Genomic DNA, 55,411 nt, shown 5'->3' on the forward strand with positions numbered 1-55,411 from the left:
GCGTTTTTGACAGATTGGCCGCGGAGGAAAGGCAACACATCGACAACGTCACGCACTGGTCCCACCAGGTCAGCGGGAAGCAGCCAGAACAATCACGGATCAGCTGGCAGCTCTCCGACGTTTTCGACGATGAGGGAGCGGGAACCATCGCACCTGAACTTCTGAACGGCTATCGGGCGTTCTCGATGGCGGTGCGCAACGAAGAGCGCGCCTTTGTCTTCTGGACCTACATGGCCGCGCGCGCACCGACAAACGAGTTGCGGGAGGCAGCGGAGACGATGGCGAGGGAGGAACTGGGGCACGTCGCCACCTTGCGCCGGGAGCGAAGGCTGGCGTTTCACAAGCAGCGGACCACATCCGGAAGGACGGATTTCGCATGGGCCGAGATGGAGCTTCGGCTTTCCGAACAGCTTGAAATCGCGGCTGCCCGCGGAACTGACACCGAGGGGGCACGGCTGCGGGAGCTTGCGCGGCAAGCGCGGCTGCGCGCGGATAGCCTGGCGAGATCGCCGCTTGGTCATTCGCCGCTGCTGCAAAGCACGCCAAACGGAAGCTCGCTAGGGATGGCGGCACTTTGCGAGCTGCTCCTGGACTGCTATCTCGACTTCGGAGAGCGGCTTCCGACTGAATTGGAGCGCAATCGCGCTCAGAAGTTCGCCGCTGCTACGGTTCACTGCCTGACCGCGATCCGCTGACGGGACGCAATTGCCAGACCGCGCTAACGCTTGGCGTCGGCGCGGCCTTGGCAGGCTTGGACAGTTCGCACACCTCTACCGTACGACGAGCACCGGAATCTTGGAGAGGTGGACAACTTCCGCGGTTTGGCTTCCGAGCAAGAGCCTGCTCACACCACGTCGTCCGTGAGACGCCATGACGATGAGGTTGCAGCCACGATCTTGTGCCGTTTTGACGATCGCTTCCGCAGGCGATGCATGCCACGCCAGCGCTACCTCGACGGTCACGCCCATCTTTGCGGCCGCTTCTTTTGCCAAATTCAAGGCAGCATCGGCATGATGCTGCTGAGCATCAGTCCATGACCCGACCGTGGCGGGGCTGTTCGGTGGGTAGGGCTCTGCCACCGTTATCACTGTCGCTTTGCTGCCAAGGCTCTTCGCTAACGTCAGGCCGTGGTCGACACCCTTTTGCGCAAGTTCTGAACCATCCGTGGTTATGAGAATATTCGTGTACAAGACTGCCTCCATTACTCTGGTTTCGTGGCTATCGTGCCCACTGCACTGTGTACCCCAAAAGGGAAAAACAGATTGATCTGTGTCAATCGTCTTGCGGAAGCCTAGCCCGTTACCCCCTGGGGGAAAGACGGTTCGTGTGGCGCGAACTGCCATCCGCGAATTCCCCCTCCGAGGCGCCGAACCTCCCACAAACATCGAACTTCAACCGTCGTCGGTGATTACCCATCCCGAGGTCGCGCCACTTCCAGGGTTTTCTTGCCTAATTTGCGCAATCGCAAATTCCCTCGACGGCAATGGCGGTAGTGAGAGGCAACTGCTGACGCAGCCATAGATCGCTAGAAAGGCATATTATGAAATTCCTCCTCCACCTCACCACTGCCGTTTCGCTCCTCGCATTCGCCGGCGGCGCCAATGCTGCGGAACACGTGGTCCAAATGCTCAACAAGGGCGAAAAGGGCGTAATGGTCTTTCAGCCGAACTTCGTCCAGGCAGCGCCTGGCGACACTGTCAAGTTCGTGCCCACCGACAAGTCTCACAACGCCGAGTCCATCAAGGGCATGATCCCCGAAGGCGCCGCCGATTTCAAAGGCAAGATGAACGAGGAGATCACGGTGACCCTCGACAAGGAAGGCGTCTACGGGGTGAAGTGCACTCCCCACTACGGCATGGGCATGGTCGCCCTCGTAGTTGTCGGCCAGCCAATCAACGCCGACGCTGCCAAGGCGGTTAAGCAGACCGGGAAGGCCAAGGCAGCGTTTGCCGAACTCTTCGGCCAATCGGTAGCCGCCAAGTAGTTCACGCTCTCCTCCTGGCCTCAATTGCCCTCGCTGAGGCCGACCGGGCGGACATTCTTGGCCGCCCGGCTCTTTTTTGAAAGTCGCAAGAATGGGAATTCCAAGACTACGGTCCTACAAAGGGCCCGCGCTCCTGTCGTATGGGTTCAGGCCGTTCTTCCTTCTCGGGTCGGTCTATGCAGGGATCTCGATCCTGTTCTGGCTCCCGCTTTACGCTGGCCACCTCGAGACCTACAGCCTTCTGGCGCCACTGGACTGGCATGTGCATGAGATGCTGTTCGGCTATCTGGCGGCGATCATCACTGGCTTCTTGCTCACTGCCATCCCGAACTGGACGGGCCGCCTGCCCGTTCAGGGATTTCCCCTCTTGGGTCTCGTGGCGATCTGGATCGCAGGCCGCTTCGCGGTGTTTTTCTCGTCTGTCATCGGCTGGCAAGCGTCGGCGACGGTGGACGCGGCGTTCCTTGGCGCCGTCGCTCTGGCGGCCACCATTGAAATCGTTGCGGGCCGAAACTGGCGCAATCTGAAAGTGCTGCTGCCGCTGGCTATGCTTCTGGCAGCAAACGTGTGTTTCCACCTTGAAGCTCATTTTCTCGGCCTTTCCGACACGAGCCGACGGCTTGGCATGAGCGCCGCGGTGCTGCTCGTCATGGTCATCGGCGGACGAATCGTACCGAGCTTTACGCGCAACTGGCTTGTCCGGCAGAATCCGGGACGCCTTCCAGTACCCTTCAATCGCTTCGACGTGGTCTCTCTTGCAGTCGGCACGCTTGCGCTCGCCTCATGGTGCTTCGCTCCAATCAGCGTCGGCACGGCAGTTGCACTTGGGATTGCGGCCGCCTTGCAGTCGGTGCGCCTGGCCCGATGGGCCGGCGACCGGACCATCAAGGATCCACTCGTCCTGGTCCTCCACCTCGCCTATGGGTTCATTCCGGTGGGTTTCGCCCTCCTGGCGGCTTCCATCGTGCTTCCCGAGAGCCTGCCTGTCGCAGCGGGCATGCATGCGCTTGGCGGCGGAGCCATCGGCGCCATGACGCTTTCCGTCATGGTACGCGCCACGCTGGGTCACACCGGGCGGCCGCTGAAGGCCGGACACGGAGCAGCTTTCCTGTTTGCGGCCATCATCGCGGCTGCAGGTTTGCGGATTGCAGCCGTCTTTCTCCCGGAACTCCATCTGATCGAGATCGCAGGAGCGGCATGGTCAGTGGCGTTCCTGGGATTTGCCGCACTCTTCGGGAAGGCTTTGTTACAACCCAAACTGACGTAACAGGTACAGAGGTCCGCCACAGCAGCGTGACGCGGGTGATGCCAGGCAGCTATCACGGACAACGCGTCTTGCTGCCACAGCGATGTGCTTGGCAGCGGTCGGCGCTCCCTTCTTGCCTCCACTGCGCGTTTTTGCGCTGGAGCGAAGAGCCATGCAGGCCCCCGATTGAACCAAACGCCGCAATTCATGTTTGACACCTGCATCAGTTGGCCTCGTCATCCGTCAACGCGGATGAGTTGCGGCTCTCATCTTCAACGTCGAGGGGAAACACAATGGAGGACCACTTCAAAGGGGGCAGACCGTTGTCGATGAACCATCCCTCGCGCGCCGGATCACTTGTTCGGCATGGGAAGTCAGGAGCCTAACATTTCGCGCCCTAGCCTCCGGATCTGCTCCAGGAAAGCGGCAATGGTCATGAAAGCAGGCCGTTCCCGAACCAGCCGGAAGCCCAGATTGTCGGGCGGCAAGCCAACAGCACACCCACCGCTTTTTCCATCTCGGATGAAGTTGGACATGTATGTCCGGTGGAACCCCTCGACGACGTGAACGCCGCAATTCTCGACTGACGTTTCGGTGGCCTTGCCGTCTGCGGCCATGGTGACGCGTGCATAACATGTCGATGTCCATTCCCAGACGTTGCCCGCGATGTCCGCCACGCCCCTGGAGTTCATGCCAAAAGAACCGCGGCTTCTCGGCGCTGGATCTGCTTTCCGCGCCAGGTCCACCTCTCGCTGGTAGCTCGACAGCCAAGCGCGGGCGGGATTCTGCGGGTCTTCTTCCAACGGTTCCATGTCGCCCCGGAACCGTTCGCTGGCGGCATGCGCCCATTCCTCGTCGGTTGGCAGCCGCCATGTCTCTCCAGTCGCCTCGGAATACCAGCGAGCGTATGCCTCGGCGTCGAGGTAGCTCACGCCAGTTACCGGAACGCTGCCGCTTCCTTCCGCATCCGCCGTCTTGCAGGCTCCGGAGCTGACACAGCGCGCGTACTCGTCCAGGCTCACCTGGTACTTCATGATCTCAAGAGGCTGACTGATGGCGACCTGCCTTCGCGGCGCTTGAACAGGGCGCTCATTCATCAGAAATTCGCCAGGCTCTGCGTGCGAGAACGAGCCAGGTGCGGCCGCAACGATTATTGCTGCGGGGGCTCGGATTTGCCTATGTTCCGAAGGCTCAGCCCAATTCAGCAGGGCAACGGCTCCGACCGTCACGACGGCAGCAGCGCCGCCGACTAATCTTAGCGTATTGACTGGCATGGTGGTGGCCTTCAACGAAACGCGACCCGCCGGGGGCCGACGGGTCGCGCTCGCTTCCATTGTTCAGGTCCTGCTGTCAGTTCATCGGGATCGGTCTGGGCGCGTCGACCTGTTTCATCAGGTCGTCGTTCCACTCGCCTTCGACAGTGAAGTGAGCAGTCGCCCCCAGTTCAACGGCTTCGATGAGATTGTGGTTCACGTAGGCGTAGACGCCGGGCTGAAGGAAAGTATACAGCGCTGCGCCTGCGGATCCGCCGCGGATGAACCAGGTCTCAAGGTCCTTTGCCGGAGGGTTGGCGAACTTGCCTTCTTCCCAGACATAGTCCCCATGCCCGCCGATCAAGTGCGGCCGGGTATCGCGATTGGCCTGCGAGTGGACGATCATGACGGTTTCGCCGACCTTCGCCGTCATGGCGTTCTTTCCCGTGAGGGATCCGACCTTGCCGTTGAAGACCACATGGGTCGGGATCAGGCCGCGCATGACCTTGAGCGTGTCGTCGTAGCTTTCGCCGAGGGATTCATACTTCTTGTATTTGCCGTTCTCGTCCCGCGGAATGTAGAACTCGTTCTCTCCGACGTAGTAGATCTTGTCGTAGCGAACGGGCTCGCCCTTTTCGTTCTTCAGTCCTTCACGCGGCAGGACCATCACGGTCCCGCTCATGCCCGAAACCACGTGCCACGGGATCATGCCTTCCGGCGCGCAGTGGTAGACGAACGTCCCTGTGCGCGTGGCCTTGAACCGCAGCGTTACCTGCTCGCCGGGATTGACGTGCGTAAGCGCCCCGCCGCCAAGCGCGCCCGTGGCGGCATGGAAGTCGATGTTGTGGGGCATTTCGTTCGTCTCCGGATTGACCAGAGTAAGTTCCACGTAGTCGCCCTCGTGAACGACCATCATGGGGCCGGGGATCGAGCCGTTGAACGTCATGCCCCGGAGTGTGGTGCCCTCGTCATCGATCACGATCGGCTTTTCTTCGATCTTCATCGTGAACTCGACGACCTTTGGGCCGCCCTTGGCCACCTGGTCGTGTTCATGGACGAAGGGCGGCGCAACGAGCGATACCTTCTGGCGAGGAAGGGCCGCGATATCAGCGGTCTGTGCCTGGGTCGGGAAGGCAGGTATCGCGGCCGCCGCGGCAGCCGCTACGACTGCTCCGATGAGGGCTTCGCGTCGCGTGAACATCTCAATCTCCTTGTGAATGTCGTTTCGACAAGGAGAACGATATGACTGGTCCCGGTCCTGCTCTTTGTTCTGGAGCAATCATCGCCGCCGCAACCATAGGGTGCGACAATTTCGACCGAAATCACGTAACGCCAGGGGCTGGTCGTCACTTCGCGAAGCTATGCGAAGCCGGGTGATAGCTCGTCATCAGGCGTTCAAGGTCATCGATCGCCGTGGATTGCGGCAGCTGTTTTCCCTCCAGCTCGGGCGGCACCTTCCAGCCCGGGTCGACGCCTTCCATGTTCGGAAGCTCGTGAGCGATGCCTTTGTGGCAGTCGATGCAGGTCGCCTTGGCCGATAGGAGATAACGGGTGTGGATTTCGGCCGCGCGTGTGGTTTGTTTGGACAGGTCCATTGCCACGGAAGAATGGCAGTTGCGGCATTCAAGACTGTCGTTGGCCTTCAGCCGCGCCCACTCATGCTGGGCGAGCTCGAGACGCATGTCCAGGAACTTGCGCCTGGTGTCGATGGTCCCGAATATCTTGCCCCAGACTTCCTTGGAGGCCTGCATCTTGCGTGCGATCTTGTCAGTCCATTTGTGAGGCACATGGCAGTCCGGACACGAGGCGCGCACGCCGGATCGGTTGGAGAAGTGCACCGTCCGCGTCAGCTCTTCGTACACGTTGTTCTTCATCTCGTGGCACGACGTGCAGAACTGCTCTGTGTTGGTCACCTCAAGCGCCGTATTGAAGGCGCCCCAAAAAATGACGCCGCCAACGAAGCCCCCGAGGGTCAGGAAGCCCAGGCCGAGCGTTGCCGCCGGAGTGGTGAGGATGCCCCACGCCCAAAGAACGAGTTTCTTGATCGATTGCATCGTTCACTCGCTCCCGGCGGGTTCGACGCCCATCTCGCTCATGTCCTTGAACAGGTTTTCCACCAGTGGCTTCACGTCCGCCTGCGGCACGTGGCACGCCGTGCAGAAATACCGCCGCGGCGACACGTCGGCGATCATCTGGCCTTCGCGCGTCAGGTAGTGGGTGACGCTGATCATAGGCGCGCCCGACCCTTGGGTGAACTCGCGCTTGTGGCACGACAGGCAGCGGTTGGTGTTGACCGAGAGCTGATAGCCTTCGATCGAATGCGGGATGACCGGAGGTTGGTCAGGATAGGCTCGCATCTTGCGGACGTCGTCAACGACCCACTTGGGCAGGGGGTCGGCGGGCAGTGACTCCATTGGCGGAGTCGCTCCCGTCAGTTCCGAGGCCATCTGGGCGATCGCCGCAGTCCCTGTGAGGAGAACGACGGCAGCGAGCGCCACCGCCAGCTTGTGCCGCTTGATCAAGCGGCCGATACGATCTTGACCGCGCATTTCTTGAAATCCGTCTGTTTGGAGATGGGATCGGTAGCGTCGAGCGTAACCTTGTTGATCAACTGGCTAGCGTCGAACCATGGCACGAAGATCACTCCGCTTGGCATGCGGTTGCGGCCTCGCGTTTCCAGCCGCGACCGGATTTCGCCCCGGCGCGAGATGATGCGGATTTCGGCGCCATGGTTGAGACCGCGTTTTCGCGCATCGTCGGCGTTCATGAAACACCGCGCCCCGGGGAACGCCTTGTAGAGCTCTGGCACGCGCATGGTCATCGAGCCCGAATGCCAGTGCTCAAGCACGCGGCCAGTCACCAGCCACAGGTCGAATTCGTCGTCGGGCGATTCCGCCGGCGGCTCGTAAGGCACGGCCAGGATGACCGCCTTGCCGTCCGGACGGCCGTAGAACCGCACCCCCTCGCCCGGCTTGACATAAGGGTCATAACCCTCGCGGTACCGCCACCTCGTTTCCTTGCCGTCCACCACGGGCCAACGCAGGCCTCGCTCTTCGTGGTAGCGATCGTAGGGCGCCAGATCATGGCCGTGGCCCCTGCCGAAAGCAGCGTACTCCTCAAACAGGCCCTTCTGCAGATAAAAGCCAAAGTCCTTGGACTCGACGTTTTCGTATTCAGGGTTGATTTCCGCTACCGGGAACTTGTCCACATTGCCGTTGCGGAAGAGAACGTCGAACAGCGTCTTGCCACGGTATTCGGGGTTCGCATCGAGGATCTCCGCGGGCCAGACCTCGTCCGTGGTGAAACGCTTCGAGAACTCCACCAACTGCCAGAGGTCGGACCGTGCGTCCCCTTTCGCCTGCACCAATTGGTGCCACACATGGGTTCGGCGCTCGGCATTGCCGTAAGCGCCTTCCTTCTCCACCCACATGGCAGCCGGCAGGATCAGGTCCGCGCTCAAGGCGGTTACGGTCGGGTAGACATCCGACACGACGATGAAGTTGTCGGGATTGCGGTAGCCGGGATAGGTCTCCTGGCTGTTGTTCGGCCCGGCCTGGACGTTGTTGTTGACCTGCACCCAGTAGAAATTGAGCTTGCCGTCCTTGAGCATCCGGTCCTGCTCGACGGCGTGGTATCCGGGTTTGTCGGGCAGCAGACCGTGCGGCAGCTTCCATATTTCCTCGGCATGCGCCCGATGCTCGGGATTGGTAACCACCATGTCAGCGGGCAGGCGATGTGCGAAGGTCCCGACCTCGCGGGCGGTTCCGCACGCCGACGGCTGGCCGGTCAGCGAAAACGGGCTGTTGCCCGGCTCCGAGATTTTGCCCGTCAACAGGTGGATGTTGTAGACCATCTGGTTGGCCCACACGCCGCGGACGTGCTGATTGAATCCCATCGTCCAGAGCGACATGACCTTGCGGGCCGGGTCGGCATAGAGCTCGGCAAGCTCCTCCAGGAACTCGCGTTCGACCCCGGTAAGCTCGACAGTCTTTTCCAGCGTGTACTCCGCCACGAAGACTTTGAACTCGTCGAAGCCGATGGGCTCCATCTTGCCCGCGTCGGCCGCTCCCTTTGCCGCGACCTCCAGCGGGTGCTCGGGCCTGAGTCCGTACCCAATGTCGGTGGTGCCCTTCATGAAAGTCGTATGGTCGCGTACGAACGCCTCGTTGACGCGGCCCGTCGTGATGATGTGGTTTGCGATGTAGTTGAGGATCGCCAGGTCGGTCCCCGGCTTGAAGATCACCGGGATGTCGGCCAGATCCATGCTGCGGTGGGTGAACGTCGACAGGACCGCGACCTTCACATGCGGATGCCCAAGCCTGCGGTCCGCAAGGCGCGTCCACAGGATCGGATGCATCTCCGCCATGTTCGAACCCCACAGAACGAAAGCGTCGGCGGCCTCGAAGTCATCGTAGCAGCCCATCGGCTCGTCCATGCCGAATGTCCGCATAAACCCGTAGGCAGCGGACGCCATGCAATGCCGCGCATTGGGGTCGAGGTTGTTGGAGCGGAACCCTGCCCGCATCAGCTTGGTCGCTGCGTATCCTTCGAAAATCGTCCACTGGCCGGAGCCGAACATGCCGACGGCGGTCGGTCCCTTCTCCTTCAGCACCTGCTTGCACTTCTCGGCCATCACGTCGAAGGCTTCGTCCCAGGAGACTGGCTCGAATTCCCCCTCCTTGTCGAAGACCCCGTTCCGCTTGCGAAGCAGCGGCGTGGTCAACCTGTCGGCGCCGTACATGATCTTGGAAAGGAAGTACCCTTTCACGCAGTTCAGGCCACGGTTGACCTCCGCCTGCATGTCGCCATGCGTGGCAACGACCTGGCCTTCCTTGACCCCGACCATGACCCCGCACCCGGTGCCGCAGAAACGGCATGGCGCTTTCGACCATTTGATCTCGAGGGCACTCACCCCACCGGGGACCGGCTGCGCGGCAGCCGGCAAGGAGATTCCGGCTGCGGCAGCCGCGATGCCAGCCGCATGGGCCTTCAGAACCTCGCGCCGTGTCAGTTCGGTCGTCATTGTCCCGGGACCTCCGCTTCTTCAATGTGTTCAAAAACCATGTTCGCCGCGACCACCCCGTCAAGCAACGCCATCCGTGTCAGGCAGTCGCCCATTGCTCCGGTACTGTCACCTTCAATCACGACGACAATCTTGCCTTGGTGCCTGGCCCTGACCTCGACCCCTTCCATTGCCGCAAGCAGGACAGCAACGCTGTCCGCCTTTTGGGGCAGCGCGGAGATCACAGCGCTTGAGATATGGCGAGTGCGGACGCTGTCAGGCATGTTCTACTTCCTTGCGGCGTTCCGCGACCGTGATCGCGCCCGCGGGGCAGACGCTGATGCAGCGCCCACAGCCGCTGCAGGCAGCTTCATCCAGCTCAGGCAGGAACGGGCCCCCCACGCGGGGACGGAACCGGATGGCTTCTTCCGGGCACGCGTCCCGGCACGACTGGCACGCAATGCCATTTTGGGCGAAACACGACGGGCCGATTGAGACGGCAGAAAGAAGTCGGCGCGGAACGTCGCCGACGAACACAGGTTCGGGACAGGCGGCGGCACACTTGCCGCAGAAGGTGCATTCGCCGCCGGCGAAATCCAGAAACGGCAAGCCGTCCTTGAGCGACACGATCACCGCAGGACAGGCCTCGACGCAGGCGTTGCACCCCGTGCACGAATGAAGGTCCACCGCCCCCGGCGGACGTGCCAGAAGTTCAGGCGGCAATGACGTGCGTGCGGTAAGGAACGAACGTCTGGTTATCTCGGCGGTGCCCATGTCCGCGCCTCAGCCGCCATGCGGCCCGGGTGGGCCAAAGATGATCTGAAACATCCAGACAAGAAATCCGTAGCCGCCAACCACTCCGACGGCCACAACGGGCCAGATTCCAAAGGCCAGAACAAGAAAGGCGAAAAGCTCATTGCGTCGCTTGCGCCGCATGTCGGGCACCAACGCTTCATCGGGTGTGTCTTGAGCCATGAAACCTCTCCCTAGATGTCGAGCGTGTCCGACATCCTTGGTACCTCTGCGACAAGCTATTTAGATCGTCTTTATGTCTAGAACGTAACTGCCAATCACGGCTGCATGCTCCCACACGGGTCTTTTCTTTTCATCGCCCCAGACTAGCCAAAAAAGTGGCATTCGCAACGAATCCATCTCAACTATTCCGGAGGTAGCAGAGACAGCGTATTATACCCAGGATCTTGACGATTTGATCGAGGCAGACGTTCGAATGGGACGTTCGCGGCAACCGATGCCGAACTGATCACGGCCAAGGCCCCAAGAGTTCCACTGCAACTTGACGAGGCAGCGTCTAGCGATCCGGTGGGCATCGGCGGACGAGCAATGGCTGATGGAACGCTGCGATAAATAGCAGAAACGCAACGAGCCAAAGCCCGCCTGACGACGCCAACCACACCGAAGCGATACCGGGGAGAAGTTCACCCCCAACGCGAACGACCGCCGCGCACGTCATTGCGGTGTAGGCTGCCGTGGCGCGAATTGACCGGGCAAAAGCGAGTCCGCTGTGCTTCCGGATCATGCTCCCCATGATTGCCAGCGACATCGTTCCGAACGCCCCTACGGTCCAGGCATGCACCGCGGCCGCTGTGCTGGCATACAACGGCGCCAATATGTGGAGGGCCAGCAGGGCGAAACCCAGTCCGATCCAACAGTATCCCACATGGAGCGCCGCGACCGCTGCGGGCAGACGAACCCGCCAGCCTCGCCATTGCGTCGCCCGCGCCAGCTGGAGCGAGGCACATGCCGCGCAGGCGACGGCGGTGACTTGTCCGTTGGGCATTGCGATCCAGAAAGTGAGCGCCAACGCTGCAACCACCGCCGATGCCTTCTCTACAACTGCCACCGGAGCGGAGACTGGCTGAGCACCGGAATTGCAGAGATACGCGGCCGTCAAGGCAGGGATGACCCGACCGCCCACGACCATCAGCAGGCCCGTCATCGTTGCGAGCGACAGACGCAGCGTGAGCTCAATTTGATATGATGCCGCGGTCATGGTTGCGCTTGCAGAGAAACCGAATAGCAGCAGGACTATCTTGTAGTTCCGACGGTCCCTCGAGGCGATAACACTCCCCGCCGTCGTCAGGGTGAGCGCGAACAGGAAAACCGCAGCGATAGCTGGCCCGCTGCCGTGCGGCCCAAGGACGTACGATCCGCGCGCGGCGATCCACAGGGCGAGAAGGAATTTCGACACCGCGTTCCGCGGCCCTGCCCGCCCGGTCCAACGCGGAAGGGCCGTCAAGAGGAAGCCCGCGAGCATGGCGGGAAACGTGCCGTACAGCAGAACTTGGCGATGCCAGTCGCCGGCCGACAGGCCCGCAAGCCACGGCTGTGCCCATGACAACGCCGGGGTCCAAATCGCGGCTCCGACAAGCGCATCCAGCGAAGCGACGGCGAAAAACGGGCGGAACGGCTCCTTGCCGTATGACGGCCGCGTCAACCGGGCAGCGGCTCGGCTGCCCGCTTGCCGATCTCAATGAGCCAATAGGGCGGCCCCGCCTGCAGACAGACCCAGCTATGCTCTTTGTCGAAAAATGCGTCAAATTGACGGGATAGCTTGCCTGGATCGAAGTCACAAACGACCACACACGCCTCGCCAGGATTGAGACCGTCGAAGATCGACAACACTGCCGCCCGCTTCTTTGCAGCTGGCAGATTGCTGACGTCGAAAGTTGAGTTCATCGCCACACTCCATTTGTGGCAGCGACTTCAGCAAGATTCGACATGCGCTTCCTTGCGCAGCGACAAAGAAGTTGGCCCCGGTTTCCCGTATGTGGCGAAGACCTGACATGCAGCCAGTTGCCGCATGTCCAGTCTTCTGACGGACAATACGAGGCGAGACGATGCAAACTTCACTGGGGGATTTTCGGAGCCGAACGACGGAGCGGCGCTGCAACAGGTTCCGTTTCCTGGTGGCGCGTTGGTGGTTGCGAGAGGTGTGGCATTGGACCAGATAGGCGCGCCTTGCCTGCCGCACAGCGGACGGCGGGGATCATGAGTCTTTGTTCCAGCACAACGAAAGGACGTTCGCGACACGCTAGGAACGGCAATTCGAGTTGCCATGGTGACCCAAGGAGGAGAAGGCTTCCATGACTGTTCCCATTGTTAAGGCGTATGCAATCTGGAGTTCGGCCGTTGAGCGCTACCAGGATTGGCGGGAGCGTCGAAGGACTTTCCGCGAAGTGGAAGGTCTAGATCAACGCGAGCGCAGCAGATTGCTTCTCGAGGTCGGCATGACAACCACAGATTTCGCAACCGCAATGCGGTTTGCCTTCGCGTCAAGCATCCTGCTGCCGGAGGCGTTCAGGTCAGTGGGTGTGGATTACGACAAGTTCGAGGCCCGCCATCCGGAATGGAACCAGGACATGCGCCGGACGTGCATGCTCTGCCCGGAGCGGCGGCGCTGCAATGACCGACTGAAGGACTCGTCGTTCGCGGCGACCTATGCGGAGTTTTGTCCCAATAGCCGCAGTCTGGAAGAACTGGTCTCGGTCCACTAGGCAGTGGAGCGGTGCGGGGCCATTGCGCGCCCGCACCGCAATCCGTCAGTCGTCGCCGCAGCAGCACCCGCAGCCCGACTGAGCGCGTCGTCCGATTTGGACGCGCCAGGTTTCTGGGCCCTGCTCCAGATATTCCCAATCGAAAAGTCCGGGATATCTCACCTCCAGCTGATAGTGCAGCGGACGCGGGTCATGATCGTTCATGAGCACGAAAGAGCCGCCTTCGGCCAAGGATTCGATCTGTCCAAAAATCCGGGGATGCCGCTCGGGACGGGGGATGGCCCGAACGTCGATGACGGGGATGGAATCGTTGTCTGCAACTGCCATGTAGCTTTGTCCTGCGGCCTCCAACTAAACCCATGCCGAGAGGGGCCAGCTCCATTCTCGACAGGCGGGGGCAACCTAATGCGGCATGCGCGGCCGCAGATTGTGCAAGCGCAAACAACCGGAAGAAACAGCAGTCCAGGCGACGCTTGTTGCGTTGGAACAACGATGGCAGGACAACGAGGCGGGTAAGACAATCGGCGAAAACATAGGTGCCCGATGTCCCAGTCTATCCTGCAAAAGTACGGCGACGCTCGCCTCCCCCGCTACACCAGCTATCCGACCGCGCCCCGCTTCTCGCCAATGATCGGCGTTGACTCCTATGGCGACTGGCTCGAGCAACTGCCCGGCAAGGATCCCGTCTCGCTCTATCTGCACATCCCGTTCTGCCGATCGATGTGCTGGTATTGCGGCTGTCACACGACAATCACCCGGCAGGACCGCCCGATCCTCGACTACCTCGCCGTGCTGCGTGACGAGATCCGGATGGTTGCCGAACGCATCCAGCACCGCCTCCCGGTTGGCGAGGTACATTTCGGCGGTGGCACGCCAACCATCATCTCGCCCGCGGAATTCCTCGAACTCGTCGGGCTCTTGAGGAAGCGCTACGCCTTCTCCGATACGACCGGGATCGCTGTCGAAATCGACCCGCGTCGGCTGACGCCTGAAATGGCGCAGACGCTGGGGCAAGCAGGCGTCACCCGCGCCAGCCTCGGCGTGCAAAGCTTCGATCCGGTGGTGCAGAAGGCAATCAACCGAATCCAGAGTCGGAAGGAAACGGCGGAATCCACTGACAATCTCCGCCGCGCGGGAGTGGGCGGCATCAATTTCGACCTGATCTACGGGCTTCCGCATCAAACGGTGCAGTCCTGCATCGATACGGCCAATGCAGCCATTGAAATGCTGCCGGACCGCTTCGCCGTTTTCGGCTATGCGCATATCCCCTCCTTCAAGAAGCATCAGCGCATGATCGACGAAAATGCCCTGCCCGACGGGGCCGCGCGCAACGAACAGGCGGAGGCGATTGCCGCGACGCTGGTCGCCGCCGGCTATCGCCAAATCGGCCTCGACCATTTCGCCCTGCCCGGAGACGATCTGGTGCAGGCGCAGGAGTCAGGTCATCTGAGACGCAATTTCCAGGGCTACACCACGGACAATTGCGAGACGCTCATCGGCTTCGGCGCTTCTGCCATCGGCCGCATGAAGCACGGCTATGTTCAGAACGAGGTGGCGCCAGGACTGTATGCCCAGCGGATTGCCGACGGGGAGTTGGCTACGGCCAAGGGCTATCGGCTGACCCACGAGGACAAGGTGAGAGCCGAGATCATAGAGCGGTTGATGTGCGACTTCGAGGTCGACATTGCGGCGGTCGGCCAAACCCACGATTTCGATACGTCAGCGCTGCTTGCCGGCAACGAAAGGCTGGCGGATCTGGCTGGCGATGAGGTGGTCCACCATACGGGCAGCATGATCCGCGTCAGTCAGGAACATCGTTTTGTCATCCGTGCAGTCGCCGCGGCCTTCGACGCATATATCGACCAGTCGACGCGCACGCACAGCAAGGCGGCATAGGGCGAGCGTTCTGCCGCTGCTGAACTGTCTCTGAAAGGTCGCATTCCTTCGCGCCACCCTCTGTCCTGCAGCACAGAGGGGGCGCTAAGGAGCGGGGCGCTTATTGTTCCGAATCCATCGAAACACCCCCACGCAAAAAGGCCCGGCTCTGGCGCGCCGGGCCTTTCGCCATCGCGGCCTTGTCCCCCTAGCCTGCAAGGCTGCGATAAATGGCGGGAAGCGCTGCCGGCAGCCGCCCGATGTTGCCGACCAGCGCATAGCCGTTTTGGCCGAACATCGCCGGAACGTAGGACTTTGCTTCGCGGTCGACCGTCACGCCGAAGACGCCGAGCCCCATGCGTCGCGCCTCGACCACCGCGCGGCGGCTGTCCTCGAGCGCGAACCGTCCCTCATAGTGATCGATGTCGTTGGGCTTGCCGTCGGTCAGCACCAGAAGCAGCTTCTTCCGGTTGGGCTGCTTGCCGAGCTCGGCGCTCGCGTGCCTGATGGCCGCGCCGATGCGGGTGTAGTAGCCCGGCTTCAAGGCCGCGATGCGGGCCTCTACCGTCGCTCCCATCGGCTCGTCAAAAGCCTTCACCGACTCGATCCGGACCCAGTCTCGGCGGCGCGACGTGAAGGTCAGGATCGAGTGATTGTCGCCACAGGCGGAGAGCCCGTTGGCCAGGATCAGCAGGGCTTCCTTCTCGACGTCGAGCACGCGTCGGTTGTCGAACCAGGCATCAGTCGACAGCGACACGTCGACAAGGATGGTGACGGCAAGGTCGTGCACCTGCGGCCGGCTCATCAGATGGATACGGTCGCTGCCCTGCCCGCCGGCGGCAAGGTCGGTGCGGGCGCGCACCACCGCATCGAGGTCGAGGTCGGCACCGTCGAGCTGGGCGCGCAGCACTTCGCGGCGCGGCCGCAGCACTTCAAACTGGCGACGCACGCGTCGAATGAGGCGTCTCGTTTCGATGTCCGGCTCGGCTGTGCTGCCTAGCGCCGAAGCAGGTGCTGCCAGCACGCGGCAATGATCGGGTAGATAGGTGCCCGAGCGGAAATCCCATTCCGGATAGGTCCGCTCCGCCGTCAGCGGCGTCCGGTCCAGCGCCTCCGGCGGCAGATCGAGGTCGAAGCGAAAGCGCGACGCGGGACGGCCCTTGCGCTCGCCAAGTGTCATGTCGTCAAGGTCTTCGGCCGCCTTGGCATCGTCGTCGCTGTCGTCGGACGGACGGTCGACATTGACCATCTCGGCCATCGCAAGGATCTTCTCGAAGCGATTGAGGATGAAAGGGCTGCGCTCGTCGGTGCGTGCATCCGCGTTTTCTCGGACGGCGACCTTCCGTTCGGTTTCGTCGCCGCCAGCCTCACGGCCGCCAGTGACGGGCTCGTCCTCGCCACGACGGGCCGCGGTCTCGGCGCGCAGCAAGGCATCAGGCCATAACGGTATGGGCAGCATCGGCAAGTATCCCGCCGGGGCACGGTGGGGAAAGATCACGGGCAGCGTATCGTCGGGCAGTCCCGCCTGCTGTCTCAGCAGGCGCGCCACGCGCCCTTCGACCTGCGCTTCAACCGTGGGCAGCGGACCGCGCTGGCGGGCAGCAAGCGTTGCCGCGGCAAGGCGGCTGTAGCGCCGTCCAAGTCCCGGAAGAGCTGCCACGACTCTGGCCGTCGTGTCTTCCGCGCGCCGAAGCACTGCAAGGTCGCGCAGCAAGGGATCCGTTTCCGCGATGGAATCCAGCGGCATCGCCGCCATATAGGCAACCAGCCAGACATAGAGGTCGCGGTTGAGTGCCCTGTCGGGGAACAGGTCGATCGATGCAGGCAGCATAAGGGACGAGCCGTCGCGCGCTGGCTGGGCGAGCTTTTCCTCGCCGAGCCCCATGCGTTGCCGCCAATTGAGGCGATGGCCAGAAGTCTTGCCGCGAACTGCAGCGACCTGGACGGCCCCCTCGCCGCCAAAACCGCGGAAGCAGATCGCCAGCACAGGCTGCACTGCAGCCAGTTTCACCGCATGCTCCGGATGGCGCGGCCAGGTCTGGACGTGGCCGATCAGGCGGTGCCAGGCGCGGCCGACCGTTTCCTCCAGCTCAAGGAAATCCAGCATGGCAGGCCCCTCAGCGGATCAGGGAATCGGCCAGTTCGATCAGGGCTGTCTTGACGTCAGGCTCGTCGGTCAGTGGCTCGATCATCGCGGCAAGCACGGCCTCGCGCACCGGCACGCCGGCGTCGATCAGGCTGGCGCAATAGACAAGCAGACGGGTCGACGCGCCCTCCTCGAGGTCATGTCCTTTCAGCGCGCGAATGCGCCGGGCCAATTCGACAAGCGGCGCCACCTGGGTGTCAGCAAGGCCGCTTTCGGCCGACACCACGGCGATTTCTTCGGACTTGGGCAGGAAATCGAACTCGATGGCGACAAAACGCTGACGAGTGCTCGGCTTCAGGCTTTTCAGGAGGTTCTGGTATCCGGGATTGTAGGACACGACGAGCATGAAACTCGCCGGAGCCATCAATTGCTCACCGGTGCGTTCCAGCGGCAGGATGCGGCGATCGTCGGTCAGGGGATGCAGCACCACGGCGACATCCTTGCGTGCCTCGACGATCTCATCGAGATAGCAGATGCCGCCCTCGCGCACTGCGCGGGTGAGCGGCCCGTCTACCCAGACGGTATCGCCGCCCATCAACAGGTAGCGCCCGGTGAGGTCGGCCGCGGCCAGGTCGTCGTGGCAGGATACGGTCGAGAGTGGCAGCCCAAGCTTCGCCGCCATGTGACTGACGAAACGGGTCTTGCCGCAGCCGGTCGGCCCCTTGAGCAGTAGCGGCAAGCGCCGTGCCCAGGCGTGTTCGAACAAGCTGCATTCATTGGCCGAGGGGCTGTAGTAGGCGGGCGCGTCGGCGGCGGGACGGATAGGTAATGCGATTGTCATGGGAGGAACTCCGGAGGAGAAGGCAGGCATGGGGTGCATGGCCCCGGAATGCTCCGGGGCCATGCACGGACAGTCATTCGGCTGGCTGCAGGATGCGGGCCGGCTTCTCGCTGCGCTGGCGGCCGGGCACGAGCACGGCCCACATGAACATCAGCGCGGAGACGACCACGACAACGCCGAAACCGAGGCGCACCCAGTAGAACAGCGCGAGCTGGTCCTGCACGTCCATGAAGCTCTCGCCCAGCACGCGCTGGAGATGCACCTGGACGACACCCGCGAAGGTCAGCGCGAAGGTCATCACCGACATGGCCATGACCATCATCCAGAAGCTGACGATCGAGAGCCACTGGTTGTATGGTGCGCGTCCCTTAATCTCGGGGATGGCGTAAGCCATCATGGCGAGATTGAGCATCACGTAAGCGCCGAAGAAGGCGAGGTGTCCATGCGCGGCAGTAACCTGCGTGCCGTGGGTGTAGTAGTTCACCGACGACAGCGTGTGCAGGAAGCCCCAGACACCGGCGCCGAAGAATGCCATCACCGAACAGCCGATGGACCAAAGCAATGCCGCCTTGTTGGGATGGTTCCGTCCCGCCTTCCAGGTCATATGGACGGTGAACGCGACCATGGAGAAGAAGGGCGCGACTTCAAGCGTCGAGAACAGCGAACCGATCCACTGCCAGTAGCCTGGCGCGCCAATCCAGTAGTAGTGGTGGCCAGTGCCAAGAATGCCGGAGAACAGCGCCAGGCCGACAATGATGTAGAGCCATTTCTCCACGACCTCGCGGTCCACGCCGTTGAGTTTGATCATCAGGAACGCCAGCACCGACGCCATGATCAGTTCCCACACGCCCTCGACCCAGAGATGGATGACGTACCACCAGTACATCTTGTCGAGTGCGAGGTTGGAGGGGTTGTAGAACGAAAACAGGAAGAAGATCGCCAGCGCCCACAGGCCGAACAGCAGGATGTTGGTGATCGTCGTCTTCCGCCCTTTCAGCGCCGTCATGGTGATGTTGAACAGAAACATCAGGACCACGACGACGATGCCGACCTTGATGACGAAGGGCTGCTCGAGAAACTCGCGGCCCTCGTGGATACGGAACAGGTAGCCGACCACGGCCACGCCCGCCGCGACGAAGAACATCCAGAACTGGATGATCGCCAGCTTCGGGCTGAAGAGCTCGGTCTCGGTTTCCTCGGGCAGCAGATAATAGGTCGCGCCCATGAAGCCCATCAAAAGCCAGACCACCAGCGCGTTGGTGTGGATCATCCTGATGATGTTGAACGGCAGCAGCTCGGACAGCGTATTGGGCAGCACATAGATGGTCCCGGCGAGAACGCCGAAGGCGACCTGAGCCAAAAACAGGACCAGCGCGCCGTAGAAATAGGTCATCGCGACCTTTTGCGTTTGGTATTTCATGTCTCTCTCCTTGGCGCCTCAGCCTGCCACGTTCGGGGGCCACTTCTGGGTCTTGATGCGGCTGGTCCATTCGAGGAAATCGGCAAGGTCGTTCAACTCCTCGTCGCTGAGGTGAAACTGCGGCATCTGGCGGCGGCCCTCGATCCCCGAGGGCTGCGCCGCCATCCAGGCCTTGAGCGTGTCGCGCGCACCGTCAGGGTCGCTTTCGCCGCCATAGCGCTTCCACACATTGCCCAGCTCGGGCGCGAAATAGGCGCCCTCGCCCAGGATCGTGTGACAGTTGATGCAGGAGTTCTTTTCCCAGACGTGTTTGCCACGCGCCACGGAGTCCGTCAGCGTCTTCTCGTCCGTCGAGGTCGTGCGGATGTAATAGTGGCTGTGGGCCGTCAACCCGACGAAGATTGCGAAGAAGAAGATCGAACCGCCGTAGAAGACGTTTCGAGCCCCCGTTTTTGTGAGGCGTTCTGCCATCACGCGTTCCTTTCCCAGTCAGATTTCCGCGGGCGCGGTATGGTTCGAACGGTTTCATCCCGGCGGGCCAGCCGCCGCTCTCCGGATGCCGTCCGGTCCGAACCCTTCTATGAGTTTGGGGAAGACGTTCTTTGCGTTTTGGCAAACAAAAGCGGACTGCTTCAGCCTGCCGCGACGGAGACGACAACCGCCCTCGCCAGCGCACCAAGCGCAAGGACCAGGCACCAGCAGAGCAACGCACGCCGCATCGTCGGGTTGCTGCCGCGCAGGTCCATGAAATCCCGAGCCACGAGGCGCACCTTGAAGAAGGCCAGGCCCAAAACGAACACAAGACCGATGACGGCCCAGGACAGCTGTGCTGCCAATGCGCTCGCTACACTCAGGGCAAGCAACGCAAGCCATGCGAACGTAAGTCGCCTCGGGTTGCTGGGGTCGACGCTGCTCATGCCAGATACACGATCGGAAACATGACGATCCATATCAGGTCGAAAGTGTGCCAGAGCGTTGCGATGAGATGCGTGTTCGCCGGCGCAGCCCGCACACTCACCACCAGCAACACGAAAACCCCAAACACAACGTGCATCAGGTGGAAGCCCGTCAGCAGGAAATAGAGTTCGAAGAACACGCCATAGGCATCGTCTCCGGCAAAGCCGATCTCGCCGCTGTATTCGGCAAGCTTGATGGCCACGAACAAGAAGCCAAGGAAGGCGGCGCGTATGAGTGCCCACCTCGCCCGGCCCCGCGATGCATTGGCCGATGTTGCGAGCGCAGCCTGCCACCCGCTCGTAAGGAGCACGGCGGTGTTGACGGCGGCGAGCGGTATGTTGAGGTGTGCCCGAGCGGCGGCGAATTGATCAATTTGCATGACGCTCGCGACAAGGAAAGCGCCGAGCAGCAGGCCAAAGGCGGCCAACTCGCTCCAGACCAATATCCAAAGGAGAAAATCATCGCTGCCGTCCGCTTCCTCAGCGGCGTGCGTCACAAATGTGGCTGCTTCCATCCAGCGACCTAATGCTGAACCGCGGGCGGCTTCTTTGTCATGGCGCAAATGTCTTTGTGATCGCGCAAAGACGCGGTCACGCAGCAGGATATGCTCGCAACCGCTTAAACTCCGGCACCCGAGCTGGCCGGACCCGTAACAATTTCGTCGAAAGGGGCCGATATGTCGGACGCACAAATTGGTCTGGCCGTTGCAACTCCAATCATCGTTGGCTTCGCTGGCCTCATGTACCGGATGGGGGTCCTTCAAAAGACGGGTACGATCGCTGCCGTCATGTGCACTCTGGCAGTCTTCGCCATATTGTTGATGGGGCAGTAGATGTCCAAGTTGAAGTCGGACTGCCCCAGATGGCTGGCTGAACTTGATCGCCGGCACTGCCGGCTGCTGATGCTCTGCGACATGTTGGAGGACATCGCCGACTCCCTTCCGCGCCATGTCACGCCCGCCCTGTGCAGGAGCGTTGCGACATCTCTCAAGCCAGAACTCGACCGTGTATGCGAGATCGAAGAACGGTTCTGTTTTCCGCATCTCACGGGACTGGCGGAGGCGCACGCATCGAGCGAAACCTTGTGCCGGATGTGTCGAGAGCATGAGGGCGACAGGGCCGCGGCCGAAGAAATAGTCAGGACGCTGACCAAGCTTGCGCACGGGCGAAAGGACGTGAACTGGGACGCCACAGGCTACATGCTACGGTCGTTCTTTGTCGGGGTCCGCCGTCACGTCGCGAACGAACAATGCATGCTCGGTTTCATGCGCCAGGCAAGAAGATAGTCCATCGGCGACAGACCGACGCTGCGCGAAAAGCGCTCGAAAAGGCAGAGCGTGACATGCCGGACGCACCGAGATCAGCTGGGCTGGCAGGATCGAAGCGAAGCCGTTGTCCGCCGCGATTGTGCCAGCTTGCGCCGAGGCCACGCCACGCCTGACGGCATGGCCCTCGCCTCACACCGCGATCGGCGCGCGGATGGAGGCGTCGGCGACGTAGTTCTCGAGCCGGAAATCCTCGAAGCGGAAGGCAAACAGGTCCGTCACATCAGGATTGATCCACATCGTCGGCAGCGCCTTGGGCGTGCGCCCGAGCTGTTCGCGGGCCTGCTCGAAGTGGTTGTGGTAGATATGCGCGTCGCCGAGCGTGTGGACGAAATCGCCCGGCTTCAGCCCCGTCACCTGCGCCACCATCATCGTCAGCAGCGCATAGGAGGCGATGTTGAACGGCACGCCGAGGAAGATGTCGGCCGAGCGCTGGTAGAGCTGGCACGACAGCTTGCCATCCGAAACATAGAACTGGAACAGGCAATGGCACGGCGGCAGCGCCATCGCGTCCACCTCTTCCGGGTTCCACGCCGAGACGATCAGCCGGCGCGAGTTCGGGTTCTTCCTGATCTGCGCCAAGAGATTGGCGATCTGGTCGATCTCGGCGCCGTCGCGCGTCGGCCACGATCGCCACTGCTTGCCGTAGACCGGGCCGAGGTCGCCGTTCGCATCGGCCCATTCGTCCCAGATCGAAACGCCGTTGTCGTTGAGGTACTTGATGTTGGTGTCGCCAGCCAGGAACCACAAAAGCTCGTGGATGATCGACTTCAGGTGCAGCTTCTTGGTGGTGAGGACCGGGAAGCCTTTGCCCAGGTCGAAACGCATCTGGTGGCCGAACACCGAGCGCGTGCCGGTGCCGGTGCGGTCCCCGCGGTCGGAGCCGTTTTCCATGACATGGCTGAGAAGGTCGAGATACTGGCGCATCGGTCGAGCTCGATTCGTCGTTTGCCAGATCATACCGGAGTGTCCGGCCTCTGGAAACGAATGCACATGGCGTCATCCCCAGGCGCATTGACGCGGACCGGCATGCGCTGCGCAATCCGCACCCAGCGCGAGCCCGCCTTTGGGATCATGTCAACAAAACGCGGCACCGGACCTCTGCGGTCCGATGCCGGAGCCCGTTGCTGTCGGAAATCAGAGTGAGCCGAGCTTCCCAAGCTCCTTGGCCACCAGATAGTAGAAGGTGACGCGGTTCTTGGTGTTGTCGGCCGACATGGCCTTGCAGACCTTTTCCAGCGCGCCGTCGGCGGCCTTTGCGTCGGAAACGCCCAGCTTCTTGGCGATCCAGCCAGCCTTCACGCGGTCCAGCTCCTTGGTATCGGTGCAGGACACCAAGGAAGAATCGCGGTTGCGCAGCGCGATGCCGAGATGTTTGACGATCTTGCTCACCGCCAATTCCTTGGCGCCGGCATCGTACTTCTTCACGTCTGCAAGATAGTCGGTCATGAGTATTCCCCTCGTCGACAGGATAACGTCTCTTCCCGCTGGGGCGGCCCGGCCTTGACCGGTTCACATACTGTGTATGCTTTCCCCTGCGCCGGGAGCTTCGGTTCGCGCAACGCGCGAGTCAACCCTGCCTGTTCGCGCGGCCGCACAAATCTGTTGCGAACGTCATGTATGCTTGCCGTTCCGGTCTTCCATTTTGTGCGCCGCATCCTTATATTCGCATCGTCAGCTTGTCTGACTATGGCGATAAACTGCCGATGAAATAAGCCATTCGGACCCGGGGGCGGTACCCGGCGCCTCCACCAAAAGTCGTCGCACAGTCGATCGACGGTTTTTGCTGGGGGCGAAATAGGATCGACGAGGGTGTAAAGATCGGACTTTTGCTCGGCATTGTACCACCGTTATCGGGCTAAACTTGTAGTTGCAAACGACAACTATGCGGAAGCACGTCTCGCAGCGTAAGCTGTGCGATAGCTTCAAATTAAGTCCTAGTGGTTCGCACTTCTAGGCGGGGTTCGGAGGTACCTGGCAACAGAAACCTCCACTTCTCTCCCCCAAGACATTCTGCGACTATCCGGCGGGCCCGACACTGCGGGCGGTCTGCCTTGCGGACGGCATTGCACTTGCGCACGCCACGCCGCCGTACTCGCCCCCCAGTTCCATTCAAGGAGACACCGATGGATCGCGACTGCGACCGCTTTTTCGTGCTCACCGGCGGCCCGGGTTCGGGCAAGACGACCCTGATCGCGGCGCTTGCCGGCGCCGGCCACGCCACGTCGGTGGAAGCCGGCCGCGGCATCATCCAGAATCAGGTTGCCATCGATGGCCCCGCTTTGCCCTGGCGCGACAGGGCGCTGTTTGCCGAGCTGATGCTGTCATGGGAAATGCGGTCGCACGCCGTCGCTCAGGCCACGCCCGGTCCGGTCTACTTCGACCGCGGCGTGCCAGACGTCGTCGGCTATCTCAGGCTGTCGAAAATTACGGTTCCCGGCCACGTCGAGCAGGCTGCGCGGCAGTTCCGCTACAATCCGATGGTTTTCATGCTGCCGTACTGGCCGGAAATCTTTACCCAGGACTCAGAACGCAAGCAGCACCATGACGAAGCCCGCAGGACCCACGAAGCCATGGTCGAAACCTACACCGGCCTGGGCTACCAACTGCTGGAAGTGCCTATCGCGCCGGTGGAAGAACGACTGGCATTCGTCCTCGACCATTCGCGCCTGTAAAGCCTATGCGGCACAGGGCAATTGCAGCCCTTCGGCGAAGGTACGATTTCTCCCCGAGCGCTTGGCCGCATAGAGGATCTTGTCGGCGCGGCCGATGGCCTCCCACAGCCCTTCGCCATCGTGCAGCCTGGCGATACCGAAGCTGCAGGTGACGACGAAATCGTCGGGCATTCCGGCGAAGCGCACGCTTGCCACTTCACGGCGCAGCCGCTCCGTCAGGGCGTAGGCATCGTCGACCGCGCTGTCCTTGAGAACGATGACGAACTCCTCGCCGCCGGTGCGTGCGGCGATGTCGCTTGTCCGCACATTCGTCCTGACGACGTTGGCGAAGGCGGACAGCACCGCATCGCCTGTCGCATGGCCAAAGCGGTCGTTGATGTTTTTGAACCTGTCGATGTCGCAGGCAACGATGCTGAGCGGCATGCGTTTGCCGGCTGCCAGCAATTTGAACGCGCGCCCCTGCAATCCGCGCCGATTGAGCATCCCGGTAAGCGGATCGCAGTCGCGCTCCGCCTTGAGCGCGAAAATGACATCGGCGCTGCCGACCAGCAGCAATGCCAGCCCCATCGCCACGCCAAGAACCGACATGGTGAATTGCGCCCAGACCCAGAATTCCGATTCGAAGAAGGCTGCGACGTCGTCCGTGGGCACGGAACCGCCGGTCATCAGCGTCCGGGCGATGAAGGTCAGCGCCAGCCCCACCATCAGCCACAGCATCGCGCGGTCGATGACGCTGCCGCGCATCATGTGCCGCAGCAGCCAGGCGCCGTGCAGGATGATGCCTCCCATGCCAAGGTTCAACAGATAGACCCGGATCTGCAGGTTGTTCTCGGCATAATAGTAATAGGCGAGCGACCCGACGATTGCCGCCAACCAGGCCGCATGCGCCATGCGCGGCATCGACTTGCCCGACCGCGAAAGCACGCCCTCAACCAGCAGCAGCGGCGCTGCGGCATAAAGCGAGGCCGACACGACGGTGTTGTAGCCGATGTCGGCGGGCCACAGCGCAAACTGCACCACGGTCGCAGCACTCATCGTCAGGAACGCCAGCGAAAACAGGATCAAGTGCCGCCGCCGGCGCTCAAGCAGCCAAACGCAACAAAAAGCAACTGCAAACAGCAGCAGCAGGGCTGAGGGAATGAACTTCAAGATTTTGGCGACCCTGGTGTCTACGCTATGCTTCTGGTGGTCCTCAGCGCGACTTACCTCCCAACAGTAAACAAGCCGATAGCAAGACGACATGAAGACGGCGCGACAATCTGGGCCAGCATTTCAGGCCTGCAGTCGCAGCCGGCGCTGACGGCCCCGCTCGACTCCAGGACGCCGGACCGCGAAGTCGTGTCCTATCGCGGCAGCGGCGTGGCCGCCGCCAGCAACTACCTCGCGCTGAAAGAACCCTTTCTCGTCATTCCGCCGGCGCTTCGATCACCTGACGGCTGCGGCCGAGGGTCACCTGGGCGAGCGCGAAGGCGATGACTGCCGAAATGGTGATGCCGAAGACCATCGGCAGCGGCGTGCCGTCGAAGAAGATGCCGGCAACCGCCATGGCCACCGCGCCGATGGCAAAGTGCAGCGTGCCCATCAGCGCGGACGCCGTTCCGGCAATTTCGCCGTGCTCTTCCATCGCCAGTACCGAGGTCGTCGGGATGACCAGGCCGAGGAAGCCGTAGCCGACGAACAGCAGCGACGCCAGGACATCGAGCCGGTCGACACCCGCAGCGAAGACGGCAAGCAGCAGCACCATCATCGTCGCATAGCCGAACACTGCCACGCGCACCACGCGCTGCAGGCCGAACCGGCTGGTCAGCAGGCCAGTCAGCTGCGACATGCCGATGAAGGCCACCGCATTGATCGAAAAGAACACGCTGTAGACCGACGGCGACAGCCCGTAGTGGTCGATCAGGATGAACGACGAATTGGCGAGGTAGACGAAGAAGCTGGCGATGCCGAAGCCGCCAATCGCGGTCAGGCCGAGGAAATTGCGGTCGCCGAGCAGGAAGCGGTAGCCACTCAGCGCGCTGCGGACAGAACTTTCGCCGCGATGTGCGGCAGGACGCGTTTCCTTGAGCGAGGTCGCCAGAAGGACGATGGCGAGCACGGCGGCACCGGTCACCACCCAGAACACCGCGCGCCAGCCAAAGCCCTCGATGACCAGCGAACCGGTCAGCGGCGCAAGGATCGGCGACACGGAAAACACCAGCATCAGCAGCGACATCAGCCGCGCCGCCTCGGTCCCGGTGTGGAGGTCGCGCACGATGGCGCGGGGCACAACCATGCCCGCCGAGGCGCCAAGGCCCTGGATGACGCGGAAGAAGATCAGCCATTCGATGTTGGGCGCGAGCGCTGCGCCCACCCCGCCAATGGCAAACAAGATGAGACCGATGTAGAGCGGCGCCTTGCGGCCGATCATGTCCGAGATCGGTCCGACGACGATCTGCGCCAGGCCCATGGCGAGGAAGAACACAAGCAGGCTCATCTGCACGGCGGCGGTTCCGGCATTGAGGTCGGCGCCGATGGTCGGCAGTGCGGGAAGATACATGTCGATGGCGAACGGGCCGATGGCCGACAAAAGGCCGAGCACGACCGCTACGCGGAGAAACTGGGGTGTCATGACGTGATTCTTTCGGATCTGGTTTCCGCCGCGAACAGTCGGCGACGTGTAATCCAAGGACGTTTGGCAGACCGAGGATCCGACTCCTCCCGAACCGTTTCCTCAGTGCAATGTCCATATTTTTAGACATACTTGTCCAAATCGTCAATCACGGCTATATAAAAAATCCATGACACCTGCCATCGCTCCTGACATTGCGGTTGCCCGCAGCCATTCCGCCAAGCGCCTGTCGATCATCGACGCTGCGGCCTGCGTTTTCTGCCGCGAGGGCTTTGCCGGGGCCAATATCGACCTCATCGCCGCGGAAGCCGGCGTGTCGCGGCAGACCGTCTACAATCACCATGGCGACAAGGAAAACCTGTTGGTCGCAGTGGTGCGCGAAATCACCGAACGCATCAACGCCGGCATTTTCGAGACCCTGGCCACCTTCCCCGACAAGCCTGTCGACCTTGAGGCGGATCTGGTCGCCTTCGCGGTAAGGCTCAATCAGAACTGCCTGTGCAATCGCGATGGCAAGTTCCTGCGCAAACTGCTGCAGACCGAAGGCGAGCGTTATCCCGAACTGTTTGCCGGCTGGCGCGAACAGGGACCGGCCAAGACATGGGCGGCGCTTGCGGCGCGTTTTGCCCGCCTTGCCCTCGCCGGCTGGCTCGAACTCGACGATCCCGATGTTGCCGCGCGCCAGTTTCTCGCGCTGGTCAATGCCGACCTGCAGATGGCGATGATCTTTGGCGATACCGTCTCCGAAGAGCAACTCCACGCTGCCGCCACCAACGCCGTCCGCTGCTTCCTGCGCGCCTACGGCAAGGCGCGCCCATCCGCGACCTGATCATCGGCAATACGGCGCTATATCCGGTTTACGCCGGCCTCAAGCTTGATTACAGGTAAGGGGAAGATTCAATCGGACCCGCATCGACTTATGGCCGAAGACCAGATCCGCTACGACATCCTGGCACAGGAGGCACTGCGCGGCGTAATGCGCAAAGTCCTGGCGGAAGTCGCGCGCACAGGCCTGCCGGGCAACCATCACTTTTTCATCACCTTCATGACCGGCGCGCCGGGCGTGCGCATCTCCAGCCGCCTGCGCGAGCGCTATCCGGAGCAGATGACGATCGTCATCCAGTTCCAGTATTGGGACCTGAAGGTCACCGACACCGGCTTCGAAGTCGGCCTGTCGTTCTCCGACGTTCCGGAAAAGCTGGAAATCCCCTTCTCCGCCGTGCGTGGCTTCTATGACCCCTCGGTCAACTTCGAGCTTGAGTTCGAGGTAAAGGCCGAGACCGAAGCTCCCGCGCCCGAGGAAGCACCGGCCGAACCGGTGGCCATGGTCAAGCCGGCCGAGCGCAAATCCGAATCGAAGAAGAAGTCCGCGGCAGCCGAAAAGGAAGCGCAGGACGAGCCGGCACCGACCAAGGGCGCCGACGTCGTCTCGCTCGACGCTTTCCGCAAGAAGTAGCCGCGGCGAGGTCGCATGGCCGACATCGTCAATCTCCGCCAGTTCAGGAAGCAGAAAGCGCGCGGCGATCGTGAAGCGCTGGCTGAGCAGAATCGCGCCCTGCACGGACGCACCAAGGCGGAAAAGGCACGCGAGCGGCTGACCGCCGAACGCGACGACAAATTCATCGACGGCCACCGCCTCGAGCGCGATCCCGAGACCTCCGGACAGTGAGTCTGGTCGAAAAACGCTCGGTGACGATCCGCGGCCACCGCACCAGCTATTCGCTTGAAAAACCGTTCTACGACGACCTTGTGGCCATCGCCGCAGGTCGCGGCATTGCGCTGGCGGCACTCGTCGCCGAAGTCGACGCGCAACGTCGCCGCGATGCCAACCTGTCCTCCGCGCTCAGGCTTTTTGTGCTCGAACAGGCCAAGTCAGGGGCGTTCAGCCGGACTTGACGCGCGCAGGTCTCCATGACGTTCGCAAGAGCGCCAAGCCCGGCTGATGCCGCGCGGCGTGTTGCCTACTGGCTCTGCAGGGACTTGAAGAAATCCTCGAGGTTCATCGGCTCAAGCACTTTCCTGGGCGCGGGCGTCTGCGGGGCCGGCTCCGCAGGCGCCGCCGGCACATTCAGTGGCCGTGCTTCCGGCAAGGGCGCGCGCTCGATTTCGGCGGCGGGTGTCGACTGGGATGCCTCCGCGTCCGTTCTCGCCCTCTCCTCGGCTGAGCGGCGCTCTTTCTCGAGTTGCTGGCGCCTTGTCTCCTCCTCGGCCAGGCGAGCCTTTTCGGCAGCGGCGGCCTTGGCCTCAGCCTCTGCTTTTGCCGCGACCTCCGCGGCCCGCGCCTCTTCCTCCGCCTTGAGGCGTTCGATTTCCGCCTGCGCCCGCGCCTCTTCTTCCACCCGGAGACGGGCCGCTTCAGCCAGCCGCGCCTGCTCGGCTTTGCGCTCCCGCTCCGCCTGCTGTGCCGAATAGTAGCGGGTTTCACGCCTGAGCCGCTGCTTCTCCAGCAAGACGGACTGCATCGCCTCGACCCGGGCTTGCTCCTTTTCCAGTGCGCGCTGGGTCAGGAACTGCGTCATTGGTTCGCTGTCGAAGACAAAGGCGGTTTCACCCGGCACGCCGTCGAGCTGGAACCGCATCAACGGCTCGGAGCCGGCGAGTTCTTCGGCGCCCGGCGCGTAGGAGATTGCGCCAACGGCAGCGACCGTGCCGGCATTGGCGTCGGCGCGCAGGTCGGCGCTCAGCGTCGCCGCCGGACTTTTCAACGACAGCGGCGGCGCCCGCAGGATGCCGCCGGCAACCGTGAAGGCGACCTCGGCCCGCTCGGCGTCAAAGCTTCCTTGGCCGGCGATCGCGGGCGCGAAGTCGGCTACGCGCGCCGCATTGATGTCGCGGCCCAGCGCATCCGCTCTGGCGATCATCGGCTGGAAGGCATCGGGATTGATGCCCGGAACGGTCAGGCCTTCGACGGATGCTGTGCCGGAGCCCGACAACGAGGCGACCAACCCCTCCACCGATTTGCCACTTCCCGACAGGGTTGCCGAAAAGCGGCCCTTGCCGCCCAGCATGGCGGCTCCCGGTATCGCCGAAACGTCGGCGCCGTCGACTTTCAGCTGGCTCGACAGCAGCGCCGTACCGGCATTGTTTTCGAGCTCGACGAGGCCGCCCAGCTTGCCACCGAACAATTCGGCTTCGATGTTTTCCAGCCTGAGCGATTGCCCGCTCAGTTGCAGCGACAAATTCGCATTCGCAGCCGTTCCCAGCGGTTCGGCCAGGAGCGTCGCCGCCGCCAGCTGAAGGTCAGCGCTGAAGGGCGCCGCGGATTTCGCGGCGAAGGCAGCAGTCGGCCACTCACCATCGGCACTTTCCAGCGCGCCGGCCCCGACCAGCATCTCCGCGAAGGGCCTGAGATCGAGTTCGTCGAGCGCCAGCGAACCGACGATATGCGGCACGCCGTCGACCGGTTCACTCCGGAGATTGCCCGCGACCGCGCCTTCGTTGACCGTTCCTTCCAGCCTGTCGAGGACAAGCGCCCCGCCCGCAACACTGACATCGGCGGCAAGGGCGACGGCGCTGCCCACGCCCATGCCGGGCAGCGAAACACCCGTTGTCATCAGCCATGGCTCGATGTCGGCGGCATCCAGAGTTGCATGGCCCGAAAGGCTTGGTGCCCCCTCGCGCAAGGCCGCGGTGCCGGAAAAGCGCGCGGACGTGTCCGCGCCCTTCAGGCTCGCGGTCACATCGAGACCGCTCTGAACGGCGCCTTTTGCAGCCATCTCGATCTCGCCCGCGCCCACCACGCCGAGCGGCAATGCTGGCAGACCGGCCAGCGCCAGCAACGAGGTGGCGTCTTCGTTGCGAGCCGAGACATTGAGCGTCAGCTGCGCCGTCCCCGGAACGCCGGCATATGCCGGGGCGGAAAGCGTCGCCAAAAGATCGGAGCCTCCGGCTTGCCCCTGGGCGCTCAGCGCCAGCCCGGTCGTGCCGTCGCCATTGTCAGCTGCACTTGCCACGATATCCATGCGCGCATCGGCAAAAAGGCCGGGATAATCGGTCGCCCGTTGTGCAAGCCCCGACAGCAATCTGTTGTCGGGCGATTGTTCGGCGGCGAGCTGCACCAGCGGCGCCAGGTCGACGGCAACCACCGAAGCATCGAGATTGCCTTTCGGCGATGCCGGGAAATCCGAGATCTTGCCGGTTGCGCTGATCGAGGCGCCGGCGAGTCCCCCGACCGACAGCCGGTCGATTTCCAGCACGCCCTCGCGCAGCCTGAGGGCCGTATCGATGGTTTCGGCGCTCATGCCACCCAGTTTGACCGGCCCGGCCTTGACCGCCAGATCGAGGTCGGTGTCGGCAAAGCGATTGGCGCCCTGATCCGTCACGAACAGCGAGCCGAAGGCGCGCAGGCCCTCGACATCCAGCTCGCCGCCGTCGAGCTTCATGGTAACCGAGCTGCGCGCGTCGCCCGGCTGCAAGCTGTCCAGCTCCCCGTTGAACCTAGCCTTGCCCAAAACGAGCTCGACATCGTCGAAACGCTGCTGCTCGCGCGTCAGCGCGACCCTGGCCTTGAACCCGGCAGCCGGCAGCCGCCGCACCGCCTCGTCGATGTCGCTGGCGACCCAGGCCGCGAAGCCCGAAGGCTGCCCCACCGCCAGCAGCAGTTGTCCGTCGAAACCGAGGCCATCGCGGGTGCGCAGGAAGCCGTCGGCCTCCAGCCGCGTCCGCCCCGGCAGAGTTGCAGCCAGGGACTTCACCGCCCAGCCACCGTCGCCCGGTTCGGCCGAAAGCCTGACATCGCGAACCGTTGTGTCGCCGGCCACGATCGCCGGCAGGTCGACATCGATGGTCCCGGGAATGCTCGGCTGCGGCAGGGCGACCAGCGCCTGCTCCAGTGCGCCAAGCCGCTGCGAGATGGAAAAACCTGCCCGGGCCTGCTCGCCGCCGACGGCTTCGTCGAAACGCACCTGCGCGCCATTGGCCGAAATAACGAAATGCGGCGAGACGCCAAGATCTAACCCGGCTGTGCCGTCGGCCGTATACGGGTCTTCCAGCGGCCCGGTCTCGAAGCGGAACTCGTCAATGCCGAGCCTGGCGTGGTCGAGCGTGAACTTGCCCTTCACCCGAAACCCGGGATCGACGGGCTTTCCGGCAAGCTTGGCCTTGATGGCGTCGTCGCCGACCTTCGCCTCGCTCCGGCGTTCGAGCAAGGTAAAACCACCGGCATAACGCCCGTGGCCCTTGTCCATGCTGACATTGCCGTCGCTTTCCAGCACCACGCGATAGTTGTCCGGCGTCGCGCGAATCCTGAGCCGCATCTGGCCGGTCGGATCGACCGATCCCGTGGTCACGGCCAGTTCGGTGCGCATGCCGTCGACCTTGAGCGAGCCGTCGACCCGCCAGGGGCCGGTCAGCGCCCGCGCCGAAACCTCCGTGTTGATGTCCGACAGCACGTGTCTGCGTCCGCTCGCGGCATGGCGAAGGGTGATCTGTCCGTCGGTCACGGTCAGCTTCTCGATCGAGATCTGCTTTGCCTCGAACGGCGCCGATGGCCGTATGGCCCAATCCACCACGCCATCGTCGGCGATGTCGATGATCGCCCTCGGCCGCACCAGACGCATGTCGAAGATCAGGAACTCGCCGCTCAGAAGCGGCGCCAGCTCGGCATCCATCGAGAATGTCTCGATGGTCATCGCCGGTTCGCCGCCGGCCCCGCCTTCGACGCTGACGTCGGAGAATGTCACCGAAGGAAACGGCAGGATGCGGGCCGTGACGTCGCCCTCGACGGTCACGTTGCGGCCAAGTATGGCGCTGGCCTGCCGCTCGAAATCGGCCTTGTAGCCCGACCAGTCGACAAAATACGGCCCCACCAGCGCTGCACACAGCGCCAGTACGAACAGTCCTCCAAAAATCACGAACAGGCGAGCGAGCATTGCCTCGGGGCAAATCTATTTATGCGTCCCGGGCGTCTAACCGAGGAGCGTGGTCATTTGGTGACATGTTGGGCTGCCCACCGCGATGCGTCAACGCCGCGGCCGGGTCTGTCCCGTGAAAACGCCCGACACGTGCGGCTACTTTGCGTCGCGTTTGGCCTGCGCCACCGCCGCAGCCTTGCGCAAGCGCCCCCGCTCCATCGGCCGGACAAGGCTCTTGGCGCGGGTATTTTCCACCGCCCGCATGCCTTGATGCGCCTGCCGCGTGTTGAAATCGGCGCCGCGCGCCGGCTTCTTGTCCTGCTTGAGCGCAAGCGCGGCACGGGCATTTTCGACCAGGTCGATGCGAGCCACGAGTTGCCGGCGCCGCTCGTGCTCGCTATTCAGCCTGCGCATGGCCATTGCCAGCACGCCGAGCTTGACCTTGGTGCCTTGGTCCCGGGTCGCAGCTTGCGCCCCTTTCGGAACCGCCTTGCCGCGCATTTCTCGACGCAGGCGATGCGCATCGGACTGCGCCTTGTCGCGGCGCTCCCGCAGGGTCTTGATCAGGTCGCGCAGGTCGGCATCCGACAGCTCTTGGACCGCTGGATGACGGGATTTTTCCACGAGCTGCCGTTCGTCCTGGCTCAGTGCCCGTTCTTCCTGCTTCCGTGACATCGCCATGGCTGTGCTCCTCGCCTTCAATATCCGGCTGCCCCTATGTCGGGGGCAGCCGGACTGTCCGGCCAAAGCGCTGTCGGGTCAAGCCGAACGGCGCATCCGGATGACCTTCGCGCGCCACCGCCACAACCACTGGCCAAACCCTGCGAATTGACGTGAACTGCAAGTTCTGGGCGAATGGCAGGATCTGGCCGTCTGGCCGAGGCCCAATGGGGGAGAAGCAAATGCTGAGATCTTGGATTCTGTCGACAGGGCTTGCCTTTGGGCTGTTGGCGTCACCGATGACACTTCCTCCGGAGGCGATCGCCCAGACCAATGTCAACATCAACATCAGCATTGGCACCAGTCTCAACAGAGGCCGAGGAATAAGCTGCAGCCAGGGAGAGAGGCTGCTGCGCAATCGTGGCTTCCGGGATGTGCGCCGCGTCGACTGCCGCGGTCGGTTCTTTGTCTACCGGGCATGGCGCGGCAACACGCGCTTCGAGATCGCCATTCGTCAGAGCGACGGCCGCGTGGTCGACATGCGTCGCATCGGCAGAAGATAGGCCAGGCGCTATCTTTGATAACACGAGGCTGGGCACCAATTGGCGGAAGCCCGGACCTCCAGCATGTGAGGCGGCGAGCTACCGCTTTGGGAGGCGCCGATCTACCAGGTCGGCCCCACCACCAATGCCGCTACTTCGCCAGTTCGGGCAGCACCTTGCCCGGGTTGAGAATATTGTCGGGATCGAGCGCCGCCTTGATCGCCCGCATCACGGCAACCCCGTGACCGTGCTCGCGCTCCATCAGCCCCATCTTGCCCTGGCCGATGCCGTGCTCGCCGGTCGAGGTGCCGTCCATCGATATCGCCCGCTCGGCCAACCGATTGACGAATTCCTCTGCCCGGCCGATTTCGGCTGGGTCGTTCGGATCCATCAGCACCAGGGTGTGGAAATTGCCGTCGCCGACATGGCCGACGATGGGTGCAATCAGCCCCATGCGCTCGATGTCGGCCTCGGTTTCGGCGATGCACTCCGCCAGCCGCGAAATCGGCACGCACGCATCGGTCGACAGCGCGCGCGCGCCGGGCCTCAGCGTCTGCGACGCCCAGTAGGCGTCGTGCCGCGCTTTCCACAGCTTCGCCCGCTCCTCGGCGACGGTAGTCCACTGGAACGGCCCGCCGCCGAATTCTCCGGCGATCTCGCCAAAGCTCGCGGCCTGCTCGGCAACGCCCGCGTCCGAACCGTGGAACTCGAGGAACAGGCATGGGCTCTCTGGGTAGTCGAGCTTGGAATAGTTCTTCATCGCCCGCATCTGCAGCGCGTTGACCAGTTCGATGCGCGCCACCGGGATGCCCATCTGGATCGTTGCGATGACCGCCTGGCAGGCCGCCTCAACAGATGGAAACGGGCAGACGCCGCCCGAAATCGCCTGCGGAATGCCTTGCAGCCGGAGCGTCACTTCGGTGATGATGCCGAGCGTGCCTTCCGACCCGACCAGCAGCCGCGTCAGGTCATAGCCGGCCGAGCTTTTCCTGGCACGATGCGAGGTCACGACCTCGCTGCCGTCGGCCATGACAGCGCGCAACGACAGCACGTTCTCGCGCATCGTGCCGTAGCGCACCGCGTTGGTGCCAGAGGCGCGCGTCGCCGCCATGCCGCCGAGGCTGGCATTGGCGCCGGGATCGATCGGGAAAAACAGCCCAGTATCGCGCAGATACGTGTTCAGCGCCTCGCGCGTCACGCCCGCCTGCACCGTGCAGTCGAGATCGTCGGCATTGACCGAAACGATCTTGTCCATGCGCGAGGTGTCGACCGAAATGCCGCCGGCCGGCGCATTGACGTGGCCTTCGAGCGAAGTGCCGGTGCCGAACGCGATCACCGGCACGCGATGCTCGGCGCAGACTCGCACCACGTCCTGCACATCGGCGGTGCTTTCGGCGAAAACCACGCCGTCGGGCGCCTGGTTGGGCAGATAGGTGGTGGTGTGGCCATGCTGCTCGCGGATCGCCTGTCCGGTCTGGAAGCGCTCGCCGAACTGCTGCTTGAGGATGCCCAGCGCGGCCGCAATGCCGGCCTCGTTGCGCGGTGCCGCCTTCAGGTCGCTGAGAGCCATCGTTTCCTCCGCAATTGGAACAGCTTGACGCCTGGCCTGCGTCTTATCTTCGGGTAATCTGCCGTCAGCTCCGGTTTGTCCAGCGCCACCAAAGTCAAAGAGGATTAGGCCATGCCAGCACCGTTCGTTTCCAGCGTCATGGAGATCGAGAAAGGCTGGATCGACTACAACGGCCACCTCAACATGGCCTATTACAACGTCCTTTTCGACCGCTGCAGCGACGAAGCGCTCGACCTGCTCGGCATGGGCGCCGACTACGCTCGCGACCGCAGGTTCACCATCTACACCGCCGAAGTGCACGTCTGCTACGTTCAGGAACTGCATCTCGACCATCGCGTGACCGCAAGCTTCCAGTTGCTCGACCACGACGACAAGCGGGTGCGCGTCTACCAGGAATTGCGTCATGTCGACGGCTGGCTGGCGGCGACGTCCGAATACCTGGCCCTGCATGTCGACATGAACGGCCCGAAGGTCGCGCCCTTCCCTGGCGACGTCCTTGCCAAGGTCGAGGCGATGCGCTCAGCTCACGCCGCCTTGCCGATGCCCGAGCGCGCCGGCCGCTCGATCGGCATCCGCCGCAAGCCGGTCTGAAATCCTGCCGGTTAACCTTACCTGTTCATAAACGCCTGCCACACGCGCCGGTTCGTTGATCGGCCGCCGACTGCCTCCGACAATCCCACCAAGCGACATTGAGTCGGGCGGCGGGCACCGGACTTGAGGCAAGGCATGCACACTGACATCGAAGCGACTGCCAACAAGCTCGCCTGCGATCCACGCATCAGCGACTATGATTTCTGGCGGTCGCTCCGCAACCTGAACAACGAACTGTTTACGATCGCCAACAACAACGAGCCGATCCCGATCGAAATGCTGCGCTGGCGCGTCATACTGCGCCAGGCGCGATCCAAGCGCGGCGTAGCCTGAACCGGCCACGCCCGCGCAGAGCCAGCCACTCCCGGCCTTTCCGGTCAAGACTGTCACTTTCCCCGGCTCAAACCAGAACAAAACAGAGACGGTTCTGGCCTTTCCGCCCCGAATCACTACATTCGGGGCAAATGTCAGACTTTCCGGACGACATGCCGTTTTTCGACGAGCCCGGCGCAATGCCGCCCCGGCCCGGCAGCACACCTGCGCCCAGCGGTATCGCCGCGCGCGCCATGGCCGCCCGCCAGGCGCCTTCGGCACCCGACTATCTCAAGGGCCTGAACCCCGAGCAGCGCCAGGCTGTCGAGACCACCGAAGGCCCGGTCCTCGTGCTCGCGGGTGCCGGCACCGGCAAGACGCGCGTGCTCACCACCCGCATCGCCCATATCCTCAGCCAGGGCCGCGCCTACCCCAGCCAGGTGCTCGCCGTCACCTTCACCAACAAGGCGGCGCGCGAGATGAAGCAGCGCATCGGCCACCTGGTCGGCGAGGCCGTCGAGGGCATGCCCTGGCTCGGCACCTTCCATTCCATCGGCGTCAAGATGCTGCGCCGCCATGCCGAGCTGGCAGGGCTGCGCTCCGACTTCACCATCCTCGACACCGACGACGTCATCCGCCTGATCAAGCAACTGATCCAGGCCGAGGGCCTCGACGACAAGCGCTGGCCGGCGCGCCAGTTCGCCATGATGATCGACGGTTGGAAGAACAAGGGCTTGGGCCCGGCCGAGATTCCCGAGGGCGACGCCCGCGCCTTTGCCAATGGCAAGGGCCGCGAGCTCTACAAGGCCTATCAGGACCGGCTGCAGACCCTGAACGCCTGTGATTTCGGCGACCTCTTGTGCCATCCGATCCGCATTTTCCGCGCCTATCCGGATGTGCTGAAGGAATACCACAAGCGCTTCAAATACATCCTGGTCGACGAGTACCAGGACACCAACACCGCCCAATACATGTGGCTGCGGCTGCTGGCTCAGGAAACCGGCGCGCCGGGGCAGAAGAATGTCTGCTGCGTCGGCGACGACGACCAGTCGATCTATGGCTGGCGCGGCGCCGAGGTCGACAACATCCTGCGCTTCGACAAGGACTTTCCGGGCGCCGTCGTCATCCGGCTCGAGCGCAACTACCGCTCGACCGCGCATATCCTGGGCGCCGCCGCCCATCTGATCGCCCACAATGAAGGACGCCTCGGCAAGACGCTGTTCACCGAGCAGGCCGACCCCGACGACGCCAAGGTCAACGTCCACGCCGCCTGGGATTCCGAGGAGGAAGCCCGCGCCGTCGGTGAGACGATCGAGCAATTGCAGCGCCAGAAGCACAATCTCAACGACATGGCGATCCTCGTCCGCGCCTCGTTCCAGATGCGCGAATTCGAAGACCGCTTCGTCACGCTTGGCCTCAACTACCGCGTCATCGGCGGCCCGCGCTTCTACGAGCGCCAGGAAATCCGCGACGCCATGGCCTATTTCCGCGTCGTCGCCCAGGGTGCCGACGACCTCGCCTTCGAGCGCATCGTCAACGTGCCCAAGCGCGGCCTCGGCGAAGCGGCGATCCGCCAGGTCCACGATACGGCGCGGGCGCTCGGCGTGCCGATGCTGCAGGCCGCCGCCCAGCTTGCCGAAAGCGACGAACTCAAGCCCAAGCCGCGCGCCGCACTGCGCGAGGTCACGGCCAATTTCGAACGCTGGCAGAAGGCGCTCGACAACACGCCGCACACCGAACTCGCCGAGATCATCCTCGAGGAGAGCGGCTACACCGACATGTGGAAGAACGACCGCTCGGCGGAAGCGCCGGGCCGGCTCGAAAACCTCAAGGAGCTGATCCGCTCCATGGAGGAATACGAGTCGCTGCGCTCCTTCCTCGAACATGTCGCGCTTGTCATGGACGCCGAGCAGGATGAGCAGCTCGACGCGGTCTCGATCATGACGCTGCATTCGGCCAAGGGCCTGGAGTTCGAGACAGTCTTCCTGCCTGGCTGGGAGGAAGGCCTGTTCCCGCACCAGCGCGCGCTCGACGAGGGTGGCCGATCGGGCCTCGAGGAAGAGCGCCGCCTTGCTTATGTCGGCCTGACCCGCGCCAAGAAGAACCTGCATCTGTGGTTCGTCTCCAACCGCCGCATCCACGGCCTGTGGCAGTCGACAATCCCCTCGCGCTTCCTCGACGAGTTGCCCGAGGCGCATGTCGAGGTCGCCGAAGCCGGCAATTCCTATGGCGGCTACGGCGGCGGCAGCCGCAATCCCTACGGCGCCTCGCGCTTCGACGATGTCGGCCAGAAATCCTTCTCCAACACTTACGCCACCCCCGGCTGGCAGCGCGCGCAGCAGAACCGCACCGAGGCCACCGACCGCAACTGGGGCTCCCGCTCCGGCCATTCGGTCGAGCGTATCGGTTATGGCGAAACCGATTCCGGCTTCGGCGCCGGCCGCGGCTCGGTCAAGGGCCGCACCATCGAAGGCGAACTCATCGCCAAGTCGGTGTCGAACGAGCCGTCGCGCTTCAACGTCGGCGACCGCGTCTTCCACCAGAAGTTCGGCAACGGCAACATATCGGCTGTCGAAGGCAACAAGCTGACCATCAACTTCGACAAGGCCGGCCAGAAGAAGGTTCTGGACGGGTTCGTGACGGGTGCGTGAGAGGCTACCTCACCCCTCCACGTAACTTGTCCAGGATCGGGTTGGATCAGCGTCTGGTAGGGCATCCCCCTCCCCAACCGTCCACGCTTTGAGGCGCGCGAGTTGCCGATTGCGAGGCCATGCGCGCGGGAGTAGATTAGATTTTGCTAATGTCTGATCGCAGGGAGGCGAAGACGATGCGCAAATATATCGATTGCCGCGAATTCCCGAGCGAAATGAAATGCACGGTGGCCATCGCGGCCGACAGCGAGGACGAGTTGGTCAACGCCGCCGTCCAGCATGCCATTTCCGTGCACGGCGAAAAGGACACGCCGACCTTCCGCATGGAGATCAAGAAGGCCATCCACACCGGCAGCCCGCCGGCCTGACCGCGCGCCAGGCGCCGCTTCGGCGTCTTCACCTGATTGAAGGCAGGTCGATTACCGGACCGAAGGCCGCTGTTGCGGCTGCGCCGATGCGTCGCTGCGCATCTGCTTCAGACGCTCGGCGGCTGACGCCGCCAGTTCCGCGTAGCGATCCTCAAGCTGCTCGGCGGCAACCAGTACCTCAAGCTCGAAGTCGTTGGCCTCGAGCACCTGCCGCAGCTTTTCGACGAACTCGGCCTGCTGCTCCAGCGCGGCGAACAGCTTTTTGACCTGATCGCGGCTGATGTCGGGATTGGCCAGCGTCGCCGGCACCTCGCGCGCCATCTCCGCGCCGGTCTTGGCTTGTTCCTTGAGAATGTCCAGCCAGTCAGTCACGTCCAACCCACCCGCGTCGCATTGTTGTTCCGACTTGCCCGGTCGTCAACCACTTGCGCGGCGTGCGCCTTTCGCTTGCTTGTCGTGCCGCTTGGCCGCCGCTTCGCATTTCTTGCGGATTTCCTCGACCTCGGTTTCGGTCAGGTGCTCGATGCCGATGAAATTATTGTGGCCGGCGGAAACGCGGATCAGCTCGTCGAGCTTCGTCTGTATCGCCGCGCCATCGCGGTTTTGCGTGTTCTGGATCAGGAAGACCATCAGAAAGGTGATGATCGTCGTCCCGGTGTTGATCACCAGCTGCCAGGTATCGGAGAAACCGAATACCGGACCCGACACGGCCCAGACCAGCACGATGATACAGCAGCCGAGGAAGGTCAGCGGCAGTCCGGCGGCAGAGGCAACCTTGTTGGCCACGCGTGTGAACTTCTTCTCGAACATCGCAAAATCCCTTCGACTGGCGAAGGAAAAACACGTCTCGACCCCAGCGGTTCCGTCTGCGACGCCCTCGGCGTTTCCCGGAACGCCATTGGACAGGAGTGAAATTCAGCGTGCCTCTAGCACCTGCTTCAGCACCACGGCCTGATTGTGCGCCTCGTCGCGAGCCGAATAGACCAGGGTCAGCGGCGCTTTGGCGGCATGCTGCCTGAGATCGTCGAGCAATGCCCGCGCGTTGACCAGTTCCGCGCTGTAGCGCCGACGGAACTCTTCCCACCGCGCCGTCTCGTGTCCGAACCATTTGCGCAGTTCGGTGGAGGGCGCGACTTCCTTCAGCCACAGGTCGACGGCGGCACGATCCTTGGTCATGCCGCGCGGCCAAACGCGGTCGACCAGCACACGGTAGCCGTCTTCGGCGGCAGCCGGTTCGTAGACGCGTTTGATGCCAATGTTGCCCATATCCCCAAGCACAGCCTCCGCCTGCGGGCCTGCTCAGCCCCCGATACCGACAGAATAGGCTTTTCAGGGCGAGTGGAAAGGCGCTTCGGTCGCAGGATTTTCCCAGCGGTCGAGAAAGTCCTCTATCGGCAGGCTCTGCATGTCGGGGATGGCGTCGAACAGGCGATCAGCCGGCCAGTCCCACCAGGCGAGCGCCTCGATGCGCGCGACGATTTCCGCCGGGAACCGCATCTTCAGCCGCTTTGCCGGAACGCCCGCCACGATCTCGAACGGCGCGACATTGTTCGTCACCACCGCATTGGCGCCAACAACCGCGCCGTTGCCGATGCTCACGCCCGGCATGATGACGGCGCCATGTCCGATCCAGACATCGTTGCCGATCCTCACCTGCCTGGCGCGGCGGCGCTCGCGGAAGCCGCCGTCGACGCCGAGATAGCGGAAATACTCGTTGGGCCGGTAGCTCACCTTGTGGGTGGTCAGGCGCTCCATCGGATGGTCCAGCGCATTGATGCGGCTGTTGGCGGCGATCGAGCAGAACTTGCCGATGCTGGTGTAGATCGCCTCCGCGTGGCGCTCGAAGTAGGAGTAATCGCCGACGACGACCTCGCGCAGCACGCAACGTTCGCCGATCGCCACGTGACGGCCGAGCCGGCAGCTTTTCAGCTCCGATGTCGGGTGGATGCGCGGTTCGTCATCCTTGAAGCGCAGGTCGGCAGGCGTGTCCATGCCGCAGGCTTTACGCCTGCCCTGCCCGCCTCGCAAGCTGCCGCGTTGCGGCCGAAGCTACTGCGGCTTGCCGTTGGTCCATACCACTTCTTGATTGTAAAGCGGCACCGTCGTCATCGACATCTTGGCCGAGCCGTCCTGCACCTGCCGCGAATGGGCGAGATAGATCAGCGTCTGGTTCTGCTTGTCGTAGATCCGGTTGACCACCTGCTCCTTCCAGATCAGCGAGATGCCCTGCTTGAACACCTCTTCGCCGCCCTGCGAGAGCGAGATGTCGCCGATGCTGATCGGGCCGGTCTGCTCGCATGAAATCGCCGTGTCCGACGGGTTCTCGAACCAATTGCCCTTCTGCAGGCGGTCGATCACGCCGCGGTCGAAATAGGCGACGTGGCAGGTCACGCCCTCGACCTTGGGGTCCTTGATGGCATCGATGACGATGTCATTGCCAAACCAGTCGACACCGACTTCTCCGACCTGTTCGGCATTGGCGGGCGCCGCCACGCCAACTGCGAGAGCCGTCGCAAGAACAAAAAGGCTGCGCCGCATGGAAATCTCCTGATGTCTGATCTCGTCCCACACTTGGGTCAGCAAGGCACACGTTGCAAGGCTAACTCGGTTCGGCGCCTCGCGAAATGGTGTTCGCCACATGGCCAACGGCGTCAACATGTCCCTTTTGACAAAGCGCGCGGCGCGCTATGAAGAGCACATGAAACAGGCCCAGCCCATATCGCTTGCGAGGACCGCGTCGATCGCGCTCGGCCTCGCTGCGTTTGCGGCCGCATCGGGCCTCGCCTTCGCCTCCTGGCTGGACAACAGCGACGGCATCTTCATGTCGCTCGTCGAGGCCGGCATGTCGTGGTGCTTCTGAGAAGCAAGCCAATCACATGGAATCACAATCGATGATGCGTACGATCCTTGTCGGCATTCTCATTCTCATGGCCGCCGGCGTTGGTTGGCTGACCTTCGACTGGTATCGCGGCCAGAACGCGGCCCAGGCCTTCGGCGCCCCCTTCGTGCTCGTCGACCAGAAGGGCGCCGAAATCACCGAGGCAGCCTTCCGCGGCCAGCCGAGCGCCGTATTCTTCGGCTTCACCCATTGCCCTGAGGTCTGCCCGACCACGCTGTTCGAGCTCGACGGCCTGCTCAAGCAGATGGGCGACGAGGGCAAGGACATCCGCGCCTACTTCGTCTCCGTCGATCCCGAGCGTGACACGCCCGAGGTGATGAACACCTACGTCACCAACGTTTCCGACCGCATCACCGGCATCACCGGCACTCCCGACAAGATCGCGGCCATGGCCAAGTCCTTCGGCATCTACTCCAAGAAGGTGCCGACCGAGGGCGGCGACTACACCATGGACCATACGGCTTCGGTGCTGCTGCTCGACAGCAAGGGTGATTTCTTCGGCACCATAGCCTATGAGGAGAATCCTGAGACCGCGCTCGCCAAGCTCAAGCGGCTTGCGAACGAAGGCTGACCTTACTCCCCGGATCCAACATGACCCAGACACGGCTGCACATCACCACAGGCCGCGAAGCCGCCAACCGCATTTTCGCCGCCCTTGAGACCGCCTTCGAAGAAGATGGCTGGCCGATCGCCGTGATCGAGATCGACGAGGACAGTGACATCCATGAGGTGTCTCTCTATGCCGACGGCGAGGTCGAGGATATCGCCCGCCGCATGGCCGAAGTCGTTGCAGAATCCGGCCACAAGGGCCAACTCGGCCGCGAGGTGCTGCCAGATGTCGACTGGGTGGCGAAGTCGCTGGAAGGCCTGAAGCCGGTCGAAGCCGGCCGCTTCATCGTCCATGGCAGCCACGACCGCGAGGATGTTCGTCCCGGCCAGATCGCGATCGAGATCGAGGCCGGCCTGGCCTTCGGCACGGGCCATCACGGCACGACAGCCGGCTGCCTGGAAATGATCGAGAAGGTGGTCGCGGCGGAAGCGCCGGCCAACGCGCTGGACCTGGGCACCGGCAGCGCCGTGCTCGCCATCGCCGTCGCCAAACTCGCGCCGATCCCGGTTCTTGCCACCGACATCGATCCGGTGGCGACCGAGGTCGCGTCCGCCAATGTGCACCTGAACGGCGCCGAGGCCCATGTCGAGGCCGTGACGGCGGAAGGTTTCGACGCGCCGATCTTCGCGGCGCGCGGGCCGTTCGATCTGATCGTCGCCAACATCCTGGCGCAGCCGCTGATGCTGATGGCCCCCGACATGGCGCAGCACCTGTCGCCAAGGGGATCGCTGATCCTGTCAGGCATCCTCGACCGCCAGCACGACGCCGTGCTCGCGGCCTACGTCGCGGCGGGCTTCCGCCACGTCGAGACCTTCCACCGTGAAGGCTGGGTGACGATCCACCTCAAGCGTTGAGTCTCTGGTCCGAGCGTAGCCGTTGCCAGCATCGGCCCGCCCGGATACGTTCCCGAAAGCATATTCTCGGGAAATCACCATGTTCCAGTCATTCGATTCCGCCGGCGATCCCTCCGTCGGCAAGCCGCGCGTAGCACTTCTCAGGCAGTGGCTCTTGGAAAACGGGCTCGACGGTTTCGTCGTGCCCCGCGCCGACGAGCACCAGGGCGAATACGTCGCCCCGCGCTCCAACCGACTGCGCTGGCTGACCGGCTTCAGCGGCTCGGCCGGCGTGGCGATCGTGCTCGCCAAGAGCGCATATGTCTTCGTCGACGGCCGCTACACCCTGCAGGTACGTGACGAGGTCGATCTCGACATCTTCACCGTCGAAAGCCTGATCGACAACCCGCCGGCAAGCTGGATCAAGGAAACACTTCCCAAGGGCGCGCGGCTTGGCTTCGATCCGTGGCTTCACACCATGGGTGACGTCAGGGCGCTGACCGCCGCCGCCGAAAAAGCCGGCGCGACGCTGGTGCCGCTTTCGAGCAACCCCATCGACGCCATCTGGGCCGACCAGCCCGATGCGCCGCTGGCGGCCGTCGAAATCCACCCCGAGGCCTTCGCCGGCGAACTCGCCAAGGACAAGCTGAAGCGGCTGGCAGCGGCCATCGCCGCCGACGGCGCCACCCATGCCGTATTGACCGACCCGTCGTCGCTGGCCTGGACCTTCAACATCCGCGGCAGAGACGTTCCGCACACGCCGCTGGCGCTCGGCTTCGCCATCCTCGCCGCCGACGGCAGCCACAAGGTGTATCTCGACAAGCGCAAGCTTGGCCGCACCGAGGAAGCCTATCTCACCCAGTTGGCCGACATCGAGGCACCTTCCAGGCTGGAGGCAGCACTTGCGGCACTCGCCAAGTTAGGCGCCAGGATCGCCCTCGACCCGGTGCTCGCCGCCGACCGGCTGCGCGCCCTGATCGAAGACAATGGTGGAACCGTGGTCTCCGCGCCCGACCCTGCCCGCCTGCCGCGCGCCACCAAGAACAAAGCCGAGATATCGGGCGCCCGCTCCGCGCACCGCCGCGATGGCGCTGCCGTCGCCAAATTGCTGTGCTGGCTCGATCGCCAGCAGCCGGGCAAGGTCGATGAGATCGAGGTGGTGACCAGGCTCGAGGAATGTCGCCGGTTGACCGGCGAGGAAACCCAGATGCCGCTGCGCGACGTCTCGTTCGACACGATTTCAGGCGCCGGCCCGAACGGTGCGATCATGCACTATCGCGTTTCCCGCGCCACCAGCCGCATACTCGGCGACGGGGAGCTGTTCCTGCTCGATTCGGGCGCGCAGTATCAGGACGGCACCACCGACATCACCCGCACCGTTCCGGTCGGAAAGCCCACCGAGGAGATGCGCGAACGCTTCACGCTGGTGCTCAAGGGCCTGATCGCCATTTCGACGGCGCGGTTTCCCGCAGGCGCCCGCGGCTGCGACATCGACGTTCTGGCGCGCATCGCCCTGTGGAAGCACGGGCTCGACTTCGCCCATGGCACCGGCCACGGCGTCGGCTCTTATCTCGCGGTTCATGAGGGCCCGCAGCGCATCGCCAAGACCGGCACCGAGAAGCTGCTGACCGGCATGATCCTGTCCAACGAGCCCGGCTATTACAAGGAAGGCCACTACGGCATCCGGCTGGAGAACCTGATTCTCGTCACCAGGCCCGAGGCCTTGCCCGGCGGCGATATCGCCATGCACGGCTTCGAGACGCTGACGCTCGCGCCTTTCGACCAGCGCCTGCTGCGCGCCGATCTGTTGACCCGCGAGGAACTCGACTGGCTCAATGCCTATCACGCCCGCGTTCTGGCCGAGATCGGTCCGATGCTCGACGGCGAAACGCTCGCCTGGCTGGAAAAGGCCACCGCGGCGATCCGCTGAGGATGCCTGAGGCCGGCCCTACAGGGGCCGGTTTGTGCCGCAATGCGGTGGCGCGGTACTGCGTCCTTCGACAAGCTCAGGATGAGGACCGGTTGCGCTGGCCCTGCTGGGTTGGCCACCTGAAAAGGTCGACGCTACAATATCGGCGCTATCCTGCGTCCGGCGATAGCGCCAACGGACCTCATCCTGAGCTTGTCGAAGGACGCACGATGGGGGCAGGCTGCGCTGGCCATGCTGGGTTGGCCACCTGAAAAAGTCGACGCTACACTATCGACGCTATCCTGCGTCGGGCGATAGCCAGCGGTCCTCATCCTGAGCTTGTCGAAGGACGCACGACACCTCTGCCGCGCCCGACAGCAAATCCCTCAGCCGAGGAAATGCCTGAGAGCAATCAGCACGGCGGCGCCGGCCAGGAACATCGCCATCAGCCCGCCGCGCAGCGACACCACCGCCGCAACCGCAAGGGCGGCAAGCTCTGCCGGGCCGGCTGAAAGGGCTGCAGGCGCAACCAGAGTGGTCAGAACCGCCGCCGGCACTGCGTTGAGCCCCGCCTCGACGCGCGGATGAATGCGCTCGAAGCGCGAGATGACGAGATGCCCGCCGACCCGCGTCAGATAGGTGGCGACCGCGCCGGCGATGATGATCCAAAGGGTCGCGCTCACGACACCACCTCCACGGTCTCTTCGTCATCGACAGCATCGTCGGCGCGCACTGGCAACGCCGCTGCCAGCAGCACGCCCGCCAATGCGCCGATCGAGACATGCCAGGGCGAGCCGACCGTCTTGTAGGCGACCATCGACGCCACGGCGCTGGCGACGACGATCGGCAGCCAGCGCGGGCGCTTGCGGAAACTCATCACCAACCCGAGGAAATAGATCGGCAACAGGAAATCCAGGCCGATGGCGTGCGGATCGGGGATCAGCCGGCCGAACAATGCGCCCAGTGCGCTTTCGGCGACCCAGAACACGTAGATCGGCACCGCCATGCCCATGTACCAGGCGAAGGTGACCTCGTGGCCGCCCTCGCCTCGGCGCTCGGCTTCGGCATATTGCGGATCGACCAGGAAGAAGTACCCGATCGCCTGCTTTAGGAATGGCCAATGGTCGATGTGCTTTCCCACAGCCGCCGAATACAGCACGTGGCGGAAATTGACCGCGAAGATCGACAGAACGACGAGCCAGGGCGCGACATGCTGGCCGAACAGCTCGATGCCCACCAACTGGCTGGCGCCGCCATAGATGGTCGCGCTCATCAAGGTGGCTTCGGCCACGCTGAAGCCGTTGTCGATTGCCAAGGCCCCGAACAGGATGGCGAAGGGCGCGGACGCCACCACCACCGGGACGCTCACCCGCGCGCCTTGCCAGAATTCACCTCGACGATCAGACATTTGGCCTCCGTGGCGCATCGGCCCCAGATCGAACTTTGATTGTTGGAATGCACGATGCAGGTCGACGTCGAAACGCAGGGCAGCTCGACCAAGGCTCCATCGCCTGCACGGAGGTTTGAATAAGTCAGCCGGCTTTGGCTGTCACATCAATTCGGTTGAGCCAACGATCAGCGTTTCTGTCGCGAAGGCGTGGCCCGCTTCACCGAACAGGGCGTATAGCCACCGGCATGGAGACGTCCGGTCGTCATCTCCAGCTTGATCGGCAGGTCGCGCAGCGACGCCACATTCAGCTTTCGAGCTGCCGCCAGGGCCACCTCGCCGCAGGCATGCGCATCCTCGGCCGCATTGTGGTGCTTGAACGAGAAGTCGATGTGGCGCGACACCTCGTTGAGCCGGTGCGAAGCGAGGTCTTGCCACACCACCTTGGCCATCTTGAGGGTGCAGGCATAATCGATGCTCGGACAGCTGACGCCGTACAGCGCATAAGTCGCCCGGATCACGCTCATGTCGAACGACGCGTTGTGGGCGATCACCAGCGTGTCGGAGAGGTCCGCCTCGAACTCCTCCATCACCTCGGGGAATTCCGCCGCATCCTCGACGTGCTCAGGCAGGATGCCGTGGACGGCGATGTTGAAGCGCGAGAAGCGCATGTCCCTGGGTCGGATCAGTCGCTCCTCGACGCGGATGACCGCGCCGTCCTCGATCCACGCAAGACCGACCGAGCACGGGCTGCTGCGCTGCTCGTTGGCAGTTTCGAAGTCGATGGCAAGTGCACGCATGAGATCGTTCAGCCCGCCTGCCCGACCCGCTCGAACCATTGGTCCTCGGAAATCACTTCGATGCCCAGGTCGGTGGCAGCCTTGAGCTTCGAGCCTGCCCCCGGCCCGGCGACCACCAGGTCGGTCTTCTTGGACACCGAGCCGGCGACCTTGGCGCCGAGCTTTTCGGCCATCGCCTTCGCCTCGTCGCGCGACATCTTCTCCAGCGATCCGGTGAAGACTACGGTCTTTCCCGAGACCGGCGACGACACGTCGCCGATGCGTTCCTCATCGAGCGGAGTTACTTCGGCAACAAGCGCGTCGACCACCTGCCGGTTGTGTTCCTCGGCGAAGAACTCGACCACCGCCTCGGCGACGATGGTGCCGATGCCGTTGATCCCGGTCAATTCCTGCCAGGCGGCATTGCCCTTGTCGCCCTTGCCTTCGGGCATGACGGCGGCCTGGCCCGCCTGCCGCAAGGCATCGAAGCTGATGTAGTGGCGCGCCAGCCGCTTGGCGTTGGTCTCGCCGATGTGGCGGATGCCGAGCGCAAACAGGAACCGCGAGAATTCGACCTGCCGCCGGTCGTCGATTGCCGCGAAAAGCTTGCGCGCCGACGTCGCGCCGAAGCCGTCGATGTTTTCGAGCTTGGTCAGCGAGCCCTCTTGTCGCCGCCTCAGCGTGAAGATGTCGGCCGGCGAGCCGATGTGCAACGCCGGATCCTGCGACTGGAAGAAGAACTCGATCTGCTTTTCACCGAGGCCCTCGATGTCGAAGGCGTTGCGCGACACGAAATGGCGAAGCCGCTCCACCGCCTGCGCCGGGCAGATCAGGCCGCCGGTGCAGCGGCGCACCACCTCGCCCTCCTCGCGCACCGCGTGGCTGTCGCAGGCCGGGCAGCGCGTCGGAAACGGGTAGGACTGCGCATCCGCCGGCCGCTTTTCCATGACGACATCGAGGATCTGCGGAATGACGTCCCCCGCCCGCTGGACGATGACGGTGTCGCCGACGCGGATGTCATGGCCCTCGTCGCGAATGGCCTGGCCGCTGTTGCCGATGCCCTTGATGTAATCCTCGTTGTGCAGCGTGGCGTTGGTCACCACCACGCCGCCCACCGTCACCGGCTGCAGCCGCGCAACCGGGGTCAGCGAGCCGGTGCGGCCCACCTGGATGTCGATGCCGAGCAGCACGGTCGTCGCCTTCTCCGCCGGAAACTTGTGCGCAATGGCCCAGCGCGGGCTGCGGGAGCGGAAACCAAGACGCGCCTGCAAGTCGAGTTGATCAACTTTGTAGACGACACCATCAATATCGTAGTCTAGAATCGAACGATCTAAGCCAATCTCACGATAATGCGCAATAATGTCATCTATCTTGACCAGCCTCTTCATCATCGGATTGACCGGAAAACCCCACAGCTTAAACACTTCAACCATACCAAGTTGCGTGTCAGCCGGCATCTCTGACATTTCCCCCCAGGCATAGGCGAAGAAGCGGAGTTTGCGCCCTTCTGTCACCGACGCGTCAAGCTGTCGTAGCGATCCAGCCGCCGTGTTACGAGGATTGACAAAGGCCTGCTTGCCCTCTGCTATCATCTGTTCATTCAGCGCTTGGAAATCGCTCTTGGCCATATAGACCTCACCCCGCACCTCAGCGATGGCTGGGGCACCTGCCGGCAACTCTTTCGGAATCTCACTGATAGTACGAATGTTGGCGGTCACGTTTTCCCCGGTCGTGCCATCTCCGCGCGTCGCCGCGCTCACCAGCCGACCGTTTTCGTAGCGGATCGACATAGAAAGGCCGTCAATCTTAGGTTCGGAGGTGAATCGGATCGAGTCGTCTGGAAAGCGACCTAGAAAACGATAGACGGCCCCCACGAAATTCCGAACGTCTTCATCAGAAAATGCATTGTCCAGCGACAGCATCGGTCGAGTATGGACAATCGGAGCGAATGTCGGCAGCGGTGCGGCGCCTACAACTTTCTGCAAATCATCTTGCAGCCTAATATACTTTCTCCCCTCCTCAGCAATTACTGAGTAAAGTCTCTTCAAATAGTCAAAACTAGAGTCGGTTATAACCGGCTTATCATACTTGTGATACATCTCATCGGCGAACAAGATATAATCACGAAGCCTATCCAAATCACCTTTGATATTTCCAATCTTCCCAGAAAAGAAATCCCTTATGTACAATCTCTTATCCGACTCAGAGTTCCGCAACGATATCTCATTGTGGAATTTATGCATTTCATTTATGATTTCCTTCCCACCAGAGAAGTACAATTGATGAAAAACATCGGATAAGTCAGATTTGTATAAATTAGGAGCAATCAATACATAGTCATCTGCAATGTCATTGATCTTTTTGCTTGTTCCGACAAATTGATTTGTTTCGCTTAATTTCTTTTCTAGCTTTGTAATTATACTAAACGGTACAAACTCCCGTTCAACAACAAGCGTCTCGCTCGGGAAGCGAGCCAATAGAACTGCAAGTTTACGCTTTAGAACATCATACTGCATGTCCGATATTTGTGGTGAACCCACAATATAAGCATGATCATGCTTGTTTAGCAACTTAAGCAAGTTGGCCGCTTCGACGCCAGCCTCTTGCCTTGTTACATTTTCGACGTCACTGAGATCTATCGGCATAGCAAACCCTAGAAGGCCAACGAAGGCTGCTCTCCCTCGCATAAACGCGGCCACCATAGATCAGGATGCGCGCGGGCGGGAGCCGTCGGCGGCGAATTCCACGTCAAATCAGCGGGATCGCAAAGGCTCCTGCCATCAGCAACCTGCCCCTTTGGGGCAGGTCAGGACACGGCGGCCGTGTTCTCGCGCAGCAGCCGTTCCGCGGCGGCGCGCGCCTCCTCGGTGATGGTCGCGCCCGACAGCATGCGGGCGATCTCTTCCTGGCGCGCCGGGCGATCCATCTCGTGGATGCCGGTAGCCACCTTGTCGGTGTTGCCCTTCTTGGAGATCAGGAAATGCGTGGCCGCGCGCGCCGCCACCTGCGGCGCATGCGTCACCGAAAGCACCTGCACACGGCCGGAAAGCCGCGCCAGCCGTTGGCCGATGGCGTCGGCCACCGCTCCGCCCACGCCGGTGTCGATTTCGTCGAAGACCAGCGTCGGCGCCGAACCGCGATCGGCAAGCGCCACCTTGAGCGCCAGCAAAAAGCGCGACAGTTCGCCGCCGGACGCCACCTTCATCATCGGGCCGGGTCGCGTGCCCGGATTGGTGCGCACCCAGAACTCCACCTGGTCGATGCCTTCGAGCATGCGATTGTCGGTCTGGCTCGACATCTCGACCAGGAATTCGGCGCGTTCGAGCTTGAGCTCGGGCAATTCGGCCATGACAGTCTTGCGCAGGCTTTCGGCCGCTGTCTTGCGCAGTTCCGAAAGGTTCGCCGCGATGCGGTCATAGGCGTCGCGGCTGGCGGCGGCCTGCTGCTCCAGGCCCTGCAGGCGTTCTTCGCCGGCGTCGAGGTCGGCGAGATCGGCAACCATCGTATCGCGCAGCTTGGCAAGGTCATCGACCGGAACGCTGTGCTTGCGCGCCGCGGCGCGCAGCGCAAACAGCCGCTCCTCGGCCTTCTCCAGCCGGTGCGGGTCGTATTCGGTGGCGCGCAGTGCCGCATCGACCCCGGACTGCGCCGCATCCAGAGAGATCATCGCCTCGTCGAGCGACTTCACCACCTCGTCGAGAAGCCCGGGCACCTCTGCCGCCTTGCGCTGCAGCCGGCGCAACAGGCTGGCGAGTTGCGGCAACGGCGACGACGAGCCCGACAGCACGTCCTGCGCGTCCTGGATTTCGGACGCGATCTTTTCGACGCGCATCATCGCCGCGCGCAGTTCGGCGAGTTCGCTTTCCTCGCCGGGCTGGGGATCGAGCTTGCCCAGTTCCCCCACCGCGGCGCGCAGATATTCGGCCTCGCGGGCCGCGGCTTCCACCCGCGCCCGATGGCGTGACAGCTCCTGCTCGGCATGTCGCCACAGCTTCCAGGCGTCGCCCGTGGCCCTCGCCTCGCCGACATGGCCGCCGAAGGAATCGAGCACGTCGCGATGCGCACCGGCATCGACCAGCGCGCGGTCGTCGTGCTGGCCGTGGATTTCGACCAGCGCGCGGCCGATGTCGCGCATCAGGGTGACGCTGGATGGCTGGTCGTTGACGAAGACCCGCGTCCGCCCGTCTGCCGTCTGCACCCGCCGGAGAATGATGTCGCCATCGTCCTCGATGGCGTTTTCAGCCAGGAGCCCGCGCACCGGATGGTTGCGCGGCACGTCAAACACCGCCGTCACCTGCCCTTGCGTCGCACCGTGGCGGACAAGCGAAGCATCGCCGCGCGCGCCAAGCGCGAGCGACAATGCGTCGAGAAGAATGGATTTGCCGGCGCCGGTTTCACCGGTCAGCACGGACAAGCCGGGGGCGAAATCGATGTCCAGCCGTTCGATCAGGACGATATCGCGGATCGATAGGCGAGCGAGCATCTATTTCTGGTCAGGCGCCGGAGAACAGCTTTCCGGCCTTGGAAATCCACGAGCCCGCATTCTCGCGCGGCTGCAAGCCGCCCGTCTGCAGAAGCTTGTAGGAATCCTTGTACCACTGGCTGTCGGGGTAATTCTGGCCGAGCACGGCTGCAGCGGTCTGCGCCTCCGAGGTCAGGCCCATCGCATAATAGGTCTCGACCAGACGGGCGAGCGCCTCTTCGACGTGACGCGTGTTCGAGTAGTTCTCGACCACGTTGCGGAAACGCTTGGCCGAAGCGATGAACTCGCGGCGCTCGAGATAATAGCGGCCAATCTGCATTTCCTTGCCGGCGAGCTGGTCGCGGGCAAAGCGCATCTTGGCATTGGCGTCGTCGACATATTCCGACTCGGGCCAGCGCTGGACGACCTCGGTCATCGCCTCGATGGTGCGACGCGCCTCCTTCTGATCCTGCGTCACGTCGCGAATCTGGCGGAAGTAGCTGAGGCCGATGATGTACTGCGCGTAGGCGGCGTCGTCGGTGGAAGGATAGAGCGCGAGATAACGCTTGGCCGAATTGACGGCCTCCTCGTAGGAGCCCTGGCGATAGCTGGCGAAGGCGCCCATCACCATCGACTTGCGCGCCCACTCCGAATACGGGTGCTGGCGGTCGACAGCCTCGAACTTGCGGCTGGCCTCCTTCAGGCGACCCGCGTTCAGGTTGGCTAGGCCCTGATTGTAGAGCACGTCCGCCGGCTCGGTCTGTTCGACATAGCTAGCCAGGTCGACGTCGGCCTCGCCCGACATGCAACCGGAGAGCGCAACGGCCGGAACGATGAGGGAGAGCGCAACGGCCAGGGGCTTGACGCGCAATTTCAATCGATCGGCTTGTATCAATGACATCACAGAGTTCCGCCCCTTTGGCGCTGTTTCGCTTTTTAGGCAACTGGCCATAGATCACAACTGGCCGTGCCGGGCAACGCTATCAGCCGCCAATCGCGCAATTTTGTGGCATGCCCCGGAACAAGCCGATTCGCCGGCCGAGTGGTGCAGCAGGGCCACACCGCCTCCCCGCGACGTGTCGATGTCAGAGCGTCCAGGGCGCGTGGACGGCGGCGCTGACGGCAATCAACTCGGCCGAACGACCGCGCTCGCGGCGATTCGTCTCGACGACCTCGAACGCCGAATGGTCGGACAGCAGGCGGCGCAGGGCAGCTGCGTTGAGCCTGTGGCCGCCGCGATAGGAGCGGAAGCAGCCGATGAAGCGCGCGCCGGCGAGCGCCAGGTCACCCATGGCGTCGAGCGTCTTGTGGCGCACGAATTCGTTGGAAAACCGCAGGCCTTCCATGTTGATGATGTGGTTGTCGTCACCGATGACCACCGAGTTCTCGAGCGACGAGCCGAGCGCATAGCCCGCTGCCCACAGCCGCTCGACATCCTTCATGAAGCCAAAGGTGCGGGCGCGCGAAATCTCGCGGCGGAAAATGTCGTCGTTGATGTCGGAGGCAAACGACTGCCGGCCGATAGCCGGGCTCTCGAAATCGATCTCGACTTCGAAACGCGTGCCGCCATAAGGGCGGAACTCGGCCCAGGATGCGCCGCTTTCGATGCGAACCGGCTTGACCACGCGGATATAGCGACGCTTGACGCCCTGGATTTCGATGCCGGCCTGGTCGATGGCTTCGACGAACTGAGCCGCGCTGCCGTCGAGAATCGGCACTTCGGTGCCATCGACTTCGATCAGCAGATTGTCGATGCCGAGGCCGAACAGGGCAGCCATCAGGTGTTCGATCGTCGCGATGTGGACACCGGCGGGGTCGCCGAGCAAGGTGCAAAGATCCGTTGCACCCACTTCTGACACAATTGCACGGAACTCTTGGCCAGCAACCTGAAATACCACGCCCGTGTCGGCATCAGCCGGCGCGAAATGGATAGACACGGGCTTTCCGCTATGGACGCCAATGCCCGTCAGGGAGACGCGCGATTTGAGTGTTGTCTGATAGTCCTGCAACTTGATCCCCATATGCCCAATCATGTCACGCCCGCTTCGCCCGATTACGGCATACGGATCTAGACAAACTCGATGACGGGACCTCATCCCCACAGCACCGCCCGAGCGACCTTAGTCGGCGCGAAGATAGTCTTCCGGTTGTGAGACTCCAAATCACGGTTTCTTACTCTGTGTAACTGCCAGGGCGCATCGACTCGCCTCGACAACCTTATGATTTGACTGACCTTTTCACATCAAAAGGCGGGCGTCGAGACGCCCGCCTTTCAATCAGTGTTACCACTCGTTCACAGATCAGTTGGCTTGCCGACGAAGAAACGCCGGAATCTCCAGCTGGTCGTCTTCCTGAGTCCGGGCCTGCGGCGCCAGGCGGCCATGCTCGTCGAGCTGGCCACGGCGCGGCGCGTAGAGCTGCGCTTCCTGGCTCACCGGGCGGCGCTGTTCGGGCGCTGGCTGGCGCAGCTTCGGCTCGCGCGGCTGCGCAGGCTGCAGGCGTGCCGGCTCTTCTTCACGGCGGGTGAGACCGCTGGTCAGGCGCTTGAGCAGGCCCATCGGACCGCGATCCTCATGGTCGACCGGCTGCGCCTTGGCTTCCACCTCGGCCTTCACCATCGGCGGAAAGTCCTCGACGCGCGGCATGCGCTGCTGCACCGGAGCCGGCTGGATCATCTCGCGCTGCGGCGCAACCTGTGGCTGCACGACCGGCTGCGATGCCGGCTGATGGAACTGCTGCTGCGGCGCGGGCTGGTAGGCCTGGGGCTGCGGCTGCGGGGCTGCCGGAGGCGCCTGGAACAGCTTGCTCTGCGGACGGAACTCCTCCGCCGGCGCGACCGGGCGCGGCGCCATGGCGGCTGCGTTGGTTTCGGCGAGGCGAATGGCCTCGGCGATCGGGTCATTGCTGCGCACTTCGGCGCGCGGCTGCTCGATCGGAGCAGCCTGCTGCGGCGCCGGGCGAACCTCGACCGCACGCGGCGCCGGCTTCGCTGTCTGGCGGATGGTCAGCGGTGCAGCGGCGATGTCGGCGGCCGACTTGTCGATGCCCGTCGCAACGACCGACACGCGGATGACGCCTTCCAGGTCTTCGTCGAAGGTCGCGCCCAGGATGATGTTGGCGTCCTGGTCGACTTCCTCGCGGATGCGGGTCGCCGCTTCGTCGACTTCGAACAGGGTCAGGTCGCGGCCGCCGGTGAT

Annotated in this window: 58 protein-coding genes and 1 other RNA gene (2 of these 59 cut by a window edge); 21 read left to right on the forward strand and 38 right to left on the reverse strand. The window is 63.1% G+C overall.

Going from position 1 to position 55,411, the window contains the following annotated elements; translation table 11 throughout:
• Positions 1-695 carry the 3' portion of a ferritin family protein gene (locus PCJ21_RS05280; protein ID WP_269930333.1) on the forward strand. 148 nt of this gene lie to the left of the window's left edge, so the window shows 695 of its 843 coding nt (coding positions 149-843); the start codon falls outside the window, past its left edge; it ends in the stop codon at positions 693-695.
• A 75-nt stretch (positions 696-770) separates the two neighbouring features.
• Here the strand turns inward: PCJ21_RS05280 and PCJ21_RS05285 are convergent, their stop codons facing one another.
• Positions 771-1,190, reverse strand: coding sequence for a universal stress protein (locus PCJ21_RS05285; protein WP_269930334.1), 420 nt, complete (start codon positions 1,188-1,190; stop codon positions 771-773).
• A 350-nt stretch (positions 1,191-1,540) separates the two neighbouring features.
• On the opposite strand from PCJ21_RS05285, the gene PCJ21_RS05290 reads away from it, so the two are divergent.
• Together PCJ21_RS05290 and PCJ21_RS05295 are read left to right on the forward strand one after the other, a co-directional pair.
• Positions 1,541-1,984, forward strand: a complete 444-nt coding sequence (locus tag PCJ21_RS05290; RefSeq protein ID WP_269930335.1) for a pseudoazurin — start codon at positions 1,541-1,543, stop codon at positions 1,982-1,984.
• A gap of 91 nt (positions 1,985-2,075) precedes the next feature.
• The gene (locus tag PCJ21_RS05295) at positions 2,076-3,251 is read left to right on the forward strand and encodes an NnrS family protein (RefSeq protein ID WP_269930336.1); all 1,176 of its coding nucleotides are present in this window, start codon (positions 2,076-2,078) and stop codon (positions 3,249-3,251) included.
• Between the two features lie 353 nt (positions 3,252-3,604).
• Here the strand turns inward: PCJ21_RS05295 and PCJ21_RS05300 are convergent, their stop codons facing one another.
• The 10 genes from PCJ21_RS05300 to PCJ21_RS05345 form a co-directional block, all read right to left on the reverse strand.
• On the reverse strand, positions 3,605-4,564 hold the full coding sequence (locus tag PCJ21_RS05300) for an SUMF1/EgtB/PvdO family nonheme iron enzyme (protein ID WP_333474383.1): 960 nt from the start codon (positions 4,562-4,564) through the stop codon (positions 3,605-3,607).
• A 16-nt stretch (positions 4,565-4,580) separates the two neighbouring features.
• Positions 4,581-5,684, reverse strand: a complete 1,104-nt coding sequence (gene nirK, locus PCJ21_RS05305; RefSeq protein ID WP_269930337.1) for a copper-containing nitrite reductase — start codon at positions 5,682-5,684, stop codon at positions 4,581-4,583.
• Between the two features lie 145 nt (positions 5,685-5,829).
• Complete coding sequence (locus PCJ21_RS05310; protein ID WP_269930338.1) at positions 5,830-6,537, reverse strand: NapC/NirT family cytochrome c; 708 nt, start codon at positions 6,535-6,537, stop codon at positions 5,830-5,832.
• Between the two features lie 3 nt (positions 6,538-6,540).
• Positions 6,541-7,032 (reverse strand): nitrate reductase cytochrome c-type subunit, encoded by a 492-nt coding sequence (locus PCJ21_RS05315; protein WP_269930339.1) that lies wholly within the window; start codon positions 7,030-7,032, stop codon positions 6,541-6,543.
• Positions 7,002-9,506 carry a periplasmic nitrate reductase subunit alpha gene (gene napA, locus PCJ21_RS05320; RefSeq protein WP_269930340.1) on the reverse strand — a complete coding sequence of 835 codons (2,505 nt, stop codon included), beginning with the start codon at positions 9,504-9,506 and terminating at the stop codon, positions 7,002-7,004. Before napA ends, PCJ21_RS05315 begins: the two co-directional genes overlap by 31 nt.
• Complete coding sequence (locus tag PCJ21_RS05325) at positions 9,503-9,769, reverse strand: chaperone NapD (RefSeq protein WP_269930341.1); 267 nt, start codon at positions 9,767-9,769, stop codon at positions 9,503-9,505. Before PCJ21_RS05325 ends, napA begins: the two co-directional genes overlap by 4 nt.
• Positions 9,762-10,259 carry a ferredoxin-type protein NapF gene (locus tag PCJ21_RS05330; protein ID WP_269930342.1) on the reverse strand — a complete coding sequence of 166 codons (498 nt, stop codon included), beginning with the start codon at positions 10,257-10,259 and terminating at the stop codon, positions 9,762-9,764. Before PCJ21_RS05330 ends, PCJ21_RS05325 begins: the two co-directional genes overlap by 8 nt.
• A 9-nt stretch (positions 10,260-10,268) precedes the next feature.
• On the reverse strand, positions 10,269-10,421 hold the full coding sequence (gene napE / locus PCJ21_RS05335) for a periplasmic nitrate reductase, NapE protein (RefSeq protein ID WP_154386989.1): 153 nt from the start codon (positions 10,419-10,421) through the stop codon (positions 10,269-10,271).
• A 373-nt stretch (positions 10,422-10,794) separates the two neighbouring features.
• Positions 10,795-11,940: an NnrS family protein gene (locus PCJ21_RS05340; RefSeq protein WP_269930344.1), complete on the reverse strand. Its 1,146-nt coding sequence runs from the start codon at positions 11,938-11,940 to the stop codon at positions 10,795-10,797.
• Positions 11,937-12,182, reverse strand: a complete 246-nt coding sequence (locus PCJ21_RS05345) for a DUF2249 domain-containing protein (RefSeq protein ID WP_269930345.1) — start codon at positions 12,180-12,182, stop codon at positions 11,937-11,939. The genes PCJ21_RS05340 and PCJ21_RS05345 overlap by 4 nt, the downstream gene beginning before the upstream one ends.
• A gap of 407 nt (positions 12,183-12,589) precedes the next feature.
• Here PCJ21_RS05345 and PCJ21_RS05350 point away from each other — a divergent pair, with 407 nt between their 5' ends.
• Complete coding sequence (locus tag PCJ21_RS05350) at positions 12,590-13,000, forward strand: hypothetical protein (RefSeq protein WP_269930346.1); 411 nt, start codon at positions 12,590-12,592, stop codon at positions 12,998-13,000.
• Positions 13,001-13,045: 45 nt separating this feature from the next.
• On the opposite strand, the gene PCJ21_RS05355 is transcribed toward PCJ21_RS05350, so the two are convergent.
• Positions 13,046-13,327 carry a DUF2249 domain-containing protein gene (locus tag PCJ21_RS05355; protein WP_269930347.1) on the reverse strand — a complete coding sequence of 94 codons (282 nt, stop codon included), beginning with the start codon at positions 13,325-13,327 and terminating at the stop codon, positions 13,046-13,048.
• A gap of 216 nt (positions 13,328-13,543) precedes the next feature.
• Here PCJ21_RS05355 and hemN point away from each other — a divergent pair, with 216 nt between their 5' ends.
• Entirely contained in the window at positions 13,544-14,896 is a 1,353-nt protein-coding gene (gene hemN / locus PCJ21_RS05360) for an oxygen-independent coproporphyrinogen III oxidase (RefSeq protein WP_269930348.1), read from the forward strand.
• A gap of 187 nt (positions 14,897-15,083) precedes the next feature.
• Here hemN and PCJ21_RS05365 read toward each other — a convergent pair whose 3' ends face one another.
• The 6 genes from PCJ21_RS05365 to PCJ21_RS05390 form a co-directional block, all read right to left on the reverse strand.
• Positions 15,084-16,982, reverse strand: a complete 1,899-nt coding sequence (locus PCJ21_RS05365; RefSeq protein ID WP_269930349.1) for a nitric oxide reductase activation protein NorD — start codon at positions 16,980-16,982, stop codon at positions 15,084-15,086.
• Positions 16,983-16,992: 10 nt separating this feature from the next.
• Complete coding sequence (locus tag PCJ21_RS05370) at positions 16,993-17,802, reverse strand: CbbQ/NirQ/NorQ/GpvN family protein (protein WP_269930350.1); 810 nt, start codon at positions 17,800-17,802, stop codon at positions 16,993-16,995.
• Between the two features lie 73 nt (positions 17,803-17,875).
• Positions 17,876-19,222, reverse strand: a complete 1,347-nt coding sequence (locus PCJ21_RS05375) for a cbb3-type cytochrome c oxidase subunit I (RefSeq protein WP_269930351.1) — start codon at positions 19,220-19,222, stop codon at positions 17,876-17,878.
• 18 nt (positions 19,223-19,240) lie between these two features.
• On the reverse strand, positions 19,241-19,693 hold the full coding sequence (locus PCJ21_RS05380) for a c-type cytochrome (RefSeq protein WP_269930352.1): 453 nt from the start codon (positions 19,691-19,693) through the stop codon (positions 19,241-19,243).
• Positions 19,694-19,854: 161 nt separating this feature from the next.
• A complete protein-coding gene (locus PCJ21_RS05385; protein WP_333474384.1) occupies positions 19,855-20,172 on the reverse strand; it encodes a cytochrome C oxidase subunit IV family protein in 318 nt (105 codons plus the stop codon).
• Positions 20,136-20,693, reverse strand: a complete 558-nt coding sequence (locus tag PCJ21_RS05390; RefSeq protein WP_269930354.1) for a cytochrome c oxidase subunit 3 — start codon at positions 20,691-20,693, stop codon at positions 20,136-20,138. Before PCJ21_RS05390 ends, PCJ21_RS05385 begins: the two co-directional genes overlap by 37 nt.
• 318 nt (positions 20,694-21,011) lie before the next feature.
• On the opposite strand from PCJ21_RS05390, the gene PCJ21_RS05395 reads away from it, so the two are divergent.
• Complete coding sequence (locus PCJ21_RS05395; RefSeq protein ID WP_269930355.1) at positions 21,012-21,464, forward strand: hemerythrin domain-containing protein; 453 nt, start codon at positions 21,012-21,014, stop codon at positions 21,462-21,464.
• A gap of 171 nt (positions 21,465-21,635) precedes the next feature.
• Here PCJ21_RS05395 and PCJ21_RS05400 read toward each other — a convergent pair whose 3' ends face one another.
• Entirely contained in the window at positions 21,636-22,430 is a 795-nt protein-coding gene (locus tag PCJ21_RS05400; protein WP_269930356.1) for a thymidylate synthase, read from the reverse strand.
• A gap of 210 nt (positions 22,431-22,640) precedes the next feature.
• The gene (locus PCJ21_RS05405) at positions 22,641-22,952 is read right to left on the reverse strand and encodes a DUF2853 family protein (RefSeq protein WP_269930357.1); all 312 of its coding nucleotides are present in this window, start codon (positions 22,950-22,952) and stop codon (positions 22,641-22,643) included.
• A gap of 185 nt (positions 22,953-23,137) precedes the next feature.
• On the opposite strand from PCJ21_RS05405, the gene ssrA reads away from it, so the two are divergent.
• Both ssrA and PCJ21_RS05415 read left to right on the forward strand, forming a co-directional pair.
• Positions 23,138-23,498: a transfer-messenger RNA gene (ssrA, locus tag PCJ21_RS05410) on the forward strand.
• A 131-nt stretch (positions 23,499-23,629) separates the two neighbouring features.
• Positions 23,630-24,178 (forward strand): AAA family ATPase, encoded by a 549-nt coding sequence (locus PCJ21_RS05415; protein ID WP_269930358.1) that lies wholly within the window; start codon positions 23,630-23,632, stop codon positions 24,176-24,178.
• A gap of 3 nt (positions 24,179-24,181) precedes the next feature.
• Here PCJ21_RS05415 and PCJ21_RS05420 read toward each other — a convergent pair whose 3' ends face one another.
• On the reverse strand, positions 24,182-25,243 hold the full coding sequence (locus PCJ21_RS05420; RefSeq protein WP_269930359.1) for a GGDEF domain-containing protein: 1,062 nt from the start codon (positions 25,241-25,243) through the stop codon (positions 24,182-24,184).
• A gap of 340 nt (positions 25,244-25,583) precedes the next feature.
• Positions 25,584-26,789: a multidrug effflux MFS transporter gene (locus tag PCJ21_RS05425; protein WP_269930360.1), complete on the reverse strand. Its 1,206-nt coding sequence runs from the start codon at positions 26,787-26,789 to the stop codon at positions 25,584-25,586.
• A gap of 169 nt (positions 26,790-26,958) precedes the next feature.
• On the opposite strand from PCJ21_RS05425, the gene PCJ21_RS05430 reads away from it, so the two are divergent.
• The 4 genes from PCJ21_RS05430 (at position 26,959) to PCJ21_RS05445 (ending at position 28,685) form a co-directional block, all read left to right on the forward strand.
• Positions 26,959-27,618, forward strand: a complete 660-nt coding sequence (locus tag PCJ21_RS05430) for a TetR/AcrR family transcriptional regulator (RefSeq protein ID WP_269930361.1) — start codon at positions 26,959-26,961, stop codon at positions 27,616-27,618.
• Positions 27,619-27,708: 90 nt separating this feature from the next.
• Positions 27,709-28,245 carry an SspB family protein gene (locus PCJ21_RS05435; RefSeq protein WP_269930362.1) on the forward strand — a complete coding sequence of 179 codons (537 nt, stop codon included), beginning with the start codon at positions 27,709-27,711 and terminating at the stop codon, positions 28,243-28,245.
• 15 nt (positions 28,246-28,260) lie between these two features.
• A complete protein-coding gene (locus PCJ21_RS05440) occupies positions 28,261-28,458 on the forward strand; it encodes a DUF4169 family protein (RefSeq protein WP_269930363.1) in 198 nt (65 codons plus the stop codon).
• A complete protein-coding gene (locus PCJ21_RS05445) occupies positions 28,455-28,685 on the forward strand; it encodes a ribbon-helix-helix domain-containing protein (protein ID WP_269930364.1) in 231 nt (76 codons plus the stop codon). Before PCJ21_RS05440 ends, PCJ21_RS05445 begins: the two co-directional genes overlap by 4 nt.
• A 65-nt stretch (positions 28,686-28,750) precedes the next feature.
• Here the strand turns inward: PCJ21_RS05445 and PCJ21_RS05450 are convergent, their stop codons facing one another.
• A complete protein-coding gene (locus PCJ21_RS05450; RefSeq protein ID WP_269930365.1) occupies positions 28,751-32,659 on the reverse strand; it encodes an AsmA family protein in 3,909 nt (1,302 codons plus the stop codon).
• 138 nt (positions 32,660-32,797) lie between these two features.
• The gene (locus PCJ21_RS05455; RefSeq protein WP_269930690.1) at positions 32,798-33,322 is read right to left on the reverse strand and encodes a hypothetical protein; all 525 of its coding nucleotides are present in this window, start codon (positions 33,320-33,322) and stop codon (positions 32,798-32,800) included.
• Between the two features lie 278 nt (positions 33,323-33,600).
• On the opposite strand from PCJ21_RS05455, the gene PCJ21_RS05460 reads away from it, so the two are divergent.
• Positions 33,601-33,864 (forward strand): hypothetical protein, encoded by a 264-nt coding sequence (locus PCJ21_RS05460; protein ID WP_269930366.1) that lies wholly within the window; start codon positions 33,601-33,603, stop codon positions 33,862-33,864.
• 130 nt (positions 33,865-33,994) lie between these two features.
• Here the strand turns inward: PCJ21_RS05460 and PCJ21_RS05465 are convergent, their stop codons facing one another.
• Positions 33,995-35,413: an FAD-binding oxidoreductase gene (locus tag PCJ21_RS05465; RefSeq protein ID WP_269930367.1), complete on the reverse strand. Its 1,419-nt coding sequence runs from the start codon at positions 35,411-35,413 to the stop codon at positions 33,995-33,997.
• A 111-nt stretch (positions 35,414-35,524) separates the two neighbouring features.
• Here PCJ21_RS05465 and PCJ21_RS05470 point away from each other — a divergent pair, with 111 nt between their 5' ends.
• From PCJ21_RS05470 to PCJ21_RS05485, 4 genes are all read left to right on the forward strand, one after another.
• Positions 35,525-36,004 carry a thioesterase family protein gene (locus PCJ21_RS05470; protein ID WP_269930368.1) on the forward strand — a complete coding sequence of 160 codons (480 nt, stop codon included), beginning with the start codon at positions 35,525-35,527 and terminating at the stop codon, positions 36,002-36,004.
• 135 nt (positions 36,005-36,139) lie between these two features.
• Entirely contained in the window at positions 36,140-36,337 is a 198-nt protein-coding gene (locus PCJ21_RS05475) for a hypothetical protein (protein ID WP_269930369.1), read from the forward strand.
• A 131-nt stretch (positions 36,338-36,468) separates the two neighbouring features.
• Positions 36,469-38,967, forward strand: a complete 2,499-nt coding sequence (locus tag PCJ21_RS05480; RefSeq protein WP_269930370.1) for an ATP-dependent helicase — start codon at positions 36,469-36,471, stop codon at positions 38,965-38,967.
• Between the two features lie 176 nt (positions 38,968-39,143).
• Positions 39,144-39,335, forward strand: coding sequence for a DUF1059 domain-containing protein (locus PCJ21_RS05485; protein WP_269930371.1), 192 nt, complete (start codon positions 39,144-39,146; stop codon positions 39,333-39,335).
• 51 nt (positions 39,336-39,386) lie between these two features.
• Here PCJ21_RS05485 and PCJ21_RS05490 read toward each other — a convergent pair whose 3' ends face one another.
• The 5 genes from PCJ21_RS05490 to PCJ21_RS05510 form a co-directional block, all read right to left on the reverse strand.
• Positions 39,387-39,707: a hypothetical protein gene (locus tag PCJ21_RS05490; RefSeq protein ID WP_269930372.1), complete on the reverse strand. Its 321-nt coding sequence runs from the start codon at positions 39,705-39,707 to the stop codon at positions 39,387-39,389.
• Positions 39,708-39,752: 45 nt separating this feature from the next.
• Positions 39,753-40,145: a low affinity iron permease family protein gene (locus tag PCJ21_RS05495; protein WP_269930373.1), complete on the reverse strand. Its 393-nt coding sequence runs from the start codon at positions 40,143-40,145 to the stop codon at positions 39,753-39,755.
• Between the two features lie 105 nt (positions 40,146-40,250).
• Positions 40,251-40,601 (reverse strand): DUF488 domain-containing protein, encoded by a 351-nt coding sequence (locus PCJ21_RS05500; protein WP_269930691.1) that lies wholly within the window; start codon positions 40,599-40,601, stop codon positions 40,251-40,253.
• 63 nt (positions 40,602-40,664) lie between these two features.
• A complete protein-coding gene (locus tag PCJ21_RS05505; RefSeq protein ID WP_269930374.1) occupies positions 40,665-41,327 on the reverse strand; it encodes a DapH/DapD/GlmU-related protein in 663 nt (220 codons plus the stop codon).
• 57 nt (positions 41,328-41,384) lie between these two features.
• Complete coding sequence (locus PCJ21_RS05510; protein WP_269930375.1) at positions 41,385-41,873, reverse strand: CreA family protein; 489 nt, start codon at positions 41,871-41,873, stop codon at positions 41,385-41,387.
• Between the two features lie 118 nt (positions 41,874-41,991).
• On the opposite strand from PCJ21_RS05510, the gene PCJ21_RS05515 reads away from it, so the two are divergent.
• From PCJ21_RS05515 to PCJ21_RS05530, 4 genes are all read left to right on the forward strand, one after another.
• Complete coding sequence (locus tag PCJ21_RS05515; protein WP_269930376.1) at positions 41,992-42,195, forward strand: hypothetical protein; 204 nt, start codon at positions 41,992-41,994, stop codon at positions 42,193-42,195.
• Between the two features lie 31 nt (positions 42,196-42,226).
• Positions 42,227-42,805, forward strand: a complete 579-nt coding sequence (locus PCJ21_RS05520; protein ID WP_269930377.1) for an SCO family protein — start codon at positions 42,227-42,229, stop codon at positions 42,803-42,805.
• Between the two features lie 20 nt (positions 42,806-42,825).
• Positions 42,826-43,698: a 50S ribosomal protein L11 methyltransferase gene (locus tag PCJ21_RS05525; RefSeq protein ID WP_269930378.1), complete on the forward strand. Its 873-nt coding sequence runs from the start codon at positions 42,826-42,828 to the stop codon at positions 43,696-43,698.
• Positions 43,699-43,777: 79 nt separating this feature from the next.
• Positions 43,778-45,607: an aminopeptidase P family protein gene (locus tag PCJ21_RS05530; protein ID WP_269930379.1), complete on the forward strand. Its 1,830-nt coding sequence runs from the start codon at positions 43,778-43,780 to the stop codon at positions 45,605-45,607.
• A gap of 365 nt (positions 45,608-45,972) precedes the next feature.
• Here the strand turns inward: PCJ21_RS05530 and PCJ21_RS05535 are convergent, their stop codons facing one another.
• From PCJ21_RS05535 to ftsZ, 8 genes are all read right to left on the reverse strand, one after another.
• Complete coding sequence (locus tag PCJ21_RS05535) at positions 45,973-46,269, reverse strand: AzlD family protein (protein ID WP_269930380.1); 297 nt, start codon at positions 46,267-46,269, stop codon at positions 45,973-45,975.
• The gene (locus PCJ21_RS05540) at positions 46,266-46,994 is read right to left on the reverse strand and encodes an AzlC family ABC transporter permease (protein ID WP_269930381.1); all 729 of its coding nucleotides are present in this window, start codon (positions 46,992-46,994) and stop codon (positions 46,266-46,268) included. The genes PCJ21_RS05535 and PCJ21_RS05540 overlap by 4 nt, the downstream gene beginning before the upstream one ends.
• 167 nt (positions 46,995-47,161) lie before the next feature.
• Complete coding sequence (locus PCJ21_RS05545; protein WP_269930382.1) at positions 47,162-47,773, reverse strand: 3'-5' exonuclease; 612 nt, start codon at positions 47,771-47,773, stop codon at positions 47,162-47,164.
• Between the two features lie 8 nt (positions 47,774-47,781).
• Positions 47,782-50,397, reverse strand: a complete 2,616-nt coding sequence (gene ligA / locus PCJ21_RS05550) for an NAD-dependent DNA ligase LigA (protein WP_269930383.1) — start codon at positions 50,395-50,397, stop codon at positions 47,782-47,784.
• A 161-nt stretch (positions 50,398-50,558) separates the two neighbouring features.
• Positions 50,559-52,235, reverse strand: a complete 1,677-nt coding sequence (gene recN / locus PCJ21_RS05555) for a DNA repair protein RecN (protein ID WP_269930384.1) — start codon at positions 52,233-52,235, stop codon at positions 50,559-50,561.
• Between the two features lie 10 nt (positions 52,236-52,245).
• Positions 52,246-53,115 (reverse strand): outer membrane protein assembly factor BamD, encoded by an 870-nt coding sequence (locus PCJ21_RS05560; RefSeq protein WP_269930385.1) that lies wholly within the window; start codon positions 53,113-53,115, stop codon positions 52,246-52,248.
• Positions 53,116-53,299: 184 nt separating this feature from the next.
• Positions 53,300-54,235, reverse strand: a complete 936-nt coding sequence (gene lpxC, locus PCJ21_RS05565) for a UDP-3-O-acyl-N-acetylglucosamine deacetylase (RefSeq protein ID WP_269930386.1) — start codon at positions 54,233-54,235, stop codon at positions 53,300-53,302.
• Positions 54,236-54,514: 279 nt separating this feature from the next.
• A protein-coding gene (gene ftsZ / locus PCJ21_RS05570) for a cell division protein FtsZ (RefSeq protein WP_269930387.1) crosses the window boundary here: on the reverse strand, positions 54,515-55,411 show its 3' portion. Its footprint extends 801 nt past the window's final position; 897 of the gene's 1,698 nt are visible here — the last part of the coding sequence; the start codon falls outside the window, past its right edge; the stop codon is at positions 54,515-54,517.

The sequence above is a fragment of the Aminobacter sp. HY435 genome, assembly GCF_027568395.1.
Lineage (GTDB): Bacteria > Pseudomonadota > Alphaproteobacteria > Rhizobiales > Rhizobiaceae > Aminobacter.

Coding starts and splice junctions, on each gene's coding strand:
- PCJ21_RS05455 (WP_269930690.1), bottom strand. CDS start 33,322: ATGGCGATGTCACGGAAGCAGGAAGAACGGGCACTGAGCCAGGACGAA.
- PCJ21_RS05300 (WP_333474383.1), bottom strand. CDS start 4,564: ATGGAAGCGAGCGCGACCCGTCGGCCCCCGGCGGGTCGCGTTTCGTTG.
- PCJ21_RS05310 (WP_269930338.1), bottom strand. CDS start 6,537: ATGCAATCGATCAAGAAACTCGTTCTTTGGGCGTGGGGCATCCTCACC.
- napE (WP_154386989.1), bottom strand. CDS start 10,421: ATGCGGCGCAAGCGACGCAATGAGCTTTTCGCCTTTCTTGTTCTGGCC.
- PCJ21_RS05315 (WP_269930339.1), bottom strand. CDS start 7,032: ATGCGCGGTCAAGATCGTATCGGCCGCTTGATCAAGCGGCACAAGCTG.
- PCJ21_RS05390 (WP_269930354.1), bottom strand. CDS start 20,693: ATGGAAGCAGCCACATTTGTGACGCACGCCGCTGAGGAAGCGGACGGC.
- PCJ21_RS05495 (WP_269930373.1), bottom strand. CDS start 40,145: ATGTTCGAGAAGAAGTTCACACGCGTGGCCAACAAGGTTGCCTCTGCC.
- PCJ21_RS05370 (WP_269930350.1), bottom strand. CDS start 17,802: ATGACAATCGCATTACCTATCCGTCCCGCCGCCGACGCGCCCGCCTAC.
- PCJ21_RS05295 (WP_269930336.1), top strand. CDS start 2,076: ATGGGAATTCCAAGACTACGGTCCTACAAAGGGCCCGCGCTCCTGTCG.
- PCJ21_RS05505 (WP_269930374.1), bottom strand. CDS start 41,327: ATGGACACGCCTGCCGACCTGCGCTTCAAGGATGACGAACCGCGCATC.
- PCJ21_RS05425 (WP_269930360.1), bottom strand. CDS start 26,789: ATGACACCCCAGTTTCTCCGCGTAGCGGTCGTGCTCGGCCTTTTGTCG.
- PCJ21_RS05530 (WP_269930379.1), top strand. CDS start 43,778: ATGTTCCAGTCATTCGATTCCGCCGGCGATCCCTCCGTCGGCAAGCCG.
- PCJ21_RS05405 (WP_269930357.1), bottom strand. CDS start 22,952: ATGACCGACTATCTTGCAGACGTGAAGAAGTACGATGCCGGCGCCAAG.
- PCJ21_RS05540 (WP_269930381.1), bottom strand. CDS start 46,994: ATGTCTGATCGTCGAGGTGAATTCTGGCAAGGCGCGCGGGTGAGCGTC.
- PCJ21_RS05380 (WP_269930352.1), bottom strand. CDS start 19,693: ATGGCAGAACGCCTCACAAAAACGGGGGCTCGAAACGTCTTCTACGGC.
- PCJ21_RS05415 (WP_269930358.1), top strand. CDS start 23,630: ATGGATCGCGACTGCGACCGCTTTTTCGTGCTCACCGGCGGCCCGGGT.
- PCJ21_RS05510 (WP_269930375.1), bottom strand. CDS start 41,873: ATGCGGCGCAGCCTTTTTGTTCTTGCGACGGCTCTCGCAGTTGGCGTG.
- PCJ21_RS05385 (WP_333474384.1), bottom strand. CDS start 20,172: ATGGATCGTCATGTTTCCGATCGTGTATCTGGCATGAGCAGCGTCGAC.
- PCJ21_RS05485 (WP_269930371.1), top strand. CDS start 39,144: ATGCGCAAATATATCGATTGCCGCGAATTCCCGAGCGAAATGAAATGC.
- PCJ21_RS05365 (WP_269930349.1), bottom strand. CDS start 16,982: ATGCTGGATTTCCTTGAGCTGGAGGAAACGGTCGGCCGCGCCTGGCAC.
- PCJ21_RS05375 (WP_269930351.1), bottom strand. CDS start 19,222: ATGAAATACCAAACGCAAAAGGTCGCGATGACCTATTTCTACGGCGCG.
- PCJ21_RS05475 (WP_269930369.1), top strand. CDS start 36,140: ATGCACACTGACATCGAAGCGACTGCCAACAAGCTCGCCTGCGATCCA.
- PCJ21_RS05520 (WP_269930377.1), top strand. CDS start 42,227: ATGATGCGTACGATCCTTGTCGGCATTCTCATTCTCATGGCCGCCGGC.
- PCJ21_RS05355 (WP_269930347.1), bottom strand. CDS start 13,327: ATGGCAGTTGCAGACAACGATTCCATCCCCGTCATCGACGTTCGGGCC.
- PCJ21_RS05400 (WP_269930356.1), bottom strand. CDS start 22,430: ATGCGCCAGTATCTCGACCTTCTCAGCCATGTCATGGAAAACGGCTCC.
- PCJ21_RS05470 (WP_269930368.1), top strand. CDS start 35,525: ATGCCAGCACCGTTCGTTTCCAGCGTCATGGAGATCGAGAAAGGCTGG.
- ligA (WP_269930383.1), bottom strand. CDS start 50,397: ATGCCGATAGATCTCAGTGACGTCGAAAATGTAACAAGGCAAGAGGCT.
- PCJ21_RS05430 (WP_269930361.1), top strand. CDS start 26,959: ATGACACCTGCCATCGCTCCTGACATTGCGGTTGCCCGCAGCCATTCC.
- PCJ21_RS05560 (WP_269930385.1), bottom strand. CDS start 53,115: ATGTCATTGATACAAGCCGATCGATTGAAATTGCGCGTCAAGCCCCTG.
- PCJ21_RS05500 (WP_269930691.1), bottom strand. CDS start 40,601: ATGGGCAACATTGGCATCAAACGCGTCTACGAACCGGCTGCCGCCGAA.
- PCJ21_RS05330 (WP_269930342.1), bottom strand. CDS start 10,259: ATGGGCACCGCCGAGATAACCAGACGTTCGTTCCTTACCGCACGCACG.
- hemN (WP_269930348.1), top strand. CDS start 13,544: ATGTCCCAGTCTATCCTGCAAAAGTACGGCGACGCTCGCCTCCCCCGC.
- PCJ21_RS05515 (WP_269930376.1), top strand. CDS start 41,992: ATGTCCCTTTTGACAAAGCGCGCGGCGCGCTATGAAGAGCACATGAAA.
- nirK (WP_269930337.1), bottom strand. CDS start 5,684: ATGTTCACGCGACGCGAAGCCCTCATCGGAGCAGTCGTAGCGGCTGCC.
- lpxC (WP_269930386.1), bottom strand. CDS start 54,235: ATGGGGATCAAGTTGCAGGACTATCAGACAACACTCAAATCGCGCGTC.
- napA (WP_269930340.1), bottom strand. CDS start 9,506: ATGACGACCGAACTGACACGGCGCGAGGTTCTGAAGGCCCATGCGGCT.
- PCJ21_RS05345 (WP_269930345.1), bottom strand. CDS start 12,182: ATGAACTCAACTTTCGACGTCAGCAATCTGCCAGCTGCAAAGAAGCGG.
- PCJ21_RS05325 (WP_269930341.1), bottom strand. CDS start 9,769: ATGCCTGACAGCGTCCGCACTCGCCATATCTCAAGCGCTGTGATCTCC.
- PCJ21_RS05440 (WP_269930363.1), top strand. CDS start 28,261: ATGGCCGACATCGTCAATCTCCGCCAGTTCAGGAAGCAGAAAGCGCGC.
- PCJ21_RS05450 (WP_269930365.1), bottom strand. CDS start 32,659: ATGCTCGCTCGCCTGTTCGTGATTTTTGGAGGACTGTTCGTACTGGCG.
- recN (WP_269930384.1), bottom strand. CDS start 52,235: ATGCTCGCTCGCCTATCGATCCGCGATATCGTCCTGATCGAACGGCTG.
- PCJ21_RS05480 (WP_269930370.1), top strand. CDS start 36,469: ATGTCAGACTTTCCGGACGACATGCCGTTTTTCGACGAGCCCGGCGCA.
- PCJ21_RS05395 (WP_269930355.1), top strand. CDS start 21,012: ATGTCCAAGTTGAAGTCGGACTGCCCCAGATGGCTGGCTGAACTTGAT.
- PCJ21_RS05460 (WP_269930366.1), top strand. CDS start 33,601: ATGACACTTCCTCCGGAGGCGATCGCCCAGACCAATGTCAACATCAAC.
- PCJ21_RS05525 (WP_269930378.1), top strand. CDS start 42,826: ATGACCCAGACACGGCTGCACATCACCACAGGCCGCGAAGCCGCCAAC.
- PCJ21_RS05350 (WP_269930346.1), top strand. CDS start 12,590: ATGACTGTTCCCATTGTTAAGGCGTATGCAATCTGGAGTTCGGCCGTT.
- PCJ21_RS05290 (WP_269930335.1), top strand. CDS start 1,541: ATGAAATTCCTCCTCCACCTCACCACTGCCGTTTCGCTCCTCGCATTC.
- PCJ21_RS05435 (WP_269930362.1), top strand. CDS start 27,709: ATGGCCGAAGACCAGATCCGCTACGACATCCTGGCACAGGAGGCACTG.
- PCJ21_RS05465 (WP_269930367.1), bottom strand. CDS start 35,413: ATGGCTCTCAGCGACCTGAAGGCGGCACCGCGCAACGAGGCCGGCATT.
- PCJ21_RS05545 (WP_269930382.1), bottom strand. CDS start 47,773: ATGCGTGCACTTGCCATCGACTTCGAAACTGCCAACGAGCAGCGCAGC.